General features: G+C 64.8%; 46 protein-coding genes and 3 pseudogenes. 30 read left to right on the top strand and 19 right to left on the bottom strand.

From position 1 onward, the window contains the following. Positions 1-995 (top strand): AMP-binding protein (locus B1790_RS31520; RefSeq protein WP_142271614.1); only part of this gene is annotated, 995 nt, incomplete at its 5' end. Between the two features lie 265 nt (positions 996-1,260). Here the strand turns inward: B1790_RS31520 and B1790_RS31515 are convergent. The 3 genes and pseudogenes from B1790_RS31515 to B1790_RS31505 form a co-directional block, all read right to left on the bottom strand. Continuing rightward, positions 1,261-1,701 (bottom strand): annotated as a pseudogene (locus tag B1790_RS31515) (transposase); the annotation flags it as partial. A gap of 34 nt (positions 1,702-1,735) precedes the next feature. Continuing rightward, a pseudogene (locus B1790_RS31510) lies at positions 1,736-2,912 on the bottom strand (IS3 family transposase). A 35-nt stretch (positions 2,913-2,947) separates the two neighbouring features. Then, positions 2,948-3,580: an IS3 family transposase gene (locus B1790_RS31505; RefSeq protein WP_142271613.1), complete on the bottom strand. Its 633-nt coding sequence runs from the start codon at positions 3,578-3,580 to the stop codon at positions 2,948-2,950. 7 nt (positions 3,581-3,587) lie between these two features. On the opposite strand from B1790_RS31505, the gene B1790_RS34850 reads away from it, so the two are divergent. After that, the gene (locus B1790_RS34850; protein WP_158083903.1) at positions 3,588-3,761 is read left to right on the top strand and encodes a hypothetical protein; all 174 of its coding nucleotides are present in this window, start codon (positions 3,588-3,590) and stop codon (positions 3,759-3,761) included. Between the two features lie 688 nt (positions 3,762-4,449). Here B1790_RS34850 and B1790_RS31500 read toward each other — a convergent pair. From B1790_RS31500 to B1790_RS31485, 4 genes are all read right to left on the bottom strand, one after another. After that, a complete protein-coding gene (locus B1790_RS31500) occupies positions 4,450-5,499 on the bottom strand; it encodes an alpha/beta hydrolase (protein WP_233165403.1) in 1,050 nt (349 codons plus the stop codon). After that, a complete protein-coding gene (locus tag B1790_RS31495) occupies positions 5,496-6,707 on the bottom strand; it encodes an arylsulfotransferase family protein (protein WP_079927215.1) in 1,212 nt (403 codons plus the stop codon). Before B1790_RS31495 ends, B1790_RS31500 begins: the two co-directional genes overlap by 4 nt. 12 nt (positions 6,708-6,719) lie before the next feature. Further along, on the bottom strand, positions 6,720-6,983 hold the full coding sequence (locus B1790_RS31490; protein WP_142271612.1) for a hypothetical protein: 264 nt from the start codon (positions 6,981-6,983) through the stop codon (positions 6,720-6,722). A gap of 148 nt (positions 6,984-7,131) precedes the next feature. After that, on the bottom strand, positions 7,132-7,779 hold the full coding sequence (locus B1790_RS31485) for a TetR/AcrR family transcriptional regulator (protein WP_079927220.1): 648 nt from the start codon (positions 7,777-7,779) through the stop codon (positions 7,132-7,134). 376 nt (positions 7,780-8,155) lie between these two features. On the opposite strand from B1790_RS31485, the gene B1790_RS31480 reads away from it, so the two are divergent. The 11 genes and pseudogenes from B1790_RS31480 to B1790_RS31435 all read left to right on the top strand — a co-directional run bounded on the left by B1790_RS31480 (position 8,156) and on the right by B1790_RS31435 (position 15,328). Beyond that, positions 8,156-8,956: a maleylpyruvate isomerase N-terminal domain-containing protein gene (locus tag B1790_RS31480; protein ID WP_079927213.1), complete on the top strand. Its 801-nt coding sequence runs from the start codon at positions 8,156-8,158 to the stop codon at positions 8,954-8,956. Positions 8,957-8,962: 6 nt separating this feature from the next. Further along, the gene (locus B1790_RS34845; protein ID WP_158083902.1) at positions 8,963-9,115 is read left to right on the top strand and encodes a hypothetical protein; all 153 of its coding nucleotides are present in this window, start codon (positions 8,963-8,965) and stop codon (positions 9,113-9,115) included. Positions 9,116-9,708: 593 nt separating this feature from the next. Further along, positions 9,709-10,218 (top strand): RNA polymerase sigma factor, encoded by a 510-nt coding sequence (locus tag B1790_RS31475; RefSeq protein WP_079927212.1) that lies wholly within the window; start codon positions 9,709-9,711, stop codon positions 10,216-10,218. 65 nt (positions 10,219-10,283) lie between these two features. Further along, positions 10,284-10,838, top strand: a complete 555-nt coding sequence (locus B1790_RS31470) for a methylated-DNA--[protein]-cysteine S-methyltransferase (protein ID WP_142271615.1) — start codon at positions 10,284-10,286, stop codon at positions 10,836-10,838. Beyond that, a complete protein-coding gene (locus tag B1790_RS31465; RefSeq protein WP_079927210.1) occupies positions 10,835-11,587 on the top strand; it encodes a 2OG-Fe(II) oxygenase in 753 nt (250 codons plus the stop codon). The genes B1790_RS31470 and B1790_RS31465 overlap by 4 nt, the downstream gene beginning before the upstream one ends. Further along, positions 11,577-11,870 (top strand): Ada metal-binding domain-containing protein, encoded by a 294-nt coding sequence (locus B1790_RS31460; RefSeq protein ID WP_079927209.1) that lies wholly within the window; start codon positions 11,577-11,579, stop codon positions 11,868-11,870. The genes B1790_RS31465 and B1790_RS31460 overlap by 11 nt, the downstream gene beginning before the upstream one ends. Before the next feature lie 99 nt (positions 11,871-11,969). Continuing rightward, complete coding sequence (locus B1790_RS31455) at positions 11,970-12,407, top strand: hypothetical protein (RefSeq protein ID WP_079927208.1); 438 nt, start codon at positions 11,970-11,972, stop codon at positions 12,405-12,407. 98 nt (positions 12,408-12,505) lie between these two features. After that, a complete protein-coding gene (locus B1790_RS31450) occupies positions 12,506-13,075 on the top strand; it encodes an alpha-ketoglutarate-dependent dioxygenase AlkB (RefSeq protein ID WP_233165406.1) in 570 nt (189 codons plus the stop codon). 35 nt (positions 13,076-13,110) lie between these two features. Beyond that, positions 13,111-13,758: pseudogene (locus tag B1790_RS31445) on the top strand (DNA-3-methyladenine glycosylase I). Positions 13,759-13,961: 203 nt separating this feature from the next. After that, a complete protein-coding gene (locus B1790_RS31440) occupies positions 13,962-14,510 on the top strand; it encodes a methylated-DNA--[protein]-cysteine S-methyltransferase (protein WP_198952172.1) in 549 nt (182 codons plus the stop codon). 371 nt (positions 14,511-14,881) lie between these two features. Continuing rightward, positions 14,882-15,328, top strand: a complete 447-nt coding sequence (locus B1790_RS31435) for an ester cyclase (protein ID WP_079927218.1) — start codon at positions 14,882-14,884, stop codon at positions 15,326-15,328. A gap of 1,110 nt (positions 15,329-16,438) precedes the next feature. On the opposite strand, the gene B1790_RS31430 is transcribed toward B1790_RS31435, so the two are convergent. Continuing rightward, positions 16,439-17,071: a hypothetical protein gene (locus B1790_RS31430; RefSeq protein ID WP_142271611.1), complete on the bottom strand. Its 633-nt coding sequence runs from the start codon at positions 17,069-17,071 to the stop codon at positions 16,439-16,441. Between the two features lie 481 nt (positions 17,072-17,552). Here B1790_RS31430 and B1790_RS31425 point away from each other — a divergent pair, with 481 nt between their 5' ends. Continuing rightward, the gene (locus B1790_RS31425; RefSeq protein WP_079927207.1) at positions 17,553-18,455 is read left to right on the top strand and encodes a hypothetical protein; all 903 of its coding nucleotides are present in this window, start codon (positions 17,553-17,555) and stop codon (positions 18,453-18,455) included. Positions 18,456-18,754: 299 nt separating this feature from the next. On the opposite strand, the gene B1790_RS31420 is transcribed toward B1790_RS31425, so the two are convergent. Next, positions 18,755-20,308 carry a serine/threonine-protein kinase gene (locus tag B1790_RS31420; RefSeq protein ID WP_079927206.1) on the bottom strand — a complete coding sequence of 518 codons (1,554 nt, stop codon included), beginning with the start codon at positions 20,306-20,308 and terminating at the stop codon, positions 18,755-18,757. Positions 20,309-20,857: 549 nt separating this feature from the next. Here B1790_RS31420 and B1790_RS31415 point away from each other — a divergent pair. Next, positions 20,858-21,364, top strand: a complete 507-nt coding sequence (locus B1790_RS31415; RefSeq protein WP_079927205.1) for a peptidoglycan recognition family protein — start codon at positions 20,858-20,860, stop codon at positions 21,362-21,364. 228 nt (positions 21,365-21,592) lie between these two features. Beyond that, positions 21,593-22,108, top strand: a complete 516-nt coding sequence (locus B1790_RS31410) for a hypothetical protein (protein WP_142271610.1) — start codon at positions 21,593-21,595, stop codon at positions 22,106-22,108. A 170-nt stretch (positions 22,109-22,278) separates the two neighbouring features. Here the strand turns inward: B1790_RS31410 and B1790_RS35700 are convergent, their stop codons facing one another. Then, positions 22,279-24,114: a serine/threonine-protein kinase PknH/PknJ gene (locus tag B1790_RS35700; RefSeq protein WP_079927203.1), complete on the bottom strand. Its 1,836-nt coding sequence runs from the start codon at positions 24,112-24,114 to the stop codon at positions 22,279-22,281. A gap of 126 nt (positions 24,115-24,240) precedes the next feature. Between B1790_RS35700 and B1790_RS31400 the strand changes: the two genes are divergently transcribed. After that, positions 24,241-24,615, top strand: a complete 375-nt coding sequence (locus B1790_RS31400; RefSeq protein WP_079927202.1) for a PH domain-containing protein — start codon at positions 24,241-24,243, stop codon at positions 24,613-24,615. Between the two features lie 54 nt (positions 24,616-24,669). On the opposite strand, the gene B1790_RS31395 is transcribed toward B1790_RS31400, so the two are convergent. Together B1790_RS31395 and B1790_RS31390 are read right to left on the bottom strand one after the other, a co-directional pair. Next, complete coding sequence (locus B1790_RS31395; protein ID WP_158083901.1) at positions 24,670-26,952, bottom strand: zinc-ribbon domain-containing protein; 2,283 nt, start codon at positions 26,950-26,952, stop codon at positions 24,670-24,672. Between the two features lie 238 nt (positions 26,953-27,190). Beyond that, positions 27,191-28,027 (bottom strand): hypothetical protein, encoded by an 837-nt coding sequence (locus B1790_RS31390; RefSeq protein WP_079927199.1) that lies wholly within the window; start codon positions 28,025-28,027, stop codon positions 27,191-27,193. A 603-nt stretch (positions 28,028-28,630) separates the two neighbouring features. On the opposite strand from B1790_RS31390, the gene B1790_RS31385 reads away from it, so the two are divergent. Genes B1790_RS31385 through B1790_RS31365 form a run of 5 tightly spaced genes read left to right on the top strand, consistent with a single transcriptional unit; the run spans position 28,631 to position 36,230 of the window. Continuing rightward, positions 28,631-30,115, top strand: coding sequence for a lipopolysaccharide assembly protein LapB (locus B1790_RS31385; protein ID WP_079927198.1), 1,485 nt, complete (start codon positions 28,631-28,633; stop codon positions 30,113-30,115). Then, positions 30,112-30,849, top strand: a complete 738-nt coding sequence (locus B1790_RS31380; protein ID WP_079927197.1) for a hypothetical protein — start codon at positions 30,112-30,114, stop codon at positions 30,847-30,849. The genes B1790_RS31385 and B1790_RS31380 overlap by 4 nt, the downstream gene beginning before the upstream one ends. 38 nt (positions 30,850-30,887) lie before the next feature. Continuing rightward, positions 30,888-34,883: a hypothetical protein gene (locus B1790_RS31375; protein WP_142271609.1), complete on the top strand. Its 3,996-nt coding sequence runs from the start codon at positions 30,888-30,890 to the stop codon at positions 34,881-34,883. After that, the gene (locus tag B1790_RS31370; protein ID WP_079927195.1) at positions 34,868-35,203 is read left to right on the top strand and encodes a hypothetical protein; all 336 of its coding nucleotides are present in this window, start codon (positions 34,868-34,870) and stop codon (positions 35,201-35,203) included. Before B1790_RS31375 ends, B1790_RS31370 begins: the two co-directional genes overlap by 16 nt. Continuing rightward, positions 35,193-36,230, top strand: a complete 1,038-nt coding sequence (locus B1790_RS31365; RefSeq protein ID WP_142271608.1) for a Wadjet anti-phage system protein JetD domain-containing protein — start codon at positions 35,193-35,195, stop codon at positions 36,228-36,230. The genes B1790_RS31370 and B1790_RS31365 overlap by 11 nt, the downstream gene beginning before the upstream one ends. Positions 36,231-36,335: 105 nt before the next feature. On the opposite strand, the gene B1790_RS31360 is transcribed toward B1790_RS31365, so the two are convergent. Then, positions 36,336-37,031, bottom strand: coding sequence for an adenylate/guanylate cyclase domain-containing protein (locus B1790_RS31360; protein WP_079927192.1), 696 nt, complete (start codon positions 37,029-37,031; stop codon positions 36,336-36,338). 188 nt (positions 37,032-37,219) lie between these two features. On the opposite strand from B1790_RS31360, the gene B1790_RS31355 reads away from it, so the two are divergent. From B1790_RS31355 to B1790_RS31340, 4 genes are all read left to right on the top strand, one after another. Next, positions 37,220-38,143, top strand: coding sequence for a hypothetical protein (locus B1790_RS31355; protein ID WP_079927191.1), 924 nt, complete (start codon positions 37,220-37,222; stop codon positions 38,141-38,143). Continuing rightward, positions 38,140-38,721, top strand: coding sequence for a Pycsar system effector family protein (locus tag B1790_RS31350; RefSeq protein ID WP_142271607.1), 582 nt, complete (start codon positions 38,140-38,142; stop codon positions 38,719-38,721). Before B1790_RS31355 ends, B1790_RS31350 begins: the two co-directional genes overlap by 4 nt. A gap of 478 nt (positions 38,722-39,199) precedes the next feature. Then, the gene (locus B1790_RS31345) at positions 39,200-40,585 is read left to right on the top strand and encodes an SIR2 family protein (protein WP_158083900.1); all 1,386 of its coding nucleotides are present in this window, start codon (positions 39,200-39,202) and stop codon (positions 40,583-40,585) included. Between the two features lie 296 nt (positions 40,586-40,881). Beyond that, positions 40,882-41,274, top strand: a complete 393-nt coding sequence (locus B1790_RS31340) for a hypothetical protein (protein WP_079927188.1) — start codon at positions 40,882-40,884, stop codon at positions 41,272-41,274. 211 nt (positions 41,275-41,485) lie between these two features. On the opposite strand, the gene pdxS is transcribed toward B1790_RS31340, so the two are convergent. The 6 genes from pdxS to B1790_RS31310 all read right to left on the bottom strand — a co-directional run bounded on the left by pdxS (position 41,486) and on the right by B1790_RS31310 (position 48,088). After that, positions 41,486-42,463, bottom strand: a complete 978-nt coding sequence (pdxS, locus tag B1790_RS31335) for a pyridoxal 5'-phosphate synthase lyase subunit PdxS (protein ID WP_255407316.1) — start codon at positions 42,461-42,463, stop codon at positions 41,486-41,488. 81 nt (positions 42,464-42,544) lie between these two features. Beyond that, positions 42,545-43,546 (bottom strand): ATP-grasp domain-containing protein, encoded by a 1,002-nt coding sequence (locus tag B1790_RS31330; RefSeq protein ID WP_079927185.1) that lies wholly within the window; start codon positions 43,544-43,546, stop codon positions 42,545-42,547. 109 nt (positions 43,547-43,655) lie between these two features. Beyond that, the gene (locus B1790_RS31325; RefSeq protein WP_079927184.1) at positions 43,656-44,891 is read right to left on the bottom strand and encodes an alpha-D-ribose 1-methylphosphonate 5-triphosphate diphosphatase; all 1,236 of its coding nucleotides are present in this window, start codon (positions 44,889-44,891) and stop codon (positions 43,656-43,658) included. 23 nt (positions 44,892-44,914) lie between these two features. Continuing rightward, complete coding sequence (locus B1790_RS31320; protein ID WP_079927183.1) at positions 44,915-46,114, bottom strand: pyridoxal phosphate-dependent aminotransferase; 1,200 nt, start codon at positions 46,112-46,114, stop codon at positions 44,915-44,917. A gap of 65 nt (positions 46,115-46,179) precedes the next feature. After that, positions 46,180-46,968, bottom strand: coding sequence for an SDR family NAD(P)-dependent oxidoreductase (locus B1790_RS31315; protein WP_079927181.1), 789 nt, complete (start codon positions 46,966-46,968; stop codon positions 46,180-46,182). A 325-nt stretch (positions 46,969-47,293) separates the two neighbouring features. Beyond that, on the bottom strand, positions 47,294-48,088 hold the full coding sequence (locus B1790_RS31310) for a GntR family transcriptional regulator (RefSeq protein ID WP_079927179.1): 795 nt from the start codon (positions 48,086-48,088) through the stop codon (positions 47,294-47,296). 413 nt (positions 48,089-48,501) lie between these two features. Here B1790_RS31310 and B1790_RS31305 point away from each other — a divergent pair, with 413 nt between their 5' ends. The 4 genes from B1790_RS31305 (at position 48,502) to B1790_RS31290 (ending at position 56,452) form a co-directional block, all read left to right on the top strand. Further along, positions 48,502-48,984, top strand: a complete 483-nt coding sequence (locus tag B1790_RS31305) for an HD domain-containing protein (protein WP_079927178.1) — start codon at positions 48,502-48,504, stop codon at positions 48,982-48,984. Positions 48,985-48,991: 7 nt separating this feature from the next. Continuing rightward, on the top strand, positions 48,992-49,912 hold the full coding sequence (locus B1790_RS31300; protein WP_079927177.1) for a phosphate acyltransferase: 921 nt from the start codon (positions 48,992-48,994) through the stop codon (positions 49,910-49,912). An 82-nt stretch (positions 49,913-49,994) separates the two neighbouring features. Next, complete coding sequence (locus B1790_RS31295) at positions 49,995-51,380, top strand: MFS transporter (protein ID WP_079927176.1); 1,386 nt, start codon at positions 49,995-49,997, stop codon at positions 51,378-51,380. Positions 51,381-51,499: 119 nt separating this feature from the next. Next, entirely contained in the window at positions 51,500-56,452 is a 4,953-nt protein-coding gene (locus B1790_RS31290; RefSeq protein ID WP_079927175.1) for an NAD-glutamate dehydrogenase, read from the top strand. The last annotated feature ends 395 nt before the right edge of the window (positions 56,453-56,847 follow it).

Below are 56,847 nucleotides of genomic sequence, written 5' to 3'. Positions count from 1 at the left end.
CCAACGGCGTCACCCAGGTGATCTACGAGGGCACCCCCACCTCGCCCACCGAACACCGACACTTCGAGATCATCGAGAAGTACGGCGTCACGATCTATTACACCGCTCCGACGCTGGTGCGCACGTTCATGAAGCTGGGTCGCCAGATCGCCGCGGAGCACGACCTGTCGAGTCTGCGACTGCTGGGCTCGGTCGGCGAGCCCATCAACCCCGAGGCGTGGCGCTGGTACCGGACCGTGTTCGGCGCCGACCAGACGCCGATCGTGGACACCTGGTGGCAGACCGAGACCGGCTCCATCATGATCTCCCCGCTGCCGGGCGTGACCGACACCAAGCCGGGGTCGGCCATGACGCCGCTGCCGGGCATCTCGGCGATCATCGTCGACGACGACGGCAACCGGTTGGAGCCGGGCACCGACCACGGCGAGCAGGCCAGCGGGTACCTGGTGCTCGACAAGCCGTGGCCGTCGATGCTGCGGGGCATCTGGGGCGACCTCGAGCGGTTCAAGGAGACCTACTGGTCGCGTTTCGCCGAGCAGGGCTGGTACTTCGCCGGCGACGGTGCCCGCTATGGCAAGGACGGCGAGATCTGGGTGCTCGGCCGCATCGACGACGTCATGAACGTCTCCGGACACCGGATCTCCACCGCCGAGGTCGAGTCCGCCCTCGTCGGGCATTCCGGCGTGGCGGAGGCCGCGGTGGTGGGCGCCACCGACGAACAGACCGGCCAGGCGATCTGCGCCTTCGTCATCCTGAAGGCGTCAGCGCACGGAGGCGCCGAGACCATGGTCGAGGAGCTGCGCGCGGAGGTGGCCAAGGAGATCTCCCCGATCGCCCGGCCACGCGAGATCCACGTCGTCCCCGAGCTGCCGAAGACCCGCAGCGGCAAGATCATGCGACGCCTGCTCCGCGACGTCGCCGAGGGCCGCGAGCTCGGCGACACCTCCACCCTGGTCGACCCCGGCGTCTTCGAAGCCATTCGCGCCGGCAAGTAGGGCCGAAACACGGGGCCGTTCGGCCGCCGACGGGACTATCGTGGCTCCCACGCACAGTCAGAACGCAATTCGGGCCGCAGTGCTGGAGATTCGTTCTTGTCACGGGCCTGACGAGATGCGCGCCACGCGGTTCGGCCCACCGTCGATGATCGGTTCGCGCCTTGGCTATCGAAGCACGTGGGCCCGTGGGCGCTGGGAGAATGGCCAGGTCAAGTCCAGCAACGTGGTGTAGCGACGTCGTCGTGTGATTCTTCGAGTTGATAATTCAGGCGGTCGGTGCCGCTGGGGTGTCCTCCTGTTCGGTCGGTGAGCTCTGATCGGCGCGGGATTTGCTCAGGACGTCCAGGCCGAGGTAGCGCCGGGATTCGGCCCATTCGTCGTGTTGCTCGGCCAGGACGGCGCCCACGAGGCGGATCAGCGCGCCCCGGTCGGGGAAGATGCCGACGACGTCGGTGCGCCGTCGAATCTCCTTATTGAGCCGCTCCTGGGGGTTGTTCGACCAGATCTGGCGCCAGATCTGCTTGGGAAACGCAGTGAACGCCAGCAGATCCGGTCGGGCGTTCTCCAGATACTCGGCGACTTTGGGAAGCTTGTCGGCCAACGCGTCAATGATCCGATCATATTGCGCGGCAACTGATTCGGAGTCGGGTTGGTCGAACACCGAATGCAGCAGAGTGCGGACCCACGGCCACGACGACTTCGGCGTGAGGGTCTGCTGCACGATCAGGTGACAGTTTGGGTCACGCGGCCTGGCTGGCCGGTGTGGTCATGATGGCTTCGTATTCGACCGGGGTCAACCGCCCGAGAGCGGACTGGCGACGGCGGCGATGGTAGGTCCGTTCGATCCAGGTGACGATCGCGATCCGTAGCTCTTCTCTGGTGTCCCAGCGGCGGCGATCCACCACGTTTTTCTGCAGCAGGCTGAAGAAGCTCTCCATGGCTGCGTTGCCGCCGGCCTCCCCTACTCTGCCCATCGATCCGACCATCTCATGCTGGTTCAGTGCGTGCACGAATCTTTCTGACCTGAATTGAGATCCGCGGTCGCTGTGGACTATGCAACCGGCAACATCGCCGCGTCGGGCCACCGCACTATGCAGCGCCTGCGTGGCCAATCGGGACTTCATCCAGGAGTCGATCGAGTAACTCACGATCCGATTGGAGAACACGTCCTTGATTGCGCACAGGTAGAGTTTGCCCTCGCCGGTGCGGTGCTCGGTGATATCGCAGAGCCACAACTGGTTTGGCTCCTCGGCGGTGAAGACGCGCTCGACGAGATCATCGTGCACCGGCGGCCCCACTTTGGCGTTCTTGCCGCGCTTCTTACCGAACACGCTCACAATCGATTCTGCGAGCAGATCCGCCAGGCAGTCCGCTCGGCCATCGGCTCGCCGGCGTCGCGGGCCTCTTCGACCAGGCAGCGGTACCCGAACTCCGGGGCATCTCTGTGGGCGTTGAACGGGGCGTTGGCGCGATAGGCCTCGACGAGTTCGGCGTCGGTCACAGGGGTGGCCAGCCAGCGGTAGTACGGCTGGCGGCGAGCTTGAGTACCCGGCAACGTCACCGCGACGGGGATCCCGTCAGCGGCGAGCTCAGCCACGAGCGGGTAGAGCCTTTTCCCGGCAGGTTCGCCTGCGACAGATAGGCCGCGGCCCGGCGCAGGACCTCGTTCTCCTGCTCCAACAGACCATTCCGGCGGCGCAGTTCTCGCAGCTCAGCTGAGTCGCTGGTGCTCTTTCCGGGCTTGGTGCCCTCGTCGATGTCGGCCTGGCGCATCCACTTGGTCAGCGTCATGGGATGAACACCGAAGTCAGTCGCGATCTGCTCGATCGTCACACCGTCATCGCGGTTACGAGCAACACGGATGACGTCGTCGCGGAACTCACGGGGGTAGGCCTGGGCACGAGGACATCCTTCCAGCTCACCGATCCCGGGCAAGCCAACTCAGATGTCACCTATTCGTGCAGCAGACCCATTGACGTGTATTGCAACCCGGCGTCGCTGTGATGAATTAACCCGGCTCCGACCCAGTGATCGGCCATCTTCAGCGCCGTGGTCGTCATCGTCGTGTCCTTGACTGTCGCGGCGTGCCACCCCACGATGGCCCGGGAAAAGCAGTCGATCACGAAGGCCACGTAGACGAACCCCGACCACGTTCGGCAATAGGTGAAGTCGGTGACCCATTTGCGGTTCGGCGCCGTAGCGGTGAAGTCACGGTCTAGTAGGTCCGGTGCTCGACGAGAGTCCTTGCCGCCGGGGATCGTGGTGCGGTGCTTGCGGCCCCTGAGCACCCCGGACAGCCCCTCGTCACCCATCAGCCGGTCCACGGTGCAGGCCGCGACCTGATGGCCCTGGCGGCGCAGATGCGCCGTCATCTTCCGCCGCCCGTACATGCCCTCCGGCGTGCCGACCGTAGCCCGTAGCGCGTCGGTGAGCCCAGCGTCGGCGATGGTGCGCGCCGACGGCGGGGACTTCTTCCAGTTCCTGTACGTGCGTCCGGCGAGTGCCACGCCCTGCTCGGTGAGCACGCGGCAGATCGACTCGACCCGGAATTTTCGTGTGCACGCATCTGATCGATGAACGAACAGGCCAACGGTGGCGAGGGTCGAGCTCCCTCGCGAAGAAAATCGAGGCTGCCTTCAGAATCTCGTTGGCTTCCTTGAGATCTCGGCCATCACGCTCCAGCTGCTTGATGCGTTGCTGCTCGGCGGTGGTGACACCGGGGGTGTGCTCGGCATCGATCTGAGCCTGCAGAACCCACTTGCGTAGCGTCTCCGGACCGACCCCGACCTTCGGGCCGATCGCCTGAGCCGCGGCGTACACCGACCAATATTCACCGAGATGATCGAGGACCATCTTCACCCCACGCTCACGCTGCTCGACCGGGTAGCGCTTCGACATAATCTGCATCCTTCTCAAAGAAGGAAGCGGCATCAAACTCGGAACGGTTCAGAGTATCAATTTGAACGATTTGGCAACTGCAACAGAAGCGTTGGCGCAGCAGTGTCATGCGAGGGTGCCGTTCGATCTGGCCGCAGGAGGCAGGAGGCGGGTCGATCGGAATGCCGTGCAGCCCATCGCTGGGTGAGCTTGGGCGGGATTGGATGTCAGGCAGGCGGAGACGACAGAGGCGCATTCCACGGTGTCGTGGCGGTGCACCGCCGCGAGGTGAAGCAGTACGCTGCAGCTTATTTGGCGCTTTAGGCCACTGCGGGGCTACCTCCGTCACCGATGGTCAGCACGCCCGGCCAGTCAAGTGGTGCCGAACTCACCGAGCGCTGAACACCTCTTCGGTGACCGGCCGTCGACGGTGGCACCCGTGGTCCGTGGACGGTGGTCGATGCGCACGGCGGAACGGGGCGCCGACGCGGCATCACAAATCGTCAGCCACCGCAGCTCGATCGGTCGGCCCAGTGATTGGCGTCCCCCCGGGCACCAGTTCGGGAACGTGGCCTGGTCATCGCGACCCCGCGTTTGCGGTGATGGGCGCGCTCGTCGTGTCAAGACTCGATGCGGCCGGCCAGCCGGCGAGATGTTGAATCATGAAGGCGGCGGCTCGATCCAGGGCACGGTCGGCCTCGTCGAGCGAGCCCGCGTGGCTCTGGAAGACGTGCGGTACGTCGGCGGTGATGTCGAGGATGACGTCCACGTCGGCTGCCGCGGCGCGCGCAGCCAACCGTACGGAGTCGTCCAACACGACTTCGTTGCCGCCCACCTGCAACAGCAGCGGGGGGAGTCCCGTCAGATCCCCGCATATTGCCGGACTGATCAGCTCCTGGGCGGGATCGGCTCCGTTGAGGTAGGCGGCATCGGTGGCCGCGATGACTTCGGGTGTCAGTACGGGATCCCTCGCAGCTCTGGTGTGCATGCTCAGCCCGGCACGGGTGGCATCTAGCCCAGGTGAGAAGGCCACGACTGCCGCCGGCATGGGTAGACCATCGTTGCGGGCCGCCAGGAGCGTTGCGACCGCTAGACCGCCTCCGGCTGAGTCTCCGGCGAAAACCACAGTCTGGGGGTTGATTCCGGTGTCTATTAAAGCGCGGTAGGCCGCCGCGGCGTCCTCGACCGCGGCGGGGAACGGGTGCTCAGGTGCAAGTCGGTAGTCGAGCGATATTGCGCAGAGCCCGGTGCGTCGCACGAGGTGCGCGGTCAGGGGTGCGGAATCCTCGGGTGAGCCGAGCACGTACGCCCCGCCGTGAAGGTAGAGGATCGTACCGGGACGGCGGCCCGGGGTGGGGTCCAGGCGCAGGACTCGACGTCCCGCCAGTTCGCCTTCGACAGTCGAAACCCCTGGCGGGATGGGGAAGTTCGCCATGACAGCGGAGAAGCTGGCGCGCATTTCCTGGATCGTCGCGCCTCCTGTCGTTACGTTTCGCCAGAACTGGTCGACCTCGAGGCGTTGTTGTGTGGTCATGTCGTCGATCTCCTCGTAGTGGTTGAGCCCGCTGGCGCGGGTGCATTTCGGTGCCGGATCCTTCGTGGTGCGCGTGCCGGTGTGGTAGCTCATATGCGAATTGTGGGACTCTCACCCAGGACGTGTCCGGTGTCGTCGAGGGCGCGAATGCGGTAGGTGCCCTTCGGCAGTCGCCTCTGGCCAAGCACGAATCGTGTGTCGAGTCCTGACCATGGCGCCGTGGCCTCGACTGTCAGCTGGTCATGGGCTTCGCCGCTGAGGAGTTGCCACTGCGCCACGTCGGTCGCGCCGTTCCAGATCGCCCGTGCGACAGAAGAATTGGCTTCGTTACCGATCGACAGTGTGGGCGGTTGCGACGGCGCGCCCCGCCAGTCGGACAGGAACGCTCGGTACGTGCTCGGCATCGTCGCGTCGTAGACGAGTTGCCCGGTGGGCGTGACCTCGGACACGCGACCCGTCACGCCCCAGCCGATGAGTGTGTTGCCGTTCGGCAGCGGTTGGGCGCTTCCCATTGCCGCGGCGGTGACCGGAAAGTCGGGGTGCGGTTGACTTCGTTGCAGAGTAGCCGTTCTGGTGGCGTAGTCGAGGTGAATCCATTGGACGGTGGACTCTGGTGCGCCTTGGACGTCGGGTAGGCCGTTGGCGTCGTTGTCGAACAGCCGGACGGTATTCGCGTCGGCGAATTCGGCGTCGTGTTGAAAGGAGAAGCCGGCGCCGACCTGGCGGAACGACGAGCGTTTTCCGCCGAGCTGCCAATGAATCTTCCCGGTGCCGCTGTCCACGGCGTAGAGCGCCGAGGTGTGGCGCAACGAGATCAGCAAGTCGCCGTTGGGTGCAGCCGCGATCGAGTTCATGTGGAACGCATCGAAGGCGTCTCCTGCGCCGGGGGCCTTCTCCTGTCCGGGTGTGAGGTAGGAATCGCTGATCGGCACGTGGTCCAACGCGCTCCATTGCAGGAGTGTCGTGTTGGTGGCGACGTCGATGACCACGGCGATCGAGTCCAAGAGTCGCCCCTTGGTGGGGCCGCCGATCGGGCTCAAGTCGTAGGGCACCTCACGATAGGCGGTCAGCAACGCCCGGCCATCGGGGAGTAGACGAAACTCGTGGATGTCTGCCCGCAGTCCGGCCGGCGGTGTGACGTGAGCGGTGACCTGATAGTGAGAGTCGGCGATGTAGGCGTCTCCGATGCCGTATCCGCCGCGGCTTTCACCCTGCCACCACGTCAGGACGGGTTGACCGTGGTAGCTCTGCACCCGGAGGTTGCCGGCTGTTTGGTCGGGGGGCAGCGGGTGGAACCACACTGCGCGGCCCGCCTAGTCGATGATGAGCGGCGCCCCGGTGGCGGCGGGTGAACCGGCGGGCGGGGGAGCGGAGTCTGGCCCGGACAGGCTTGCCATCAGGCGGGCGTCGGCAGCGCTCATCCCTGGTGTGACGAAGAGATAGCCGGGAGTTCCGCTCGATGAATTGGTCATCACGCTGACTGCGGGTGGCGTCGCTGCAGTGGTGGTTGGCGCGCCCGTGACGACCGGCTGCTGCGGCGCGTGCGTCGATCCGCACGCGGACAGCGCGACTGCCATGGGCGCCACCATCGCCAGAGCGGAAAGCCGGAGTCGTCGTGCGAAGAGTGTCCGCTCGCGTGGATCACGAGCGGTTCCATTTCCCCGTGTCACATCAACACCACTTTCGGATTGGTTGTCCGACAACACATGACGGCGAACACTCACGTCAGGTCGTCGACGGCGGCAAGGACGTGGGCGAACGCAACGTCATGACGATGGCGCGTCTGGCCGCGTCCACCATGGCCTGCAGCGGCGACTCCGGCGGGGTAGGTGACATCAGCTGTACGCCGACGCCTCGGGCCAGGCCGAGCACCAGAACAGCCGCCACGTCGGCGTCGACCGTCGCGGTGATGGATCCGTCGACGACCCCCTCCCGAACGAGACCCGCTACCAAGGCGCGGAATCGAATGTCACGTTCATCGAATAGTGGAGCGAGAATCGGATCAGCCGACATCGCCTCGGCCCACAGCCGGACGAATGCCTTGGTGGTCGCAGCGCGGCCAGCGATGTTTCGCAGGTACCTCTCCACCATGCCCGCCACTCGGCCCAGCCCGTCGCCGCTGTACTCGGGTACGTCGACGCCACCCAGGTCGTGCATCACCGCAGCGAGAAGACCAGCACGGTTCCCGAAGTGGTGGTAGACGATGCCGCGGCTGTAGCCCGCGGCCGCTCCCACCTGGGCCAGTGTCAACAGGTGCGAGCCGTGGCTTGCGATGAGCGTGATGGCCGCATCCACCACTCGACGTTCGGTCTCGTGTCGGCGTTCTTGCTGCGTGCGACGGGGGGACTCGACGGCGGCTTCAGAGACATTCACCACGACCACCCTTTCCGTAGGGGTGAGATTTGCGATGCGCCGTGTCCGCACTGGCCGCGCTCCTGCCACACGTTAGGGATATGTGCGTGCATGCACGCAACATATAAACCAGTCGGGCCGGCTGGTCGGTTCGTGGACGCGCCGTGCTCGACGTCGGTGGTGGCGGAGGCCGGGTTGAGGGAATCGGCGAGGGCGGCTTGTTGCGGATCTGCGTTGTCAGGACGGCTAGGCGTTGCGCTGACCTCGGCGTTGGGGCGCGCAGCGTGCGGTCGAAAACGTCGTCAGAAACTCACACCTCACGTTTCACGGGGTGTGGACGTCTACATACCGGGGCCGACCAAACCCCATTCACATTGACTGAAGGGCTGTAGTTGACATGTCAGATCAGCAAGATCGCGTCGAGACCTTCCTTGCGAGCATCGGCAGCAAGCCGGCCGACGCCTCCACTGCGTGTACGGACTGGACTGCCCACAACATCGCCGCGCACCTGGCCGCTGGCTTTGAAGAGGTCTACGTCTTGATCCAGAACACCCTCGCCGGTCAACCAACCCGCGACACCCGCACATTCGTCGAACGTGAAGCTCCCTTCCTGGAGATGGATCACGAGACCCTGCTGCAGAGCTTGCGGGAGCACTTGACCAAGACGGCGGAAGTGCTCACCGACTTTCGTGCCGCCGGACCGGACGCCGTGTTCGAGTTCTTCGGACATCCCTTCACTGCTGAGGAGATGACCCGACATCTCGACAGCGAATTGGCCATCCACCGTTGGGATTTCATGGGTGACGACGAAATCAGCGAGCAGCAGCTGTCCAATCCGGCCTTCACCCGTCACGCGGTGTTTCTGCTCAACGCGCTGCCGATGCTTGCCGAGGGCGCTCCTAATCGGGTGGCCGGCACCGGTCTGCGCGCAATCACCATCGTGTTGCGCACCCCGGGTGAGCCCGACGTAGCCCTCGAGGTCGATGCCGACGGCGAGGCCGCCCGTTACACACAGGGCGAGAGTGAAGGCAGCCTCGACGGGCAGTTCGTGGTCACCACCGATGCCGCGAACCGGGTGCTCGCGCTCTGGGGCCGACACTCCAGCCGCAAGGCCGTCAGCGTGACCGGTGACCCAGCGCTGTGGGGCGCCGTGGCGAACGCGTTGTGGCCCGACGCCCACAAGTGGCCCAAAATCTAGAGGTCGTTGTCCGGCGGCAGTACCCACGCGCTCTGCGGGTGGGTACTGCTGCTCGCAGCGGTGCCGTCCGCAACGCGGACGACCACACGGCTGATGGCGAGCGGCCCGACCGTCGTCGACGACGGCAACCACCGGCCGGGGTCCGACGTCGCCGTCTAGACGACCTCCGATCACCGTTCGTCGGCGGCATTGCTCGCCCGCGGCTCCGCCGACGCCTTGGGGTCGACGACCCGATGTGCGGTCGCGCGACCACGTAGACGCTTTCCGCTCCAGATACGCGAGGTCCGCGGAGGCGCCAATCGTCAGCAATCGATTCGACGAACGATCCCGCGCCGACAGTCTGTACGGGCACACGATTCGGGTACGCCTTAACGCCTTCCCAGCACACGCGGCCGACCGACTCATGCCCCACGACGCGCACAACCCGGGCGCGTCGTCGCGGATCGCTACTTCGATATCCGGCCGAATACCAGCCACGATGGCACAGGGGCTCAACGGGCCGACGGGCCGACGGGCCGACGGGCCCGTGTTCGTAGGCCACGCCGGGGCCCTCCGCGAACGCCTCCTCCACGGTTCTCACTGCCTCTCCAGCGTCCCGGTGTGCGCCATGAGGATGGCACCGCAACGCGCCTGCACGGATTGAAGACCAGCCCGTCGACACCCCCCACCCCCGGTGCGGTGTCCACCACCCCGCCGGCCAGCGAGAGACAATCAAGACCTCACAAAAGTCAAGGGCGGTGCGTCTACAAAACGTGACAGTAAAACAAACCTTCGCCGCGGTGGTCAATGAGCACGGACCAGTCGTCATGCGGGTGTGTCGCGCGATCCTGGGGCCGTTCGACGCCGACGACGCGTGGTCGGAGACGTTCCTCTCGGCCATGAAGGCGTACCCGGAGCTGCCTGCCGATGCCAACCTGCAGGCCTGGCTGGTCACCATCGCCCACCGCAAGGCCGTCGACGTCACCCGCAGCAGGGCACGCCAACCCATACCAACCGACACACTGCCCGACATCGCCACGCACCCGCCCATCGACCGCGACGACGACCTCGCCCTGGCCCTGGGTCGGCTTCCACCCAAACAGCAACAAGCCGTGGCCTACCACTATTTGGCAGGCCTGCCCTACGCCGACGTCGCCGACATCATCGGTGGCACAGCCGACGCGGCCCGCCGCGCCGCCGCCGACGGCATCGCCACCCTCCGGCGCACCTACAACGGCGCCGTGGCCGACACCCGGCACTTCACGAAGGGAGTCACCCCATGAACGACAACGTCAACGCCGCTCTCGTTCTCGACCTGGCCCGGATCACCGAGGCCACCCCAGACGCGATGACGGTGCTCTACGCCCACCTGGCCGCCGCAGCCGAGCGCGACGGCATCCTCGACGTCGCCTACCGGATCCTCGACACCCCGGTGGGGCCACTGCTGCTCGCCGCGACCGAACACGGCCTGGTCCGCGTCGCCTACGCCAGCGAAGATCATGACACGGTGCTGCAGGCACTGGCCGATAAAATCAGCCCCCGCATCCTGCAAGCCCCCGCGAGACTCGACGCCATCGCCGGCCAACTCGACGAATACTTCGCCGGAGCGCGGCGCACCTTCGACGCACCGCTGGACTGGCGGCTGTCGTCGACGGGGTTCCGCAGCACCGTGCTGCACCACCTCAGCGACATCGACTACGGACACACCGCCAGCTACTCCGCGGTCGCGCAGCTCGCCGGAAACCCCAAGGCCGTGCGCGCGGTGGGCTCGGCGTGCGCCACCAACCCGCTTCCAGTCGTGGTCCCGTGCCACCGCGTGGTGCGCAGCGACGGCACCATGGGCGGCTACATCGGCGGACCCGACGCCAAACGGACACTGCTCACCCTGGAGGCAGCAGCATGACCCCCGCACACCCGCGCACCGCACCCCGCGGTGATCAGACCGCGCCGTGGCGCGGCCGGGTCGAGGCCGTCGACTGGGACGCCGTGCGCACCGAACTGGACGCCACCGGCTGCGCCCTCACCGGGCCACTGCTCTCGGCGCCCGAAGCCGCCGCGATAGCCGACCTCTACGACGACGACACCCGGTTCCGGACCACGGTGCACATGGCGCGATACCGCCTCGGGGAGGGCGAATACCGTTATTTCGCTGATCCGTTCCCCCCTGCGGTCGTCGACCTCAAGGAGGCGCTGTACCCCAAGCTGTTGCCCATCGCCCGCGACTGGTGGACCAAGCTGCGCCGCGACACCCCGTGGCCGGACACCCTCGAGGAGTGGCTGGCCATGTGCCACGCCGCCGGTCAAACCAAACCCACCCCGATCCTGCTCAAATACGGCCCGGGGGACTGGAACGCTCTGCACCGCGACCTGTATGGCGATCTGGTGTTTCCCCTGCAGGTCGTCATCAACCTCAACGACCCCGGCGTCGACCACACCGGCGGGGAGTTTCTGCTCTACGAGCAGCGCCCGCGAGCCCAATCCCGCGGCACCGCCACCCTCATTTCCCACGGGCACGGCCTGGTGTTCACCACCCGCGACCGACCCGTGCAATCGGCCCGCGGATGGTCGGCCGCCCCGGTCCGCCACGGCGTGTCGGTCATCCGATCCGGTCACCGCCTCACCTTGGCCCTGGTCTTCCACGATGCCGCCTGATGGCCCACCCCCCGACCCCTGTGACGCCTCTTGCGGGCGCTACATGCTCACTGATGCAGACGGGCGTCCCTGCCGCAGTGCAACACCGGGCACGCTGGGCGGTCACCGCCGCGCGAAGATCTACGGCCGGCTGGACTGCCGGGCCGCCGCGCGGGCCCTCGCCGCCGGCGGCTATGTCGCCCACCGCGTGTTCTTTATCGACGAACCCACCGCCATCGCCGCGGGCTACCGCCCCTGCGCCGTGTGCCTACCCGAGGCCTACCGCACCTGGAGGAACCAATGAGACCCGCCACGTCGCCGCGCATCCCCCACACCGTGATCGCGCTACCCCGCGGCGACCGAGCCGCCCCGACCGCACACCACTGCCGAACTGGAGCGCCTCATGGCCATGCTGTTCGCCGCCAAGACGCACCGCATCGCCATCGGCCACGGACGACACGACGCCTCGGTCGCCGCCGCCGCCGCGCTCTTCGACGCCTGGACTGAAACCGGAAACATCGCAACCATGGTCAGCTGGCCGGCCGACGCCGCGTCCTGGCTCAGGCCCGCACGGCACCTCGCCGTCGAACACCCCGACGCCTGCGTCATCGCCGACACCCCCGCCGGCACGGCCCAACTGACCGCCCGGCTGGTTGAGTGCGACGGCTGGTCACCGGCCCGCACCTTCGGATTCGCCAGTGTGGCCGGCCCGGAACTGATTTTGTTGACCGGCTCGTCGCTGGTGGGTATGACCGGGACCACCAGCGACGGCGGCGGCTGGCTGATCCGTGAGGACGACCTCCTTGTCGAGGATCGTCGTCCCAAGGCGGTGCACCGGTGACGTTGTTCGGCGCCGGTGACCGTCGAGGACCGGCTCGCCGGATCGCCCCCGGCGCGGTCCACCTAACCGGCTAGCTATCACCCGGCGAGCAAGCCGCGCTGGTCACCGCCTTCGCGGACTGGTCCGATGCCCCGGTACCGATCAGAGCCGCCACCATGCCCGGCGGGCACCGCATGTCGGCAAAAACCGTGTGCCTGGGATGGCACTGGAGGCCCTACCGCTACACCCGCACCGCCGACGACGTGAACGGTCGCCGCGTGCGCCCGTTCCCCGACTGGCTGGCCGATCATGCCCGCCGCGCCGTCGAGGACGCCTACGGGCCCGGCGCCGGGGCGGACTATCGGCCCGACGCGGCGTTCTTGAACTTCTACGGGCCGGGTGCACGGCTGGGCATGCACAAGGACGACGACGAACTGACCGACGAACCGGTCGTGTCCTTCAGCGTCGGTGACAGCCGCGTCTTCCGATTCGGCAACACCGACCATCGGGGCCAGCCCTACACCGACGTCGTCCTGGACTCCGGTGACGTCGTGGTGTTCGGCAGGGCCTCCCGGTACGCCTTCCACGGCGTCCCAAAGATCCTGCCCGACACCGCACCTCACGACTGCCCGATGACCCACGGACGGATCAACGTCACCGTCCGCGTCACCGGCATGTCCGACCAGTGACACCCACCCCCGACGCGACCCGCGGCGGCGTGGTCATCGGCGACGACGGTTTGGCGCGGCCGCCATGGGCGGCTGCCAACGATCTGCTGCGCCGCTACTACGACACCGAGTGGGGTGTCCTAGTTCGCGACGAGCGCGGAGTGTTCGAGCGGAACAGCTTGGAGGCTTTCCAACGGGGCTGTCGTGGGCGACGATCCTCGCCAAGCGGCCGGCGTTCCGCGAAGCGTTCGATCGATTCGATCCCGACGTCGTCGCCGGCTACGGACCGACGGAGGTGGCGCGACTGCTCGACGACGTTCGCATCGTGCGCAACCGCCGCAAGATCGAGGCGACGATCCGCAACGCGCGCGGCCACCATCGACCTGCGCCGAGACGGCGGCCTCGCCGAACTCGTCTGGGCCCACCAGCCCGAAGAATCCCCGGCGCCGCGTGTCGTCACCGGCATTCCCACCATGACCGAAGACTCGGAGCGACTGGCCCGCGCATTAAGCAAGCGCGGTTTCAGCTTCGTCGGACCGACGACCATGTTCGCGCTCATGGAAGCCATCGGTGTCGTCGACACCCACCTGCTCGACACTCACCGCCGCGGCTGCTCGGGACTCTGGACGGTCGACGGTCGACGGAGGGCCCGCCCTCCTAAGGTTGGTATCGCGATGGTTGCCTCGCGCCTGGGTGGCCGGTGAACGGCGCCGCGGGCGGGCTCACCGCGGGGCACCACAGCCTCCGTGGGGCGGTCATTGCCTGCCCGGCGACGGCACCCTGCCGCCGCTGAGAGCCAACGCCCGGACTCAGTTTCGAAGCTCCTCCGCACGGCTGTGCGGACCGATCTCACGTCCGCGGGCTCCGCGACGTCTTCCCAGTACACGTCACCGCGAAAGGACCTGTCATGTCACAGCTTCTACCCCTTCCCACGTGGCACACCGTCATCGAGTCGGCGCTGGGCGACCTCACGTTGGTCCGCGACGCCGACGGCCTGTGTGGCCTGTACTTCCCCCATCATTGGTATCGGCCGGACCCGGCGACCTTCGGCCCGCGCCGCGATCTGGGATTTCGTGAAGCGACCCAGGAACTCGCCGAGTACCTCGACGGGGCTCGCCGCCGGTTCGACCTGCCCGTGATACTGCGAGGCAACCCATTCCAGATGGCCGTGTGGGGGTTGATCGCCCAAATTCCCTACGGCGCCACGACCAGCTACGGGGACGTCGCCACCCAGCTCGGCGGCGGGATCACCGCTCAGCAGGTGGGAGCCGCTGTCGGCCGCAATCCGTTGTCGATCGTCGTGCCGTGTCATCGCGTGGTGGGACGGGGCGGCAAGCTCACCGGATACGCCGGCGGCGTCGGACGCAAGAGGCATCTGCTCGACCTGGAACGCGACCACGCGAGCCGGTCGGACGGCACCCCCTTCCAGGGTGCGCTGATCTCCGGGCTGTCGTGAACGCGGACGCGATCAAGCCGGCGCCGGCGCCGGGGTCGAGGTCTGCGAAGGTGGCCAAGCAACGTGCAGATGAGTAAGCGAAACCGACAGCGGGGCATCGTGTTAGGCCGCACCCGCCTGAGATCCGCGGTGCAGGTGGGGAAACGGCATCCAGACGGCGTGAGGAGGCGTGGGTGAATTCGGGGTTCGGGTCGCAGGGCTGGGAGCCAATCCCCGCGTTGGTCCTGACGGACTCGGGCACGGGCGTCCAGGCGCAGATCGCATCGAACAACTTCGAACCCGACCTCACGTCCAGGCCAGCCGAGTCGTCTGCTTGGGTAGGTGCTCCAGCCGGGAGTGCCCAGAACATTGGCACGCAGGAGAGGATTCTCATGACGATCGAGGAGAATAAAGCCGTCGTCGGACGCTGGTTCACAGAATTCTGGGGCGCTGACTTCAACCCTGCCGTCATCGACGAGCTCGCCGCACCCGACATCCGCTTCGAGTACTCGCTACACAGCCCGTGTCGGGGCCGCGACCAGGTCCGCGCATTCGCCGAGAAGTTCCGGGCCGCCTTCCCGGACCTGGCGTTCGAGGGCACAGCCGACCTCATTGCAGAAGGCGACTACGTCGTCGGGCAGTGGATCGGCGGCGGCACCCAGACCGGAGAGGCGTTCGACGACATGCCGATCGGCGCGCTGGCGGCCGGCACCGGCAAGACGATGCGTTTCACTGGAACATCGGTGCTCAAGGTCGTCGACGGTCTCATCGTGGAGGAGGTCGGGCTCGACGACGGCGTCACGGTTCTGCAGCAGCTGGAACTCATCAAGCCGGCCTAACCCTGCCCCAGCCCCAGGTGACCGCGCGAAACCCCGGCAGGCCCGCGTGCCTGCCGGGGTTTCGCGGGCCGTGGAGCGGCGAACTCGAGGCACACCGGAACATGGCGGGAGCCAGGGAGCTTCAGCTCGGCCGCCGGCGCACGCGCCGAAGCCGAGAGGTTGATGGCGGTTGTGCACGGTTTTTCGTGGTTGGCGTCGATGAGGTCGGCCATTTGCAGGACTAGTGCCCGTTCGGCCACCGTGGTCTTGGCCCAGGTGCGCGCGGCGAATTCGGCGCCGTCGAGTGCCTGGCGCCCGAGACTCGGCAGAGCCGTCGCATTGCCTCATGGATAGTGACTAGTATCCCTCATATCGATGACGAGATTAACGGCGTTGCAAGGCAACGTATTTCGAAAGAAACGGTACACGGGCACGGTTATCGGCGTGCAGTCGGCTGACTCTCACGCCACACTGAAACAACTGAAGTTCGGAACGTCAACAGGGAACGTGGGCACGTGACGCACAATGAGATCAACGCCGCGCGACGCTGGCAGTCGTGGTCTGACGTAGCAGGGCTATTCGACGGAGCCGCGGATTCTGGGTGTGCGTCGGACCGGAAACTGATCCTGGACGAGCTGCGAGACCCATGGCGGCACATCGCTCAAGGGGACGATCAGCAAATGGACCAGAGCTGAACAACTCTCACCCTTTTCTGTTGTGGCTCATTAGCCCAACCGTTGGCGCTGCGGCCGCGGACGCGAGCATCGCCAGCAGCTCAGGATTCGATTGGTACCCGTACCGCGCCTCGGTCACGACCTGAGACCGTTGAAGACTGCCGCCCTCGGCGTTGTGCAGCAATAAGACATGCCGACTAAGACGATCGGGCAGGCGATACGATTGTGTAGTTGGTCTCGACCAAGTCGGGATCGGGGGATTCCGCGACGCTAACGGCCGGGAGTTTCACGCTGTCGAGATCGTCTCGCCGACCCGACGAATCGCGACGTTATCGGCGGCGGCGCGAATGAGCGCTGGGCGTCAGTCCGGAACGATGGGCTTTTCACCCCAGACCGCACCCCCGTCGCGCTGGCAAGGGCTGATGTGGATTTGCTCACTAGAGGGCCGGTCACCTCCCTAAGCGCAACGGCCGCCGGGTATTTCAGCACCTTGTTGGCCCAACCAATCGGCGACTGCGGTGAGCGCCGACGTCCCGTCAGCGAAGGTGCCCGAGTCCGGGAGGGCTGCTATCGCAACAGCCGAGCGACCGGACGGGGTGTCGATGACACCAATTTGGCGGACTAGGTAGGCCCCGTCGGTAGACGGACCCCAACCGCCCTTGAAGTGGGCGCCGGACATTGTGCCGAGACCCCAGCGCTGATCCTCGGTGACCTGTCCCATGAGGTCGAAGATGGGCGCCGTGCCGGGGTCGCACACTGCGTTGGAAAGGAAGGTGGTTTGCTCGACGAGCGGCCACAGCGTCTGGCCGAACGCCGAGTAATCCGCCCGAATCCGTTCGGACTGTACCGAGGTCGGGTCGCCGGCCATCGAAAGGACGTCCTCGACGCGGTCGGCTGCGGTGGCGGGGTCTCCTAGGTTGGCCCAAAGTTGTTCGGCCGCCGCATTGTCCGAATGGGTTATGGCAGCGTCGATGAGCGATTCGGCTGAACCTTGTTGACGCAGCGCGGCGATGGCGAGTGGAACCTTGATCGTCGACCAGGCGGGGCCCGTCGTCGACCAATCGCCGAGCCGCACCGCTGGCTCGCTCACCCCCACGGGGGTTATGACCATGCCGATGGAGGCGGAGAGGTGATCTGTCAATTGGTCGAAAGACGCTGCCAGGCTCGGCGGTGGCGCGCCCGGCAGCGGAGCGTTTGCAAGCTCAGTGCCGCTGAGAGGGACGGTGGCCGGGCGCGGTGACGGCGTGGGCGCGGCCGGTGATGAAGCGAGGCGCGGTGTCTCCGCAGTCGGCTCCCCGGGGCGGACATCGCTGTGGTGTTTGAGGGCGAGCATTCCGCCGACGCTGCCAGCGAGCAACACTGCGGCAATTGCGAGAACGAGCCTGCGTCGGAGGCTCGTCGACGGAGGCGGTGCTCGATGATGGCGACGTTGCACGGTCATGGCTCCCCTGGGTCGAAAGATTCCACGATTAACCGTAGACGTCGCCTCGGAGGGGAAGGCTAGGATTTGCTGCGCAGGGCCGGCGATACGGCAATACTCGAGTTCAGAGCTCGAGATGGGGGCAGTAGTAGTGGAACACCAAGGCGGGGAACCGACCGATGCGATCTATCCGTACCCGGAGCAACTCTCCGCGGAACCGCCGCTGACGAAGCGACGATTCACGTTCGGCGCTCGCGAGGTGCTGGCTGCTGCGGTCGTCCTAATTCTCGTAGCCGCGGGCGCCTACTTCGGTGTGTCCTCGTTAGTCGGGGATAAGCCCTTTACCGTCGAAGGGACTTTGCAGCTGAACACCGCGAGTATCACGACGACGGCACTTCCTCCCGGGTTCAACTGCGCCGGAAGTGGCGGCTATGGCGATGTTGGCCCGGGCGCACCGGTCACCGTGTCCGACGAAGCGGGCACACTTCTGGCCAAGTCGACTCTCAGCGGCAGTGTCGGCGGACCCGGATGGTGCGCGCTGTCCTTCTCCGTGAAGGACGTGCCGGCCGGGTCAAAGTTCTACAGGGTCGAAGTAGCCCGTCGCGGGGACATGAGCTACACCGAAGACGAGGCTCGTGAACGCGTGGGGATGACCCTTGGCGATGCCAAGCCCGAGGTGGAGCCCGCGGAACCCGCACCGCCTCCGTCGCGAAATGCCAGCCCGCCAACGCCTGCCGCTCGTCCACCCGTTGCTCCTGCCCAAGCAGGCCCCGTGCCCGCGGACTCGGCACGGCCCACTCCACCGGCCTACTCCACGCCGTGTACCTCTGGTGGCGGATACGAACTCTCCAACTCCGCTGTGGGAAGTTCGCGGACGTCGTGCGCCTTCGCCGAGGTCGTCCGTTCGGCCTACGCCACGCAACCAAGAAGGGGCGGGACCGTGGTCGTCAATGCCTACAGCCCCATTACGGGTGAGACGTACCGCATGACGTGCACCGGCAGCGGCGTCGTCACGTGCAAGGGCGGAGACAACGCCGTGGTGTACCTGTATTAGTCACCGCGGCTCCGATCAGTAGTCATAGGGGACTGTTCTCAAAGTTCGTCGCTCGCAAGGAAACCCACTAACATTAGTCCGCCCATGACGTCGGCGGACAGCCGCCTTCGCGGGTGGTCGCGCACATCGCAGGGCTACCCGTCCAATTGGAGACCACCCCACCACGCAGTACCCACGAAGTCCACCGCCGGACCGAGTCCTGCGTGGTGCAGAAGCGACGAGCAGCGCCGCGGTACTGACTGGACCGACGAGGTGGCGCGAACGGCCGGGTCACCGTGCAGCCATAGGTTCGTGCATCGTCAGCATGAAATTCTGTCGCTGGGGTCGGTGGTGTAGTCCAGCCACTTTCCGTACACGTCGCCGCCAACTGAACGCACGGCGGCACACGCTTCGGCCGTGGTGTCACCCGCCGGCACGTAGACGGCATAGATGGGGTTGCCCTCGTCGGTCGCTGCGCGAAGCGAGGGACAGGTCTGGTCGGTGCGGAGGTAGGAGGCGCCTGGATATGCGGTCAGGAGGCGTTGCACGCCTTCGGCGTACTGCCCGGGGGTGGTCACCGACCCGAGGACGACGATTCCCTGGCCGGTGCAACTCGGTCTGCTCATCGGTTGCGATAGACCCAGATCGCCCGACGGGGGTGACTGAGTGCGAGGCGCGGGCGCCGGGCGGTTATTGGGCTGAGTGACGGTGACTGGCGGCGCCGTGCGCGTCACCGTGCGAGGCGGATCGATTGTCTCCGGCCATGCGGGTCGGGTCAGGGAGGGCGACGGGGCAGCGCCAGGAGACTCCTCTGGCGACTGCCCAAGTTTCGCGCCGAGGAACGCAACGACCCCGATGGCCAGCAGCGCTGCGGCGACACCACCGACCATCAGTGGTGCGCGAGAGGGCTTTTCCGGCGCCGGGGGTAACGAAAACCGTTGAGGCGCTGGCATCTCACGCGGTAGCGGTGCCGTCAGCGGCGCTAGCTGCGTCGCGTCGTTCGGACGGAGGTCAGGGGGACCGCCCACGATGAGACCAGAGCCGCGCCCAGCCAGCGCCGTCGCGAACTCACGGCAGGTCTGGAATCGGTGGTGTGGCTCTTTCGCCATTGCCGTGGCCAGCGCCGAATCCATCTGCCCGAGGTCGTCGCGCACCTTGCTCAAGATCGGCGGCGGTGAGGACAGATGGTGGCCGATGACGACAGCCGGGTTCGAATTCCCGAACGGGACAGTCCCGGTGAGGAGGTGAAAAGCCGTAGCCGCCAACGCGTACTGGTCAGCCCGTCCGTCGAGCACTTTGCCGGTGAGCTGCTCAGGTGCCGCGTAGGCAACTGACCCAACCGTCATGTTGGTCGCGGTCAGTCCACTGCTGTCGTCGACTCCGCGTGCGATACCGAAATCAGCGAGGACGGTACGGCGCTCACCGTTGCGGGGGTCGCTCAGCAGGATATTGGCCGGCTTGACGTCGCGATGAAGCAGAAACCGTTCGTGGGCGTAGTCGAGAGCCTCGGCAATGGCTGCGACGACGTCGAGCACGTCCTTCGGTGGCATGCCGTGCGGATACCTCTCGCGCAGCAATCGGGATGCGTCGGTGCCTTCGACGTAGTCCATCGTGATCCACAGTTGACCGTCATGCTCGCCCCGATCATGGATAGCCACGATGTGCGGATGCCACAGTGAAGCGGCGATGTCGGCTTCACGGGCGAACCGTTGGCGGTAATCCGGGTCGGCGCTCACGTCCGCCGGGAGGATCTTCAGGGCCTCCTGGCGGGGCAGCCGGGGGTGCTGCACGAGATAGACCTCGCCCATCCCCCCAGTGCCCAGTAAGCGCCGAATGGTGTAGCCGGCAAATACCGCCCCTTCAGCAATGGGCATCCGCGAATCTTAACCAGCATTGACGACAATGAGGGCTGGTTGGCAATGAGCCGAGCAGAAGAACCAAGCGCCAGCTCGCCCAAACCGAGCTCAGCAACAGCGCGTCTAGGTATGCAGGCACTGCCTAAGGTGCCCAGAGTGTCAAAACCAGATCGCTTCGTTGATCAATGGAAGTGGCCTCACATCGAGTGGGGCCTACGTAGGGTGATCGCCATGTACTCACCGCAGGCTGATGAGTCCGGCAGCCTGCGCGATGCTGGCGTGAACCGTCGACAGCTATTGGCCCTGGCAGCTACGGCGGGGTTGGCTACCGTGCTTAGCGCTTGCGGGCAGCCGTCTCAGGTAGCGAACTCCGCGACGCCTGACAACTCGCCCCCCGTGGCCACAGGTCCCGATACGTCCCCATCACCGGCGGCAGCGTCACCGGAAGCACCGCCGCCAGTTGAGCCACTAGTGCCACCATCGACGGTCGCGGCTCGCATGATTTCTCGCGAAGGCTGGCGCGCACAACCCGCTCGGCCCGGGGGCGTGCCGCACACTCCGACCCGCATGACTATTCACCACACGGGAGTCTTCCTCGGTGACAACCGCAATGCCCCCGCCCGATTGCTTCAACATCAGCGGCTGCACCAGAACGACCGCAACTGGGTCGACATCGCATACCACGTCGGTGTTGACCGCAAGGGCAACATCTACGAACTGCGAGATCCTTCGATCAAAGGGGACACCGCCACGGACTACGACACCGACGGTCACTTCCTGGTCCTCTGTGAGGGCAACTTTGAGGAAGAAGCCGTGACTGAAGAACAGCTCCAAGGCGCTGCCATGGCGTTCGCCTCGGCCAAATCCAAGTACCCCATCAGCTCGACCACGGTCGAGGGGCATCTGAAGTACGCGAGCACCGCATGCCCAGGCGCAAACCTGCAGGCGCATGTGACATCCGGGGACCTGACGCGCCGTGTAGACGAATTGCTGGTCTCCGGCCCGTTCAGCCTGCCGATGATCACCGGTCCCGAAGCCGTAGCGCTCGTGGCGGCTATAAAGGCCGGGCAGTAGGCGCACGCAAAGATGAAAAGGGCGCTCGAACGATGGCACTGACCAGAGGCAACTCTTCGCGGCAGGCGGTCCAGGCAGGACGCAGCGTCTACCGTGGCGCCCGCGTGAGAGGCGTCGGTTGTTACCTGCCGGTGCTCAGCTAAGCGATCCGTCGGCGTGGGGCGGCGGCAGGCGGAAGACGTGGCCTTTCGCTCCAGGTCGACGACAAACGAAGAGACGGGTCAGACGATGAGTACATTGAGTGCCGCTCTTCTAGCAGTCATCGTGGCGTGTGCAGTCGGATGTAGCGCGAGCAACGGCGGCACCACTGCGGTGCAGACCGAGTCCGCGGCGCCCGCGGCAACTACTGCGCTTGCTGAATCACCAACAGCGCAAAGCGCGGCGGAGACGATCAAGGTGGCGGTGCAGGAAGTTTCGAGCCTGATTGCGATCACCGAGGACAACGATGCGAACGACATCATCGGTCGAGTCAATGGCTACGTTGCGGCGACTGTGCTCGTCGATTCTCGAATTACTGGGGGTTGTGAGGTTGCGAAACCGGGCATCGCTTGCGGTGCAGGGGTAGAGCAGTGGCCGGACGAGGCGGCCGCGCAGAAGCGCGCTGAGTACATCAAGACGATCCTGTTATCGGCACCGATCCTCGGAACGGAGTATCAAGCGGTCAAGGGCAATCTGCTGCTACGGGTGAGCGGCAAGCTCAAACCCTCTGCCGCCGAGGCCTACACCAAGGCCTTCGAGGGTTAAGCGGCCGAAGGCTTGAACCGCGTCACGCCGGACGCTGCCATTGAGTCGGTCGACCGGACCTACGCCCTGTCGGTGGACGTACATCGGCTCACGCTTGCCTGCCTTGAATCTTCATGAAATGGCTCTTCGTGAGGGGCAGCAACCATCGAATCGCCTGCAGCACAGGCAGATTAAACAGTTACTTTGTCCAGCATCGCCGCCGCAACACGCTGACCGCCGTTGCCGGCCCAGTCGGGATCCGCTGAGGTTGATCCATCCGGGGTGATACCGGCCGGGCTGAGGCAACTGCGGGCGCCGACGACGACGTTGTCGCGTACCCCCAACGCGTGTTCACACGCGTTCGCGCCGTCGAGTCCGGACACCGCAGCCATGGACACCGTGAGGAGGTCGGCTTCGCGTTGGACTCGACCGACCGTATAGGTGTGGCCACTTTCGACGTAGCGGCGACGGACTTCTCCGCCGGCGCAACGTTCCCACTGGTTCTGTGACGTCGTCATGAAGGCTTGGGCTTGGTCGGCTGTCGAGAACACCGCCACGGTCTGTTCGATCTCGCTTGGGGTCGGGACATTGTTGTCGTAGGACGCGTACTGATCGGGTCGAAGTGTTTGGTTGCGCATCTCCAAGAACCCACTGCCGCCCCACGCGGAATACTCTGCGCCGAACAGCAGTCCGACGCAGGCTGGCGGGGTCACGATCTCGGAGTTGTCCGACATCCCGTAGGTCGTATCGGCGACTTTGAGCAGACCCCGGCCCTCCGAGGTCGCCACTTCGGAGGTGCCGAGGATCTCGTTCACCTCGTCGGGTGACAGCAGGACACCGTCGATGGCCGAGGCCGCGAAGACCGGTGGCGGTGGGGGAGGCGCTGCTGGCGGCGGCGCGACCAGCGACGCCGATGGAGGGGCCGGTGGGGCGGCCGACGACGTGGGGGGCTTTGCAGCGGGTGCTTGACCCCATGGGCGCCAGGCCAAGGCAATACCCGCGAGGACAACCGTCACCACGGCGACGACCGCGGCCGGACGTAGCCACTGCCTCCCGACCGGAACGGGCGGACGCTGGGTAGGTGGCGACGAGGGCGGTTCTGAGCGGACACGTGTCAGCGCGGGGTTCGCGGACGCGGCCTGGACGGCGCGAGCAGTGGGGGCAGCTGAGAGCGGCGCATCAGACTTAGCCTGTTCGGCGAACGCGCTAGCGAAGTCCGAACACCGAGTGAAGCGTTGAGCGGGGTTCTTCGCAAGTGCCGCGGCCAGCACCGGGTCGAGGCTGGCGAGCTCGGCTCGCGTATCCGCAAGCGCCGGCGGTGCAGCATTGAGGTGCCTGCTGATGACCACAGCCGGATTCGAATGCGGGTACAACGGTGAGCCGGTCAGAAGGTGATAAGCGGTAGCCGCCAGGGCGTATTGGTCCGCGCGACCGTCGATGGCCTCGCCCATCAACTGCTCGGGCGCAGCGTAGGCCACGGTCCCTACGGTCATGTTGGTTGCGGTGAGTCCGTTGGCGTCTTCGAGGTTGCGGGCAATGCCGAAATCGGTTAACAGTATTCGCTTCTCGCCGTGGTCGTCGACGACGTGAGTCACCATGATGTTGGCCGGTTTGACGTCGCGGTGCAGTAGACCTTGTTTGTGGGCGTAGTCGAGGGCACTCGCTACTGCGGTGACGATGTCGGCGACCTCGCACGCCGGCATGCCCTTGGGGTAGCGCTGGGCAAGCACCTTCGACGCGTCAAGTCCGTCGACGTAGTCCATCGAGATCCACAACTTGCCCTCGGCCTCGCCGCGGTCGTGCACGCCCACGACGTGGGCATGCCAGAGACCCGCGGCCAAGTCGGCTTCGCGCTCGAAGCGGCCCCGGTACTCGGGGTCAGCGGAGACATCGGCGGGAAGCAGCTTGAGGGCGTCGCGACGCGGTAACCGGGGGTGCTCGACGAGGTACACCTCGCCCATCCCGCCGGCACCGAGCAAAGCCACCACGGTGAACCCGGCGAACTTCTGGCCTCGATCCATCGGCATGCGCGGACAGTACCGTGGCTGGCACCGTCATCCGGGCGAAGTACCCCTGGTATGGAGATCAGGTCGGGTTCCGTTGTAGGCGCGAACCCCCGATGACATCGCAGGCGGCAGGTTAACGTCGCGGTCATGATTGACTTTCAGAACGGCGTCTTCGTCAAGCTCGGGCCCAGCGACCCCGCGCCGATCGCCGCCGAGTTGGCACCGATCTTGGTCGACGGTGAACGCGTGCACCTCAGCTTCAAGGGAATGCGCGACTCCGTGGTCTTCACCAACAAACGACTAATCGCGATCAACGTGCAGGGGTTGACGGGGAAGAAGCGGGACTATTCGTCTCTGCCGTACACGAAGATTCAGGCGTGGAGCATCGAAACGGCCGGACGCTTCGACTTCGACGCCGAACTCGAGCTGTGGTTCTCCGGCCTGGGAAAGGTGCGCCTGGACTTCAAGGGCCAGATCGACATCCGCACCATCGGGAAACTCATCGGCGACTACGTCCTCTAGCCCGCTATTCGTCTCGCAGCCGTATGTTTAGCGCCGTTCCGTTCAGATCTGTCGTCAGCGCCGATGGCAGCGGTTGGGACAGCCGGTGCCACGCGTCGTCCGTTTCGCAACGACGGCCTCCCACTCGACGCTACACATGGAACACACCCACCAGACCTTCTTGCTGCTGGCGTTTGCCACTGAGGCGGGAGTCAGGTCACCGTCCAAGGTGGGGTGCCATTCGGCGGCGATGTCGGGGTGACGATCGGCGATGGAGTTCCCCGGCTTGGGTGTCCGTCTGGCCCGAAGGCTGGATGCGCGCCCGCACGCCGGGCATCCGACACCCGTTGCGCGGCTGCCGATCACCGTGTGCCAACCGTTGCCGCACACCTGGCAGAGCCACCACGCCCTCTGTCCGCTGCCGACGGTCACGTGCTCAGGTGTCAGCGGGGCGTTCTTCACGTAGTCCCACTCGGCGGCCAAAGTCGGTAACTCCGAGGCCAGCGAGCGGGCACGGGGTCGTCGGATCTCGTCCTCGGCCATCGTGGTGGCCCACGCCGCGTCGGTGGCGAGGTAGTCATCGTGGCGTGCGGCGCGGTGACCCAGTTGGTCGAGCATCGTGAGAACGGCCTTGGCGCGGAGGACTTCTGAGGAGAACTTCGGCACGACGACGTCCCACGGACCGATTGGTTCTAGCTTCTCTCGCACGCGGATGACCGTCCACCCCACCGCGGACAATGCGGCCGTCTTCCGTCGGTCCTTCTCGCGACCCTCGGGGGTTTTGTGAAATCTGTTGCCGTCGAATTCGATCACGACGTTCCACGCGGGGATGACCATGTCGCAGTTCAGTGGTCTGCCCTTGGGCGGTCGGATGACCGTGTGCTCGACCTCGATGGGCGCCCCGGCCGCAGTGAGTTCGTGGCGTAAGCGGATCTCCTCGGCGCTAGTGCCCCACAGGATGCACTTCGGGCAGCCTCGCGCCTTGGTGCGGTTGTTGATCATGGACTGCCATTCGTGGCCCCGGGCGCACAACCACCACGCCTTCCTGCCGCTGTTGCCCGTGACATCGGCTGGGGTGAGGTCGCCATTGCGGGTGGGGTGCCATTGGCTGGTGAGCTCGTCGTCCTGCTCGGCCAGCGATTGTCCTGACCTCGGCTTCGCATAGGCACCTGCCGACTGCTGGGTCGCGCACTCCTTGCAACCGGAACCCGAAGCGCGACTACCGATTTGCGCTTCCCACTCGTTGCCGCAGTCGGGGCACAACCACCAGGCGCGCTTGCCGCTCTTCGCGGTGACCGTGGCCGGGGTGAGTTCTCCGTTTCGGGTGGGGTGCCAGTGCGCGGCGAGTTCAGGCAGGCGCTCGGCCAGCGACTGGCCGGGCTTGGGTGCCCCCAGCGCCGCGCCGGCGCGGCGCCGCCCGCACTTCGGGCAGCCCGAACCCCCACGTGTCCGGCTGATGATGATCGCCGACCATTCGTGTCCGCATGTCGGGCAGAGCCACCACGCACGGACGTTGCTTGCCCAGCGAAATTCGGCCGGGTGCAGTGCTCCGTTCTGGACGGGATGCCATTGCGCTGCGACCTCGGGATAGCGTTCCGACAAGGCGGTGCCAGTTGGCACTTGCGGGGGAGGCAGTGCCCGCTCGGAATCTTCCAGCGGTGAGGCCTGCGGGTTGTCCGTGGGCGAATGACCGTTGCCTGTGTCGTGCGTCTTGGGTGTCGCGGCATGAGCGCGGCGTCCTCGGCGACTGCATCTGGGGCAGCCAGCGCCGACGGCACGATTGCCCACCGAGGCCTCCCACTCGTTTTCGCAGCCAGGGCATCGCCACCACGCCTTCCGTTTCGCCGAGAACGCCACGTCGGTGGGCGTGAGTTCGCCGTTAAGCGTGGGATGCCACTCCGCGGCAACCGCAGGGTTGCGCTCGGCCAACGAACCGCCAGGCTTCGGCTTGCGCAACGTGGCGTGCGCGCACTTGCGGCACGAACTGCCGCCGCTGCGACTGGCGACCCAGATCTGCCACTCATGACCGCAGCTTCCGCAGAGCCACCAGACCTTCTTGTTGCTGGCGTAGCCGACCGTTTCGGGAGTGAGGTCCCCGTTGAGGCTGGGATGCCATTCGGCGGCCACGTCGGGGAACCGCTCTGCCAGCGAACCGCCCGGCTGGGGGAGGCTCTTCAGCCGCCCGGTTTCGCAGCGGGCACATGCGGGGCAGCCGTGGCCGTGAGTGCGACTGGACACCCGGGCCTGCCAGACGTGACCACAGGCCGGGCATAGCCAGAACGCCTTCAGCTTGGCGCCGGGGGTTACGGAATCCGTGTCACGATCACCGTTCAACGTCGGATGCCACTCAGCTGCCACCAGCGGAAACCTTGCCAGCAGGCTCTTCGGTGTTGGTTCTGCGTCAACGGTGTGGTCCGAAGTCAATTGTCAGCTCCCTCCCCGCAAGCATCATGACAGTCTGCTCCGACACCGGTCGGCGGCGTCAGCAGCGTGGTGAGCTACGCGCGACATAATCGGGTGTTATCGGCGGTCTCTTGAAGGAGTTGGCGCCGCAGCTGCCGCGCCGAACTACACGCGAAAGTTGCGCAGCATCTGGTTAGTTCAGGTCGCGGACGGCTGGGGCGGCGCCGCCGTCGGCATTCACTGGGGTTGGTGGATACCAGCGCAGTTCGTAGTGCCAATCGATGCCTTCGACGCCCAGCCGGTCTCCGATGACGTTGCCGTTCTCATCTCGCTCGGCGACGCGGACCCGATGCCAATGAGCGATCCGGATGTGTGGCGGGAGTCTCCACCCGGCGATGCCCACGTCGCCCTTTTGCTCGCCTACCTGCCGTCGGTACTGCCGCAGCGACGCACCGGTTCGCCAGCCCAGGTTGCCGATCTGGGCGCGGCTGATCTGCTGAGGTCGAGAGATCTGCTCCGGGGGCGGCCAGTCGATTTCGGGGTCTCCCGCCGCCGAGTACAGGAGCAGTGACAACGACAGGGGGATGAGAACAGGCAATTCCTCGCCGTCGGAGTTTCCCGCGTCGTGCGCGCCTTCAATCTGTGCCTCGATCAGATCGGCGAGCGTTGTCACGGCCAGATCACCGCGAAGTGGGAATGTCACGCTCTGCAGCTGCGGGCTCGGATCGCCCTCCTCCTGATACACCCACATGCACCGCACCCCTTGCGCCGCAGGGATCTTGGTGTACGAGGTGAACACGCCGCGACCGTCAGACCCCCGAAGTTTCAACTTGCCCGGCGACGGCGTTGGCTCCGAATCGCCCACGTGCCGATACTCGCTGACCGTCCCGGCCACCACCATTCCGAGGTAATGACACATGCGACGGCCGTCGTGCAATGACAATGGGGTGGCGAGGCTGTAGGCGACGGTGTCGAATGGGAACCGCGTCAACCAATCGGGCACCAGCTCCACGTCGGTGTTTGCGTTCATCAACGGCGAACTCGCCGTCGACCCGCAGAACGACGGGGCTGTCGGACCACTTCGCGAAGATCATCTCGGCCACGTCTTGAGCCCACTGTGTTCCTGGGTTGCGCGTTGGCGGTTGGTTGGCCCACCACTGGAACGCTGCGATCACCGCCGCCGCGTCGTCGACCTTGATGTGCCGTTTCGTCCGCAAATCTCGTGCCTTCTTCGCCACACAACTATCGTCTCGCACCGACCGACCGCGGGGAACGCGAGGTGAGCGGCCAAGCGGTGTCGATGACGCGGCGCACATCCCTCCACTGCCTACCAACCGCAGCGTGCCCGCCCAGTCGGGAAGGCGAACTGTGGTTCCAGACGTAACCTGCCGGGAGCTGGATAGACGTAGCCCGAGATGACATCTCGGCGCATGGCTTTCGTTGCGGCGGTGAGCGGTGCCGCTTGAACCGTTGTTGTCCGGCGAGCGGAATGGCCTGTCACGACACAGGGCACGTTCCGGGCGAGGGCGAGTGGTCGCTAGCTAGCTAACGATCACGACTTCGGCGTTACCTCAATGGTGTCGGACATATGCTCTACCGTCTTCTGCCAAGGGGTACATGGTGGGGGATTCCGATGGCGAACAGCGCTGATCTGAAGGATCGGTGGAAGACGCTGCAGTTGCTGGGTCCGGTGTTTGAGTTGCTGAACCGGGCCGCGCCGCGCGCGGACATCGATCATCGCAGCTATGACTTGGCGCAGCTGGCGCTGCGGCTCATCGACTACATCGTCCACAATCAGGCCAGCCTGGAGGGGTCGGTCAGTCTAGATTCGGTGACCGATCATCTGACGCAGGTGGCGCGGCGGATGAACCCGGACGATCCCAGTCGTCCGTTCGTGAAGGTCGCGCGCTTGGTGTTCAGTGCGGTGTTCAATGACGGTCGTCCTCATGAGGTGACGTGGCTGGAGGTCGACGGGACGGGCGATGGGGTAGCTGCGGACGTCTTCCGGTTCCGCTTGCTGCGGATGGTGGACAGTGAGTCCGGTGCCGCGGTCACCGCGACCGATGAGGCCATTCTGCTGTATCTGCAGGCCCTGAACACCGATCTCGCCGACCGGGCGTTGGCGTTGAAGCTGTTGGTCGAGATACAGATGCAGGCCGGCGAGTTCGACAAGGCGCTGGACTCGGCGCGGCAGGCCACCCGAACCGCGCGAGGGCTCTCGGCAAGTCTGCGGGAACGGTTGGCCGACACGCAGCGCGATGTCGGCACCGTCGACTGGCACGGCGAGATGCCGAAGTGGCTTGGTGAGGTGCGTGGTCAGATACGGCTGCAGATCGACCGGGACCGGCAACTCACCGCCCTGGCCAACCAGGCGGGTGATGATCCGGCCGCGGCGGAGGCGTGCCGCAAGATCTCCGATGAGGTCCGCATCGGAGGAGATGTGTGGACCCGGCTGGAGCGGTTCGTTCTGTCGGCAATCCCGGTGTTCCTCGAGGCGCAGAACACGCAGCGGTTCCGTCCGCGCGGTCTCGCCTCTACGATTGACATGGCCCGTGATGTCTTCGAGCCGGGTCTTGCTGCAGCCGATGACCGCTTCGCCGCAGCGGTTGGTGTGTTGGTAAAGGGTGTGGTGGCGCCGCCGACGCCGGTGTGTTGGGGGTTGGGCGATCTCACCGACCTGCTGTTTCGGGTACCGACGAGTTACGATCGCCGTCCCCCCGAGGTCGACGATCCCGGTGAACTCGGTGAGCCGCCAGGAGACTCGATCCCGCAGGACATCGCCCGCTGCGCGGCAGACGTTCTATCGGTGGCCGGCGAGCGCCCGACTCGAGTGTCGGAGTTGCTCGGTGTAGCGCGGTCACGGGCCGGGGAGGTGGAAGATCCGGATCGTTTGTTGGACGTGCTGTGGGGTGCGGCGCTGTGGGTGTTCGTCGCTGGTGAGGATCGTGCCCATGATGATGAGCCCGGCAGCGCCGACCTGGCGGCCGCAGTCTCCACACTCGTTGCGGTCGCCGATGATCACGTCCTCGCCGATGACCGTTACCGCGGTCCGGATCTGACGTTGGCGCGATCCGCCGCCCTGGATGCCTTGGATCTCGGGACGGTGAGGACGTCGTGAACCACGCCGACGTTTCGGCAGCCGCGCGGCTGATCCGGCATGCGTTGTCTCCCAGGGATCGTCCGACGCCGGGAAGTCTGTATCGCGATCTGCTGGACAGGTTCCAGGTAGATCTTCCATTCGCCGAGTTGGTCGACCGGGTGGCCGAGGGTCTGGGGTTGGAGGTGCACCAGGTCAGCCCTCAGTTGGGTCTGCTGGTGTCGGGCCAGGTCGATTCACCGTTCGCGGTGACGCTGGACAATTCTGGGCTTCCGGTGCGTAAGAGTGGGGAACAGCGTCTGCGGGATCGGCGGTGCTTCGGGCTGGTCCTGCTCGGTTTGATCACCTACGCCTACCCCAACGGGGAGACGTTGATCGACTCGGCGAACCGGCCGGTGCGGGCGTTGGACATCGAGCGGTTCCTCGAACAGCGCATCAAGGGGCTCATCGGTCTGGACGCCGATTCCGGGGAGGCCGAGGGTCAGCTCGGTGCGGCAGCCCGCGCCTGGCACGACCTTCCACAGGTGCTGCTCACCGACCACGGGCGGGTCGGCCGGGAATGCCACCGCTGGTACGTCGACGCAACCCTGACCTTTTTGACCGCGCAAGGCCGCGCGCGGCGTGAACCGGCGTTGGACGATGCCTCCGGTGAGGCATTCGTGCTCAATGACCGCTTCCGAATCGGTCTGGCGGAGGTCGCGGAGGTGTTGATCGCCGAAGTCAGCGATGCCGCCGGCAGGTCGGTGGGCAGCTGATGTTTCGTTTGCGGCGGATGTATCTGGACTCGGTTGGCGTGAGCGACAACCGATTTGCCGATCTGATGGTGGAGTTGACCGACGTCGCCGGCGATCCCACCGATACCATCGTGTGGCTGCGCAACGGGGCAGGAAAGACCACGATGTTGTCGTTGTTGCTGGCCTTGATTCGCCCCGGGCGCCGTGACTTCCTGGCACACAAGACCAAGAATCGATCGTTAGAGGACCTGATCCTCAGCGGCGACACCGCTCATGTGGTTGCTGAATGGGTCGGCCCGGACGGGCAGCTGCTGCTCACCGGCGCGGTGTACGAATGGGACGGCCGCACAAGGCCTGTCGACTACAACAGCCGCGGCGGCAAGGACCGTCTGCGAAGGAGTTGGTGGTGCATCAGCCCCGACCCCGACATCGACGGCGCCACCCTGGACACGCTGCCCTTCACCTTCCGCACCGGCGGTGGTTTTGATCGCGAACGCTTCTGTAGTCACATCAGCGGGCTGGCAGTTCAAGGCGTCAATGCCGTGGTGGTCAATCAGACCATCGGTGAGTGGCACGCCGCGCTGCGGGAACGCCGCTTCGACCCAGGACTGTTCGAGTACTTTCTTCTCGTCAACGCCGCCGAGGGCGGCATCGACGGCCTCTTCGCCGAGATCGACTCACCTGGCAAGTTCGTCAGATACCTCCTGCGGTTCGTCGGCAACCACGAACAAATCGAACCCGTACGGGACCTGCTCAAGGACACCGCCGCCGAGATCGCCAAACGTCCGATGTATCTGGCGGAGAAAGAGTTCTGTGACGACGCGCAAGCCCGGGTGCTGACCCTCGGTGCCAAACGCACGAACCGCGACGACGCCGTGCGCACCCTCGAGGATGAACGGCTACGCGCCAGCCGGCACAAACGGGCCCTGCTCGATGCCAGCGCGGTGGCTGCAGATCTCGCCGCGCAAGCCGACATTCGCAAGGGGATCATTGAGGACGCGTTGCGCACCATCCGCAGCGAGATCGACCTGCAGCGCGGCCGCGGCCTGCACTATCTGATGAAGGCTGCCGAGTTCGGCGTCGCCGCCGCGCGGTCTAAGGCCGAGCAGGCGCGAACAATGGCTGTAACCGCAGAGCTCACCGAGAATGCTTGGCAGGCCGTCGAACAGCACACCGAGTTGATTACCAGGCGAGCCGACCTCTTCGAGAAGCAGGCCGCGCTGGAGGCGAAGACGCAGGCGGCCAAGCCGCTGCAGGACCGCGTACGCGCTGCCCGCGCGCACCTGGCCGCAGCGATCGACGCCGATGTGACCCTGGCCGGACTGGAGATCGATGAGTACGACGAATACATCTCCGAATACGAAGGCGTGATCGACGATGCTGAAGAGGCCTTCGAGTCTGCGCAACAACGCCGCATGCTCCTCGACACTGAGCAACAGACCATTCGCACCGACATCGCGAAGTTCGAGAAGAGCCGTCAGCGGCTCGTCGATCGCGATGTCTTGGCTGCCGGGGAAACGTTGGCCGCCGCCGAACTCCGACTGAGCGCGACCATCGGCGAGGCGCATACCGCTGTAGAGCGACTGCAGCGCCACCAAGGAGAGAAGGAAGCCGACGCCGAAGCCGCAGCGGCGCGTTACGAGGAAGAGCATCAGGCGGCGACGGTCGCCGATCTGGACAATCGGCAACTCGAGGGTCAACTAGGGGCCCTGGCGGGTCGGGCGTCGGCGCTGGCCGATGATCCACGGGTGCGGGCCCTCATGCAGACCGGTGACGTTGACCTGGAGAGTGAATCAGCCGACCTGATAGCGGCTTTGGAACACGCGCGCGCAGACGCCGAGCGGGAGATGTTCGAACTCAACCAGGGCATCGCCGCCAGCGAGCGGGCGTTGCACTCGTTGAAGACCGACGGGCTGTTGCCTCCGCGCCTGCGGGTGCAGCAGATCGTCGATGAACTGGCTGCGGCCAGTGTCACCGCCGTACCGGGCTGGCGCTACCTCGCCCAGCACATCGACCCTGATCAACACGCAAAAGTCATCGCCGAGTTGCCCGCCGTCGTGGACGGCGTGATCGTGCACACCGACGATCTGGCTGAAGTGGCACACCAAATCCGTACCCCCGTCGACGACGTGGTGGTGCTGTCTCCGGCCAGCGTGTTCGAAGGACACCCTGCACCGCAGTTCATCCTCGGCCCGGCCGCGGCGATGTATGACATTGGCGCGGCGGCAATGGAATTGAGCACCCGGACCGAGACATTTGGTCAGACCGTCGAGCGTCGCGACGCCGTGGACGCCCTGCGGCGGTCCGATGACGCCCTGCTGTCGAAGATCTCGGGTTTCGCGCAGGATGTGCCAGCCGACGGCATGGATGGCCTGCGCGCGCGCGTACACACCAGCACTGTCACCCTGCAGGTGGCTCGCGACCGTGCCGCCGCCACGAAAATGCTGTGCGGTGACCTCGACGAGGAGGTCAAAGCGATCGCCGATCTCCTTTTCCAGGAGCGGGCGCGCGCGGTAAAGGCAGAAGAGGCATTGCCGAACGTTGCCGATCTCGCGGTGACCGAACTCGACGTCGTCGTGCCCTCCCAACAGCGACTCGAACAGATCCCGGTCGAATTCGCCGCTGCCAACGAACACCTGGCCCGCGCCCGGGAACAACGTAAGACCGCCGAAGCCGCCAGAGCAGACGTACTGGTCCACCGCGGGGAGGTGGATCGGAACCGAATCAACTGGCGCGCTGAGCTGGAAGCCCTGCCGCCGCCACAACCCTGCGAACTGTCACAGCCGGAGGCGCGGGCCGCCCGGGATGCGGCCGAACAGCAACTGCATCAACAGTTCCCCGAAGAGGTGCTGCGCTTCGCGGTCAAAGAGGCGGAACGCGAAGTTCAGGGCGCGGCGCGTCAGTGGGAAAGCCACCTTGAGCCGGTTCGGGTGCGAGCCCTTGAACTTGCCGCGTCCACCGACGCCGCCAATGAAGGATCCCGGGCTGCGGCCCGGCAACGTGCCGCAACGACTGCCACGCAGGCCAACATGGCGCACGGCGCGGCCAAGTCCGACCTTTCCGCCGCCGAACTGGTCTTGAAGGACGCCGTGCGCAACCTCGAGAGTCGGCACGGTCGCAAGGACCTCGATCCCGTTGAGCCGACAGACCGGCCCCACGCCGAGAGTCTCGCCGCCGAAACGAACGCCACCGCCGTAGATTTCGAAGGGCAGCGGTGGCGCCGTGAACAGGAATTCAAGGCCGACGAGGCAACCCTGGCCGCGCAGACGGCCCGTTCGAGGACCCTCGTCGATCAGGCGTCCCGGCTGGACAAGGTGCACGCCTCATCCGAACCGGTCGATCTGGTGTTGCCAGCCGATTACGAGGCCGTGCGGGCGATCGTGACCGCTGTGCACAAAGACTTCGAGTACGCAGGCGATCTGCACGCCGCGGCTGTCGAGGAGTTCGAATCGTCCGCCGACGAGCTCGGCCAGTGGGCCAGTGCCGACCGGTTCGTCCACCTCGCCGAGGATGAACATGGCCAGGCGGTGCGCCGGCTAAGGGAGATGCTGCGCGACAAGTCCCGAATTAGACGCGTCGCCGAGAACGCCGAAACCCTAGCCGACGACCTTCGGCTGCGCGCCACGCAGATCGGCGAACAGCTCAAGCAGGTCGAGGAGACCAAGGCCAATATCGGCAACAAGATGACCGATTTAGTGGTGGACGCCCTGACGGTGTTGCGGCGTGCATCGGCGCTCTCGGAGATGCCCGAGGGCATCGGGGAATGGGATCACCAACGGTTCCTGGACGTCTCACCGCGCAACCACCCCACCCGCGAGCAGGTCGCTCTGCGCGTGGGCGATCTCATAGACACCATGGTCAGCGGTCGCGCCGTCGAACAAGACCCCGCCGAACTGCTGTGGCGGGCCACGGACGCGTCGGTGCCCGAGGGCTTCAAGGCCACCGTCCTCAAACCCTCACCTGAGCAGTCCAGGACGCGCACACCGGTGGGCGACATGCGCAAGTGGTCGGGGGGGGTGAGAATCTCACGGCGTCGTTGGTGCTGTTCTGCGTGATGGCGCGGCTGCGGGCGGAGAAACGCACCGAGGACCGGATTACCTCGTCGGGCGGGGTCCTGCCGTTGGACAACCCGGTTGGCAAGGCCAACTACCTTCCCTTCCTGGAATTGCAGCGCAAAGTCGCGAAAGCCAATGGTGTGCAACTCGTTTACTGGACAGGGATCGGTGACCTCGGAGCGGTCACCACATTCCCGCGGATCGCGGCCATGCACAAACGTCCCTCGACCACCCGCGCCGGCCGCGCCTACGTAACCGCCGACGACGAAACCTCACGCCAAGTCCTTGACGCGGTCTCCTCGGTGCGCCGTGAACCCTGAAACGATGTTGGCCGAGGCGCTGTGGAACGCCATCGACGCCCATAGGACTCGCCGCGTCCCTCTGCCCGTACTTCTCAAAGCCGGTGCAGCAGTCGACCGTACGGGCGCAGTTACCGTTGGCTGGCGAGCCCGAATCAAAGCGGCAATCGACCACCTCGAGGGCAGCGGCCGCGTCACACTCCCCAGGACGAAACGGGACACCACCGCCGTGCCGGCGTTGCCGCTGTACGTGACGCGGGCCGCCACCGCCCGCGCGACGCGAGTCGTGACGACCGCGCCGGTGTGGCACGCCAACCTTCGTTGGGCTGCAGCCTTGTTCGATGAGGGGAAGCTGACGGGATCGGATCAGCGATTCTTGACGTCCATCAATACCTGGCTCTCGCGGCGCCGCGGTATCTCGGTGCCCCTGAGAGAACGCTCACTTGAGATCTTCGGCGACGAGAAACTCCTGGAGACAAGGGTTTCCGGTCCACTATTCGGACCGGGGCGGCTGACCTTGGATCTGTTGCAAACCTATCTCTGCTGGCCCACCGTGGAACGCTTCACCTACGGGGCCGGCGACTGGCTCATCTTGGAGAACTACACCACCTACCACTCGTTGGGCCGCCGCGCGAGGGACCTGGGGTTCGACGGCCATATCATCTGGGGCTCCGGCAACGGAGTCGCCACCCGGCTTGCCGCACTGGCCGCCGAACCCGCCCGGCCGCCTCGGCTGTATTACTTCGGCGACATCGACGTTGGAGGCTTCCGGATCGCCCGCACGGCGGCCACTCGAGCCGCCGTGCTCGGACTGCCGCCGCTGCTCGCAGCGAGCGGCCTGTACCAACTCACTCTCGATATGGGCGTCCAGCGCAGAGACAAGAACACCCGCAATCCTGATCCCACGCTGGCCGTGTGGATCTACAAGTGGCTACACACGGACCTAGCCGACGCCATCGTCGGGGTACTCGCCGCGCGGAAGCGAATCGTTCAGGAAACGGTAGGTCGCGAGGTGCTCGCCAATACGCAGCTCGCGCAATGGTTCTGACGGTTGCGGTAGCCAAGGGGGCATCGCCAGCATCGAGGGCACCGTAGTCTAGCGTTGTTTCGCGGCTCGGCAGAGCCGGGCTCGTCGACGGCCACGAAAGCGCGACTATGGTGACCGCCACCAGGTGGAACCATAGATCGTGTATCCCATGTCCGAAGAGCCCAAGTCGGTCCACATATTGCTGCGGTCTTTATTGCTCAGCTTCGCCGACTCATTTAGCTTTGTGTACACGTCCGCCGTGATGTATGTGGGGTATTTTGGGTCGAGCGCCGCCATTTTGGCCGCGTTGTTTGCAGCGTTACCCACCCCCACAAGGTCGTTCGTTCCCCGAATTCCCGTTCGCGCAACGAATAGCTTCGAAGTATCGATTCCAACCCGCTGCTTAAGGCTAAACGTTGTGTCCGGCCATTTCTTCGCGTAGCGACCCATCACAATTTCGGATGCTGCGTGGTTGATGTTAAGCCCACAGATAGCTGCGCTACTGTTCTTCGATCCGCCGATGAAGACTCCCATTACCCGATCACCGTCATATGCAGTGATGCTGCCGCCGTTGGCGCGAATGAGTTTTGCGGCGCAATAGAGGTACGACTTGTAGACACTTGCAGCTACCCAGTCGTACCTTTCCTTGACCATCTTCGTTGAGCCCGCAAGATCTGCGTACAGCACAGTGGCCTCCAGTTCGACGGCCTCGTTGCCAAGCGCGACGTCCTCCTGATCGGGCACCTGTTCTCCCGCTCGCCGTTTCCAGCTGGCTGTGAAAAATTCATCAACGTAAGTCTCTAATTCTTCTTGCAAACTCATCTTCTCCGCCCCTAACTGTTCAAGCCCGTTCCACCATCCGGCCGTCCATCACCTAACAGGAGCTGCTGCCCGCCAGCTCTCAGGATCGGACAGCGATACGAATAATGGTCTTGATCCGACCGGATTGTGTCAGACGTTGCCGTTAGCCTGTTTCGAACACAGCGATTCGCGGGAGGGCTGGTATCTGGATGGGCAATTTCGAACTCGGCACACTGCTTGAGGAGCTCGACGATGAGGTCAAGACGGAGTTGTCGTCGACCCCGGAGGTGGTCGCGAAGGGAGACAGCCTCAACGTCGAGGGTTTGCCGATTACGGCTCGCCGGTGGCACAAACTCGACGACGCGGTCGCGGTCGTCGCTGACCTCAAGAACTCGACGAAGTTGGGAACGGGAAAGTGGGCTGCTTCCACCGCCAGCATCTACCAGGCGAGCACAGGAGGAGTGGTCAAAACTTTCGACGAATTCAACGCAGACTTCTTGGCAATTCAGGGTGACGGAGCCTTCGCTCTTTTTTGGGGCAGTCTGCGGTACGAGCGCGCGCTGTGCGCGGGCATTACGATACAGACGTTCGGTTCCGGTATGACGGAGCGATTACAGAAAAAATGGCCCGACCTGCCCGACACCGGGTTCAAAGTTGGGATCGCAAGCAGTCCGCTGCTTGCGAAACGTATCGGTACACCGCGCAATCCCGCTCAGCAGGAGCCAGTGTGGGCAGGAAAGGCAGTGAACTATGCGGCTAAGGCAGCCCAGGGCGCAGACGCCGAGCAACTCGTCGTCACTGGCACTGTGTGGGACGTTGCAGAAAAGATCGATTACGTCGCCATTAGCTGTCCATGCGGGACCGGACCTAGCCTTGATATCTGGGCCGACACCGAGATTGAGAGGCTGCCGGAAGGTGATCCTGAGGCTCAGGGCCGAGTCTTAACCTCCCGCTGGTGCTCTACTCACGGCGAGGAATACTGTGCCGCAGTCCTCGCCGGAAGTCGTCGCCGCGATGATGTCGACGCACTGCGAACCGCGCTCCGGCTCAGCCAGATGCGTGACGCGATCCGAGCGAAGGCGAGGACTGGGCGCACAGCTATCCAAGCTCGTCGCCGTGGACTCGCCCCATGAAACTGCGAGGACGGTCAAAGATTGATGACGTGTCTGGAGTCCAACCACCTGAGCCAGCTGCGACAAACCCCGATCACGCGTGGAAGGCGCTGACGCTAGTAAACGAATGGCTTCGGCACAGTGAGACCAAGCTTGCGACGACACTCGCTGGCGCGGGGGTGACGGGCGGCGTGCTATTCAACCTGGTCAAGAACGATGTCCACCGAAGTATCTGGTTCAATATGAGCGCCGTCATTTGCTTTGTTGGTGTCCTCTGCGCCGCAGGCGCAGCAGTCGCGGGCCTGTTCCCCCGTTTGCGGCTTAAGCGATCGAAGAAGGCCGCCGACGAACTGATTAACCCGCTGTTCTTTCACGACATTGCGCGCGGGTTCAAAGGTGACGCACCAAGCTACGCGGCTGTGCTGCATACCCTTACAACTACACCTGACGATCTTGTGCGTCATATCGGCCACCAAGTGCACGCCAATTCTGTTGTGGCACAGCGAAAATTTAGATGTGCCGAATGGGCGATTCGCTTTCTCGTACTTGGCCTTCTCGGGCTTGTGGCGCTGGCTGGTGTAATCGCCCAAAAGCTCTGACCGCAATCGCAGAGTTGCAAGACAGACCAAACTTAGGGGCTCTCACTTGTCTTCGCTAACACCCAGTAACGCTTTGTCGCCAAAGATCATGCTCGCGACCGGAATTCATGCGCAACCTGGCGTCTACGCCCTGTTGCTTGGCTCGGGCGCCTCGAGAAGTGCGGGCATAAGCACGGGATGGGAGATCGTCCAGCACCTCGTGCAGAAGACAGCGGCCGCGGCGGCCCCCGACGACCCGGACTCGCTCGCGTGGGCCACTAATGACCCCGAGGCATGGTGGGCTGAGCATGGTGACGGCGAACCGCTCGGCTACTCGTCCCTCCTAGCAGCTATCGCTCCATCGTCAGCCGCCCGCCAAGGTCTAATGGCGGAATACTTCATACCGACCGAAGAAGATCGAGATGCAGGGCGGAAGCTCCCGACGGCAGCTCATAACGCTATTGCCGAGTTGGCGAGAGGCGGGTGGGTGCGAGTCATCGTGACAACCAACTTCGACCGATTAATGGAGCAAGCCCTAGAGGCTGAAGGTGTTGCCTATCAGGTAATTTCGCGCGCCACTGCCACCGCCGCGGCAACTCCGCTAGCCCACGCGGCTACCACGGTGATCAAACTGCATGGCGACTGGGCCGACCTAGAGTTCCGCAACACCGTCGATGAGCTAGAACAGTACCCAGACGAATGGATCGATCTGCTGACCAAGGTCTTCAACGAATACGGGCTGTTGATCAGCGGATGGTCGGCGGAATGGGACAAGGCATTGGTGGACGCACTAGAGGCGACACCCCGTCGCTATCCGCTCTACTGGGACAGTAGGTCATCAAAGAGCGACACCGCTAAGAACGTACTCCGACTACACGGCGGTCACGTCGTCACGGCAGCGCATGCTGACGACCTGTTCACGTCGCTGGCCTCCAGCGTCGAAGCTCTCACCCGCCTCGCAGAGCCTCCGCTGACCACGGCGATGTCAATCGCGCGATTGAAGCGCGCCCTACCCGACCCGCTTCGCAGAATCGAGTTGCGCGATCTGATATTGGACAACGCCCGTTCGGTGAATGAACGCGTAGCGGCCAGACCCCTTGCTAGTAACGATCTTAAGTCGATCGATGAGCACTTGGACAGCTTGTTGGAGGCCGCCCGTCCCTTGTTGACGCTCCTTATGCAGGGCGTACGTTACGACGACGGCACGCATACGACTCTATGGGTACAGGCCGTCCAACTGCTCCTCGACAAGCCGACCAGGCAGAAGCCCCAGATGGTTCAGACGTCGGACGCTTTTCGGAATATGCCGGCGTTGCTTGCTCTGCGCGTCGCGAGCATCGAAGCGGTCGCGGACGGCAAAGACGAGGTTCTGATTGCGCTCCTGACGCGACCCCACTGGGACGACCCATTTCACCCCGGACGGTCGGTCGTGGCCGCCGACGTCTTGCACTTGGTGAACGTTCTCGACGATCAAGTGATAAACCGCCTACCCCGCTGGGGAGGCGGCGGATGGGTGTACCCGAATAGCCATTTCCTGGCGGATCTGCTTACCGGTGTTGCAGTCGAGAATGACACCGACCATGCGCGATACAGCGAGTACTGCGAAGATGTGGAATTTAGAACGGGTTTCGTGCAGTACCTGCTACCTAGCTACGAAGGCCGCTATCGTCACAACCCGGCCGCAGGCAACTTCGTACATGACTATCGATGGAAGCCGGTCGGGAAGAGCTGGGACGACGAAGCCCCAGAATCCGAGAAGCGCTTCCGCGAGCAAGTGGCCCGCTTTGGAGCCGAGCCGTGGGCCGAGCTGCTCGCTGGGCGAGAGTTGGAAATTGAGCTGTCGAGCTATCGTGAAGTGCTCAAGGGATACAGGCGATTCACCTAGGGCTTGTGCCGTCTGAACTGGTCTTTTGCAACGAAGATTAACGAGCTCCCGCGACACGCCCGAGTCTTGTCAATGTAGCCAGGCGTGTCTTGTCAATCTTCGCTGCATCTCGACACATGTGGCTTCTCAAGTTTGATGTCCAATTCTCAAGTGAGATGTCCACCTGATGTCCAATTGGACATGAAAGTGAGATTTTGCAGCACGTACGGCCCGACGTTCCGCGGCGCGCTAGGACTTCGCGGCCGACGGGCCGGTGGTCGTCGCTCAGTGTGGGTCGACGACGAAATCTTGTGCCGGTGACCGTGCATGGGGTGAGAGCACATCACGGAGGGCCGGCCCTGTTTCATCTGGAGGCGCGCCGCGATCCGATCGCCGAGGCTGACCTGGCCGAGTTTGAGAAGCGCCGCGCTCATGAGGTTAAACGTCACGCCAAGGCCTTCTATTCGCTCGGCTCGGGATTCGTGCACGGCTTTAAGTGCCTGGCGGGGTATGTGTTTGACAATCACAAGCTAGACGACTCGGACCTGTTGGCGGTCACGCTCGACGCGTTCCGGAAACGCTCTGCGCATGACCGAGGCGGCGGTGCCTCTCTTCGAGGCGCAGTCCATCGGGCCGCAGCCGGACCCGAAGTGGTCGCGCAATTATCCGAAGGGCCTCGCGACACTGTCTCCGACCTGGCCGCCGACTAGCGGGCTACCGGCTGACTAAAGCGGCGCCAGCATGCGCTCAGCGGAGCCACTAGCCTGCAAGAACGCATGCTCGTGCCTCACCGGGCCGCTGCGCCACCGGGCGGTCGGCCGTGCGGGCGCGGGTGGCTGCGGCACCAGGCTCGGCGGTGGCCCGTCGAGCGGTCAGACTTCGCCGTGCGAAAGCCCGGCTGTCGGGGCTGACGGCGCACCCCTACCAGCCGCGTTCGGCGAGCCGGTGTGGCTGCGCGATGTCCTCGACGTTGATGCCGACCATCGCCTCACCCAATCCGCGCGACACCTTGGCCAACACATCCGGGTCGTCGAAGAAGGTAGTCGCCTTGACGATCGCCGCACCGCGCTCCTCGGGGTTGCCCGACTTGAAGATGCCCGACCCGACGAAGACGCCCTCGGCGCCGAGCTGCATCATCATCGCGGCGTCGGCCGGGGTGGCGATGCCGCCGGCGGTGAACAGCGTCACGGGCAGCTTGCCGGCCCGGGCCACCTCTGCCACGAGTTCGTAGGGCGCCTGCAATTCCTTTGCCGCGACGTACAATTCGTCTTCCGATAGCGATGTCAGGCGGCGGATCTCGCCGCCGATCTTGCGCATGTGGGTGGTGGCGTTGGACACGTCGCCGGTGCCGGCCTCACCCTTGGACCGGATCATCGCCGCACCTTCGGTGATGCGGCGCAGCGCCTCGCCGAGGTTGGTGGCGCCGCACACGAACGGCACGGTGAAGCGCCACTTGTCGATGTGGTTGGCGTAGTCGGCCGGGGTCAGCACCTCGGACTCGTCGACGTAGTCCACGCCGAGGCTCTGCAGGATCTGCGCCTCGACGAAGTGGCCGATACGCGCCTTGGCCATCACCGGGATGGTGACCGCGGAGATGATGCGCTCGATCATGTCGGGATCGCTCATCCGCGACACCCCGCCCTGGGCCCGGATATCGGCCGGGACGCGCTCGAGCGCCATCACCGCGACGGCACCGGCACCCTCGGCGATGCGCGCCTGCTCCGGCGTCACCACGTCCATGATCACGCCACCCTTGAGCATCTCCGCCATGCCGCGCTTCACCCGCGCCGTACCCGTGGCTGCGGGAGGCTGCACGGTGCGTGGCGGCGCGGGTGGCGCCGTGGATGCGGGGCCATCCGTGGGCTGAGATTCACGCGGGCTTGCGGTGGTCTTGTTCATGGGTAGTGCCGCCTTGTGTACGTGATGGGATCTGCTGCTGGTGGGTGAATCAGAGGGTGGTCGCAGGGACGGTGCCGGCTCTCACGGTGCGATGTCGATGAGCCGTTGACATAGTTCGGGGAACGGGAGACCCGCGGCGGCGGCGGCGCGAGGCAGGAGGCTGGTTCGCGTCAAGCCTGGCAGCGAGTTGGCCTCGATGAAGGTCGGGGTGCCGTCGCCGTTCTCACGGAAGTCCATTCGGCAATATGCGGTGTCGTCGAACCCGATGGCTGCGGCGGCTGCAACGGCGCTGTCGTGGACGAGGGTCTCATACGCAGTGGTGACGTCCGCAGGACATACTTCGACGGCACCGCCCTGTTGGTATTTTGCTTCATAATCGAAAATGGCTCGCGGAGAGATGATTTCGATGATGGGCAGCGGCTGGTTCTGCACGACGCTTACCGTCATTTCACGGCCGGGGAGGAATTCCTCCACGATGAGGACTTCGCTGCGGTCGCCCAGCTCGAAGACGTCGCGACCTCGGTCGAGCAGCATCACACCGTGCGTCGAGCCGCCGTGAATGGGCTTGACCACAACAGGTTCTAGACGCGTTGCGAGGCTTGGGTGCTCGGATGGATTGTCGCCGGGTTTGACCAGCCAACTCGTTGCGACAGGAACCCCGGCGCTGGACACGAGCCTCTTGGACAGTTCCTTGTCCCACGCCGTGGCGCAGGTGCGCGATGGTGCCCCCGTATGGCGCACGCCCAGCATCTCCAGATATCCGTGCAGCCGCCCGTCTTCGCCGTAGCCTCCGTGCAGACAGTTGAAGACGATATCGGTGCCACGCAGCAATTCTGTGGTTGCCGAGGAGAAGAACCGCTCCCGGAACGCGCGGTGGGCGTCCTGCAACTGTTCGCGTGAAGGGAAGTCGACTGGCACGCCGTCGGAAAGGCTGTCGAGGTCGACGACGAGTTCGGGTGAGCCTGGGTCGCACACGGTGACGGCGTGCCCTGCCTCGCGCAGCGCGGTCCCGACGACGCTACCCGAGGCCAGGGAAACGTCACGCTCTGCCCCGGTGCCGCCGGCAAAGATTACGATCTGCATCGGTGAACGACCATTGTCCTTTCCCTACTCAGTAGCGCTCGTCGCGCTTCCGCAGAGCGCACGGGCCGGAGGTTGACGGCAGGCGGCCACGTTGACGACTGGGTGCTGCTCACGGAAGGCCCAGGCGGGGGGTGCCGTGTCGCCATGTCTGGCGCACAATCGGTGTGCCAGTTGCCATGTCGACGGCGGCGAGGTCGGCGCTGAGTCCTTCGGTTACTTGGCCGCGGTCGGTGAACCCGGCAAGACGTGCTGGGCCTTGGGTGACGAGGTTGAGGGCGTCTGCCCAGGAGGCGCATTTGTCGCGCGCCAAACCGTATGCGGCTTCCAGCATCGAGGCGGGGTGATAGTCCGAGACCAAGGCGTCTACGACTCCTGCGCGCACGGCTGTGCGTGCGGAGAGCCAGGCAAGGTGCGATCGTCCTTGCCAGGCGTTCGGAGCGCCGACGATGACTCCCATGCCTGAGCTGCGGGCTTGTTCGGCGGCCTCCATGGTCAGGGGGAACTCGACTATGGACGCTCCCACTTGCGCCGCTGCGAGGACGTCATCAGGGGTGATGTCGTCGTGGGATGCCAGCGCCATCCCAGCTGTTCGCGCGGCGGTGGCCACGCGCCGTCGGGCGTCGGTGATGTCGTTGGCGCGGGCCAGCCGCTCGGAGGCCAGACGTTCCTTGACGTCGCTGGAGCCTGGGTGAGAGCGCAGGTACAGCTTGTGCCATGCCGCCCGGTCGTGGGTGTACTGACCTACGCCGGGGGCGTGCACCATGTAGGACACGAGGCGGGTGTAGTCGCTGTCGAGCAGCTCGCCAGGGGGCGCCGCGACGGGCGTGCTGAGTTCGAACCGAACGTGCAGATAGGTGTCGGTCCGAAGGCCAGGGCGGTAAGCCTGCAGGACGTGCAACCACTCCAAAGGATCGTCGATGTCCCCCCATTCGACGAGGTCTTCGTCGACCGTGACGCACAGGCACTGTGTGGTCACTCCGTTGGATACCCCCTCCGTGTCGGCTTGGAGCAGGGTGGGGCCCAGGGGGAACCGGGTCCCGGGCCGGGGCTGCACCCGCCGGTTCAGGCTGTCGCAGTGCAGGTCGATCACGCCAGGTATGAGATCCAGCGATCCGAGTTCCACCACATGGCTGCCCTGCGGCCGGTGACGGGTGACTGCGTCGACGACACCGTTGCGGATGGTGACGTAGCAGTCGGACCTTTCGCGCCCGGCAACCAGTACGCGGCGGGCGTTGAGGGTCACGACCGGCTGGTGCATTGCCGTCGAGTATGCGCCGTCACGACCCACGGTGGCGCGCAACCCCGAGTCGCTGATCGGCGACGCGGGATCGACGGGCTCAGTCATACCTGGCGTTGGTGATCGGCGGTTCAGCGCTTGTTGTCGGCGAGGAAGCGCTCGATCCGTTGGACTCCCTCGGCGATTTTGGCCTCGGAGGTGGCGAAGGACAGCCGGATGTGGCCCTTGCCCTGTTCGCCGAAGCCGGTACCGGGCAGGACAGCCACGTGGGCCTCGTCGAGTAGCGCGTTGGCCAGTTCCTTTTCGCTCCACCCCGTGGCGGTGATGTCGGGGAAGACGTAGAACGCGCCGGCGGGAGCGTGGCAGCTGATGCCCTCGATTGCGTTGAGGCGCTTCACGATGATGTCGCGCCGGTGGCGGAATTCGTTGACCATCGACTCCACGGCACGATCGGACTCGGGGGAGCAGAACGCCTCCACGGCCGCGGCCAAGGTGAATGTCGCCGTGCACGCGGAGGTCTGCACCATGATCTTGCTGATGCGCTCTGCGAGCGGCGGCGGCATCACACCGAATCCGAGCCGCCATCCACACATCGACCAGGCCTTGCTCAGGCCGTCGGACACGATGGTGAGGTCGCGCATTCCTGGCATCTCCAGGAGGGAGACGTGGGGGCTGTCGAACACGATCCTGCAGTTGATCTCGTCGGTGTAGACCGGCACCTGTCGTTCGGCGAGCACGGCGGCGAGTCCTTCTGCGGTGTCGCGCCGCAACGCGCCCCCGGTGGGGTTGGCGGGCACGTTGAGCACCACCAAGCTGGTCTTGTCGGTGATCAGGGACGCCAGCTCGGCGGGATCGGGTTGGTAGTCGTTTTCTGCCCGCAGCGCCAGGGGGACGGCGCGGCACCCGAGGAATTCGACCAAGGCTCGGTAGGTGGGGTACCCCGGGTCCGGGATGATGACGTCGTCGCCGGGTTCGGTGAGGGCCAGCAAGGTGAAGTAGAGGACGTTCTTGCTGCCGGGGACGAAGACGACGCTCTCCGGTTCGATGTCGAATCCGGCTCGCGGACTGACGTATTGGGCTGCTGCTCGGCGGGCTTCGGCGGTACCGGCAGAGGCGGTGTACGAAGTGGCGCCGTCGCGCATGGATTTGACCGCCACGTCGACGATGTTCTGGGGAGTGGGGAAATCGGGCTCGCCGATCTCGAAGTGCACGACGTCGTGTCCTGCGGCCTCGATGGCCCTGGCGCGGGCTGCGAAGTCGAACGATCCGACAGATCCGATGTGGGACATGCGCTCTGCGAACTTGAGGGGATGGTGAACTGAGCTGCTCATGGTGAGTTCCGTTCTGCGAAGGGGATACGAACGAGGGGTGTGTCGACGTGTGGACCGGGCAGGTATCAGGTGGCGGACTTGGTGTAGCCGCCGTCGATTCTGTAGGCGGCACCGGTGATCCAGGCGGCATGATCGGAGGCCAGGAACGCGGTAAGTGCGGCCACCTCTTCGGGTCGCCCGAAGCGTGCCATGGGAACGTCGCGCTTGGCGACGCTGTCAAGCACCTCGTCGATGGTCTGCTTGGTGTCGTCCAGCATCGACTCCGCCATGCGACGCCATAGGGGCGTGTCGATCCGTGCCGGGCAGACGCAGTTGACGGTGACCTTGGGGGCCAGTTCGTTGGCGATTGTCTTGGAGAAGGCGAGGACTGCTGCCTTCGAGGCGTTGTAGTCGCCGCGGCCGGCCGGTGGCTGGTGGCCGTTGACCGACGAGATGTTGATGATGCGTCCGTGCTCGCTCTCGAGCAAGTGCGGTATCGCCGCGCGCGAGCACCGTACGGCGCTCATCAGCGAGGTTTCCAGCATGGATGCCCATTCGGCGTCACCGGTGCGCCAGTCGTGGCCCATGATCGAATCCCCGACGTTGTTGACCAGGATGTCAAGCTTCCCGTAGTGCTTGACCACCTCGGCGGTCATGCCCTCGATCGTCGCGGTGTCGCACAGGTCGCCCTGAAACACGAAGGGCGCTTCCCCCACGGCCGCGATCGCGGCTGCAGCCTCGTCGAGGGCCTCGCGACCGCGTGCTCCGATGGCCACCGACGCACCGAGTTCGGCGAGTTCGATGGCGATTGCACGACCAATGCCCTTGCTGCCGCCCGCGACGAGAGCGACGCGGCCGGTGAGGTCGAGGTTCAAGGCAACTCCTGACTGTGGGTTGGCGACGGGTCCGAGCCCGCCGGTGGTCGACGCTAATCAACCCGCCTTGACTAGTCAAGTAGAAACGTAGGTACGCAGCGGGCGTCGGCGGTTACGACCTTGGGGTCACGGCGACGGCTGCGTCGGCGCTGTGGCCGACCTCGTCCGGATGGGCCAGTGGGAGCCGATTGGCCACTCCGACAACAGGTGTCATCCGACGCAGCGGCGAAAGACCAAGGTTTTCAAGTGAGTTGCAGGGGGATGCGGCAGCGTCACGCCAGGTGTCGACCCGGCTGAGCGGTAGGCACCTAGACGCTGGACCGCGTCAGTCAGCGCGTTTCATCTCGATGATGAGGTCGACTGCGTCGGGGCGTAACCACGTCTCGCCGAACTCGATGACCCGTCCATGAGCGCGGGGTTCCTCCAGGAGGGCGGATAGCCGATGGACCATGGGCGCTCCGCGCAGTTCGAGGTGGACTGCGACGTCGGCCGGGGCGGGCCTCAGCTCAACCTTTGCCCAGGTCCGGACCGGTTCGATGCCGTAATGTTCTGCGAGTACGTCATGCAGTGAGGCGTCGTCTGACAGGCGCGAACGAAACCGAGGCAGCACGTCACCGGGCAGGTAGCTGGTGGTGCAGCCCGCGATGAGGCCGTCGACGAATCTCCTTCGCACCAGGATGAAGACCCGTTGACCTTTGGTGATCTTCAAGCGTTCGGCAATGCTCTGCGAGGCAGGACGTTCGGTCAAGGAGACGGTGGCGATACTGGGCGTTGCGCCGGCGGTTCGCACACTTGCGCTCCAGCTGGCAGAGGACCCTGGACTCACCACGTAGGGGAGACGCCGAGCGACGTAGGTCCCTTTGCCCTTGCTTCGTCGCACGAGGTAGCGACGTTCCAGCTCCTCCAAGGCTGCCTTGGCCGTGAGTCGGTTCATGCCGAACCGCTTGGCAAGTTCATGCTCTGAGGCGACCAGTGAGCCTGGCTCCAACAGCGCCAACTCCTGCTCGAGCAGATTCGCAATCGTCTGGTAGCGCGGCTTGCCGTCGTCGGCCACCTCATCCCCAATCTTCCACTTGCCCATGAACGCCCGCGGCCGATCCGCTGCCACGGAGGTGCGCATCCGTAGAGCCTCGCCTCGCCCTCTAGGACGCCTAAACCAGGACTGTACGGCACACAACCCGCTTGAAGGTGCGGCCCTGAACGCGCGAAACCGGCGCGTGGTCGGGACGCGGCAGCTGTCGGCGGCCGTGCCGATGAGACATCTCCCCAGCGGATGAAGCCCGACCCGAGCGGGTCAAACCGCTGGCGAGGTGACCTACCGAACGTCATCGCGGCGCTCGACGCGCGCCATCGACCGAAGGGCCGTACGATCGCCGTGGCTCGATTCCACTTGACTAGTCAAGTTGGACACGGTTAAGTGACCGTGTCCCACTTCACGAAAGGCCCGATGCGTTGTCCAGCCCACACTTTTCTGTTGCAGACACCCTTGGCATATTGCGTCTTGCTGCGCAGAGTCCCTATGAAGACGAGGCAGTGAATCAGTTGCAGCACGCTCTGCAGACTGCCCAGCAGGCGCGTGACGCCGGCAGCGACGACGTCGTGGTCGCCGCCGCGCTGCTGCACGACATCGGCCGCGCGCCCGCGGTCCTGGACTACTACGGGGAAGGCGTCCACGAGTACATCGGCTCCCTGTTCTGTGCCGAACACATCTCAGAGCGCGCCGCCTACCTGGTCGGCCAGCACGTGCCCGCCAAGCGCTACCTGGTAGCCACGCATCCGGCCTATGGCGACAATCTCAGCCCAGCCTCGGTCCGTTCGCTCGCACGGCAGGGCGGCCCGATGACACCCGCAGAAGTCACCGAATTCCAAGCCCACCCGTTCCACAAGGACGCTGCGCAGCTGCGGATTTGGGACGACGGCGCCAAGGACCGGACGGCGATCACCGACGATTTGTCCTCCTACGAGGACGTTCTGCACCGGGTGTGGTCCACGTCCATCCCGGCGCAGCAATCCTGACGCGCCCATGATGGAGCAAACGCTGCTGCACGAACCGCCGCCGGTCGACCTCGACCCGGTTCCGGCGGCGGTCGTGCAACCCCTGAGCGCCGCCTCTCTACATGCCGTGCACGGTGCCTGCATGGCCGGTCTGATAACACCTGTCATCATCGGCGACCGGCGGCGCGTTCAGGATCTGGCAGCGGATCTTGAGATCGCGTTGCCCGACTGGGTGTTTCACGACGTAGACAGCGATGAGGCTGCTGCGGACTTGGCGGCCTCCCTCGCCGCAGCGGGCGACGTCGGTCTCATGATCAAGGGCAACATCAAGACCGACGTCTTGATGCGCGCTGTGCTGCGCAGCGGCGGCGCCTCCAAAGAGGGGGGTCGGCTGAGCCACGTCTTCACCATCGAGATGCCCAGCGTGGGGTATCACAAGCCGTTGTGCGTCACCGACGGGGCGCTCAACGTCTCACCCTCGGTCGCACTGAAGGAGGTGATCGCCAACAACGCGATCGATCTGTTGGAATCGCTGGGCATTCACCGACCGAAAGTCGCCGTTCTCTCGGCGGCCGAGTCCGTCAACTCGTCCATGCCGTCATCAGTCGAGGCGGCCGAGGTCGCCGAGCGGATTCAAACGCGGGCGCAGGCTTTGGGTCCGGTTGCCCTCGACGTTGCGCTCTCGCGAGACGCCGCTCGCGTCAAGGGAATCGACTCACCCGTGGCCGGCGATGCGGATCTGTTGGTGTGCCCCAACATCGAATCTGCCAACGGGATCGTCAAAATGGCGGCGCGGCTACCAGAGACCGTCGTCGCCGGACTAGTCGTGGGCGGCAGCTACCCGATCGTGCTGCCCTCGCGTGGCGACTCTCGACGATCCCAAATGGCGTCCTGCGGCCTGGGAAGAAAGTACTTCGCCTGGTCCCAGTACGTCGGGCGACGCACGTGAACCTCGCACGTTTGACCATCTGATAACGAGATCCAAGCCTGAACACAGCTGTTGTCCAACACTTTTCGGAACGGAAGAACTCATGGCCCTGACGTCGGACCCCCAAAAAGCACACACCAAGACCGTCGACCAGCTTCGGCGCTGGCGCATACAGATCTTCGCCGCGACGTGGATCGTCTACTTCGCCTTCTACTTTACCCGACAGGCATTTTCGGCTGCAAAGGTGGGTATCCTCGGGGACCCGTCGATGACGGCCATGACTGAGCCGGTGATGGGAGTCCTCGACGCCACGTACTTGACCGCCTATGCCGTCGGACAATTCGTGTGGGGAACCCTCGCCGATCGGTTCGGCCCTCGCCGGGTTTTGCTGACCGGTCTGGCGGTGTCCGCGGTTGCCGCCGCTCTGATGGGCGTGACGACGGCCATTATCGGGTTCGCGGCGTTGATGATCGCCCAAGGCCTCGCGCAATCCTCGGGCTGGGCTCCGCTGTCGAAGAACCTGTCGGCCTTCTTCGCGGTCAGCGAACGCGGCCGGGTGTTCGGATGGTGGACGACGAATTACGCGCTGGGCGGACTGTTGGCGGGCCCCTTCGCAGGGTGGTGGTCCTACAGCGTCTTCCACACCTGGCGAGCTGCATTCTTCTCCACCGCCACCGCCATCGTCGTCGCCGTCGTCCTCGTCATCACGTTTATCGCACAACGGGATTCACCCAAGTCCGTGGGACTGGGGGACGTGGACCTCGACGAGTGGGTAGCTGAGCGCAAGGGCACGTCCGCTACCCCGGTCGAGGGGTCGGTCAAGGTGGTCGACGGACCCGATGAGTCGATCATCGCCGACGAGCCCGAGAATGTCGGCGTGTTTCGCGGCATCCGTGACTCCTTCATGGTGGCCGCCCGCGACAAGATGATCCTGCGTCTGGGGCTGGCGTATTTCTGTTTGAAGCCAGCCCGGTACGCGATCCTGCTGTGGGGTCCGATCATCGTCCTTAAACGAGCACCCCAGGTGAGCAACCTGGAAGCCGTCATCGTCCCGGTGGCCTTCGGTGTCGGCGGCGTGTTGGGACCGATCATCATTGGCTGGGCCTCCGATCGGCTGTTCCAGTCGCGGCGTATTCCCGCAACGGTCATCAGCATGGTCGTGTTGACCATTGCCGCCGCGGTCTTCATCCCGCTGACCTCGACCGGCAACGTCGCAACGATTGCGGTCATCCTCGGCGTCATCGGGATGTCGATGTATGCCGCCGACTCGGTCATATCGGGCACGGCCGCAGTCGATTTCGGGACCAAAGACCACGCGGGAGCAGCCGTCGGGTTCGTCAACGGCTCGGGTTCCATCGGAGCAGTTCTCGGCGGTCTGATCCCGGGCTTCTTCGGGCCGGAGGTGCTGTTCTACTCGTTCGCCGTGCTAGCCCTGCTGACGGGTCTGCTGCTGCTTCCGTCATGGCGTCTGCGCGCCGCATCCGCCTAGAGGTCGCTCAACACCCGTTGCCGGCCACACGCCCATAGGAATCTCAGGGGCAGCCTGCGATCGCCCTTCACGGGCGGTCGCAGGCAAGCCCGAAATGACGTCGCGAGAAAAGGAATGTCGTGCGCGAATTCTCCAGCGCCAACCGGGAGCTAGTGCAGAACGTCGTCGCCGCGGGGTGGCCGTTGAACCTCGACACCGTGTCGGAGTCGACAGCCGCTAGTGCCGTCGCGTCGTTCTACGAACTGGTCCCCGGTGCCGATCTCGCCCACCGCACCCCCGAAGAGCTGTACCGGACGGCGGCAAATCACATCCGACTTGCCGCCACGCGCCCCGTGGGCACCGACGCGGTGGACGTGGCGACACCGTCAGCTCACGACGATCCACCGCTCCCGCAGGGCGGCAACACGATGATCACCATCGTCACCGACGACATTCCGATGCTGTTCGATTCGCTGGTCATGGAACTCACTGCCCAACAGCGCGGTGTGCACGTGGCTCTTCACCCTCAGATTTCGGTAGTGCGTGACAAGACGACCTGGACGATGAGAGGCATCTCAAACCAGGTCGTCGACGCCGACGCTCCCGACAGCGCCGTGTGCCGCGAAGCGTGGATCCAAATTGAAGTCGAACGCGAGACCGACCCGCACCAGCTGAAGACCATCGAACTCTCGATGCGACGGGTCATCGCCGATGTTCGCAAGACCGCCACAGATCAGAAGCAGATGCTGGACAAGGCTTGTGACATCGCCGACCAGCTCACTAGCCGCACCGCACCTGGCATTTCTGACACCGAGATTGCCGAGGCACGAGAACTTCTGGCTTGGCTCGCCGATGGCAACTTCACCTTCCTCGGGTACCGCCAGTACGACCTGACCTCGACGCCGACGGGCGAACTGCTCCAACCTGTGGAGGGTGTCGGGCTGGGAATTCTGCGGCCGGCGACGGAACGGAAGAAGCGGCGACCCCTTCCTAAAGCCGTTGGTGAGCAAGCGCGTGATCGAAGACTGCTCGTGTTGACCAAATCGAACTCGAAGTCGACCGTGCATCGGCCCGAATACTTGGACTACGTCGGCGTCAAACGCTTCGATCCGGCCACTGGGGAGATCATCGGAGAACACCGCTTCCTCGGTCTGTACGCATCCTCGGCGTACAGCGAGTCGGTGTTCCGGATCCCCGTCATTCGCCACACCGCGACCGCCGTTCTGCATGGGTGTGGCTTCACCGCGGACAGCGACAACGCGGCGACCATCATCGACATTCTCCAGTCCTACCCACGCGACGAGTTGTTCCAAGCAGCGGTCACCGATCTCCTGCCCATCGCCGAAACAATGGTCGCAACGTCGAGCTGGCACAGGCCGCGGCTGTTCCTCCGCCGCGATCCATACGGACGGTTTCTCACTTGCATCCTGTATATGCCGCGCGACCACTACAACACCGCGGTGCGCGAACGCATTAGCGACGTGCTCATCGCCCGCCTGGGCGGTTCTTCGGTCGAGTTCACCGCACGACTGGGGGAGCAACGGACCGCCCAGGTCCGGTTCGTCCTACGCCCGGGGCCCGACAGCCCTCTCAAGAACCAAGACGACATCGACGCCGACGAGCTGGAAGACCTCGTCAGCCACGCAGCGCAGTCCTGGCAAGACGAATTCGTGCGCGCCGCCCGCGCAGAGTTCGGCGAGACGGTTGGCGCCGGCCACGCACGGAAGTTCGCCGCTGTGTTCCCGCCTGCCTATCAGGCCGAGAACACGGCCACCACCGCAGCACGCGACCTCCGTCGCATCGAGAACCTCACGCCTACCGACCAACCGTGGAGCTTGCACCTGACCCAGCACGCCGAACGGGCACAAGAGGCACGTCTGAAGATCTACACGCTGGGAAGCCCCGTGGAACTGAGCGACATATTGCCGGTGCTGGCCAGTTTCGGGCTCGACGTCACCGAGGAGCGAGCCTATGAGCTGTTGGGGCTGAACCCGGCAGCGTTCGTCTACGACTTCACGCTGCGCGTGTCCGCCTCGGTCGACCCCAGTAGCCTGCGACTGCTCGAAGCGGCCATCGTCGCCGTACGCAACGATTCGTCGGAGGCCGATGGCTTCAATCGCCTGGTGCTGCGGGCAGGCGTGTCATGGCGGCAAATATCGATACTGCGTGCCTACGCCAAGTACATGCGGCAGATCGGGTCGCCGTTCGCACCCGACTCCATCGAGGACACACTGAACCGCAATGCCGACGTCGCCCGGATGCTGATCTCTGCCTTCGAAGCCAAATTCGATCCCACCATCCCGACCGGCCAGCGCGCCGCCCGCGTCACGGAGGCCATGGCCTCCGTCTCGAAGGCCATCGACGCCGTCGACAGTCTCGACCATGACCGCATCCTGCGCTCGTACGCCACGATGATCGACGCGACCGACCGCACCAACCACTACAAGGCCACATCGGGCGCAACGAGTCGCTGCCTGGCGCTCAAGGTCAGACCCACCGCAATTCCCGACACCCCCGCACCCCGACCGTTGTTCGAGGTCTTCGTGCATTCCCCTCGCGTCGAGGGCGTGCACATGAGATTCGGTCTGATCGCTCGCGGTGGTCTGCGATGGTCAGACCGACGCGACGACTTCCGAACCGAGATCCTCGGCCTTGCCAAGGCCCAGATGGTGAAGAACAGCCTGATCGTTCCGGTCGGCGCCAAGGGAGGCTTCTTCTGCAAGAAGTTGCCCGACGCGGTCACACCTGCGGCGGCGGTCGCCGAGGCAACCGAGTGCTACAAACTGTTCGTCGCTGCGCTGTTGGACATCACCGACAATTCCACCACGGACGGTGCTGTCCGTCACCCAGACGGCGTCGTCTGCCACGACGGGGCCGATCCGTATCTCGTGGTGGCCGCCGACAAGGGAACCGCGTCGTTCTCCGACATCGCCAACGACGTGTCAGCTGACTACCAGTTCTGGCTCGGCGACGCCTTCGCCTCAGGCGGTTCGGTCGGCTTCGACCACAAGAAGATGGGAATCACCGCACGGGGGGCATGGCAGTCGGTGCAACGCCACTTTCGTGAGCGCGGGATCGATTGCCAGACAACGGACTTCACCTGCGTCGGGATCGGGGACATGTCCGGTGACGTCTTCGGAAACGGCATGCTGCTGTCTCGACACACCAAACTCGTCGCCGCCTTCGACCACCGGCACATCTTCATCGATCCGGACCCCGACCCAGAGTATTCTCGATCGGAGCGGCGTCGTCTCTTCCACACACCGGGCTCGACGTGGGCCGACTACGACCCGTCGATCCTGTCCGCCGGCGGCGGAGTTTTCTCCAGGAAAGCCAAGAGCATCCCGCTCACCCCTGAAATGTGCCGTGCATTGTCCATCCCTGCCGATTCGGCACCGACCACGATGACGCCAGACGAAGTCATACGCGCCATCTTGCTCGCCGAGGTCGACCTGCTCTGGAACGGCGGCATCGGAACGTACATCCGAGCGTCCACCGAGACCGACACCGAGGTGGGAGACAAGGCCAACGACGGAATCCGTGTAGTCGCACGGGCCGTTAAAGCCCACATCATCGGTGAGGGCGGAAATCTCGGCCTAACACAACGAGCGCGCATCGAGTATGCGCGGTTCGGCTGCGGAGGGCATGGCGGAAGAATCAACACCGACTTCATCGACAACGCCGCGGGTGTGAACACCTCCGACCGTGAGGTCAACATCAAGATACTGCTCGCGTCGGCCGTCAATCAGAACGGGCTCACCCGCGGTCAGCGTGACGCCCTACTGCTGTCCATGACAGACGACGTCGCAAACCTGGTCATCCGCGACAACTACAGCCAGAATGCGGCGTTGGCAGATTCGATCGCCGAGAGTGCAATTCTCCTGCACGTGCACGAAGACTGGATGAGGGAACTCGAGTCGCGCGGTCTGTTGAATCGTGAGCTGGAGTTCCTTCCCTCGACCGCGGAAGTCACCGAACGAATGGGGCGCGGCGAGGGCCTTTCCGGGCCCGAATTGGCCACGCTGTTGGCCTACACGAAGATCGCGCTGACGTCAGATCTGCTGGCGTCGAACGTCATTGGCAACCGCTACTTCGACGTGTTTACTGAGCAATACTTTCCACCAGCCGTCCGAGAACTCTACGGCGACCTGATTCACCAGCATCCTCTGCGGAAGGAAATCACCGCCACACAAATTCTCAACAGACTCGTTGACGGCGCGGGCATTACGTTCTGTCATCGCCTCGCAGAAGAGACGGGGGCACCGCTGGAAGCATTGGTGCAGGCAAACTTCGCGTCGCGGGCGATCTTTGACATCGACCCCTTCGTCGATCAGATCAATGCCCTCGACAACACCATCAGCAGTGAACTCCAGACCGAAATGCGGCTTGAAGTATGGGGGTTGGTAGAGCGTTCAACGCGCTGGCTGATCAACAACAGGGGTCCGCTGCTCGACGCAGGAGTCGCTGTCTCGACCATGGGGTTGATGGCCCAAAACATTCTGGCGTTACTGCCCACCCTGATGCAGGGCGACGATCTCGCAGCCTTCCGGGCCCGAAAGCAACGACTCACCGAGTCCGGCGTTCCCGAGGACATCGCCGAACGCGTGGCCGTCATGCCACGCGCCCAGTCAATCTTGACCATCGTCAACACGATTCTCGATCATCCGAGACCAGTCGAACCACGTGACATTGCGAAGTTGTACTTCTCGCTCGGCGACCGATTGGGATTCTCGACCCTCGTCACCCACGCAGAAGCCCTGCCGCGCGAAGATCGGTGGCAAATGATGGCCAGAGCGGCAATCCGCGACGACATCCACCACACGCAGGAGAGCCTGGTGGAGCAAGTCCTGGATCAAACGACCGCCGGCCTGTCGATCGAGCAACGCATCGACGAATGGGAAAAGCGTGGACTGGCCGACGTCAACCACGCTGCGTCAACCCTGACCGAACTCGTCGGCGAGGAGCAGCCTGATCTGGGCAAACTTACCGTTGCCGTCAAGACGCTCAAGACGTTGATCACCATTCGTCGAATACACCCGGATGCCAGCTCACCTCACCCATCGGTTCACACCGAGACAGCGACTGCGGTGTAGCCGATGAGGCTGAGCATCAACGGGTTTGACGACAGTTCCGCGCGCGGGCCTCGGATCGAACATCTCTGACGTCACTTCCAGTACCCCCTGACCTGACGGTGCCGCGGCGGCACCTCGACAGAAGGAGAACCTTGGCGCGGATCGGCGGCGCCCCCGATAAGAACGGCACCCCGCACTGACGACATAGGTGACGACCGCCGCAGACTGCGACGAAGAGGCGGCCGTTCACTCATGCTGCCGTCACGCAGCAAGACACCCGACGAAAGACCAACCGACCCTTGCGCGGCGCCGTTCGAAGCGGCGCTGAATGGGTTGAACCAGCCACCAATGACACCGCGTCTCGCGCAGACCTGCGGAACTAGAGATTGGAACAGACTTCGGATGCAGATCGGGAT

Origin of the sequence: Mycobacterium sp. AT1 (genome assembly GCF_002043095.1) — a bacterium.
Classification (GTDB): Bacteria; Actinomycetota; Actinomycetes; order Mycobacteriales; family Mycobacteriaceae; genus Mycobacterium.
Note: the sequence above shows the minus strand (reverse complement) of the source record. Positions and strands in the feature narration are given on the sequence as shown.

Bases quoted from the DNA above. Each gene is read 5' to 3' on its own strand.
- B1790_RS31500 (WP_233165403.1), bottom strand. From the start codon at position 5,499: ATGAGCTACCACACCGGCACGCGCACCACGAAGGATCCGGCACCGAAA.
- B1790_RS31490 (WP_142271612.1), bottom strand. From the start codon at position 6,983: ATGGCAGTCGCGCTGTCCGCGTGCGGATCGACGCACGCGCCGCAGCAG.
- B1790_RS31480 (WP_079927213.1), top strand. From the start codon at position 8,156: ATGTCAGATCAGCAAGATCGCGTCGAGACCTTCCTTGCGAGCATCGGC.
- B1790_RS31470 (WP_142271615.1), top strand. From the start codon at position 10,284: ATGACGGTGCTCTACGCCCACCTGGCCGCCGCAGCCGAGCGCGACGGC.
- B1790_RS31465 (WP_079927210.1), top strand. From the start codon at position 10,835: ATGACCCCCGCACACCCGCGCACCGCACCCCGCGGTGATCAGACCGCG.
- B1790_RS31460 (WP_079927209.1), top strand. From the start codon at position 11,577: ATGCCGCCTGATGGCCCACCCCCCGACCCCTGTGACGCCTCTTGCGGG.
- B1790_RS31455 (WP_079927208.1), top strand. From the start codon at position 11,970: ATGGCCATGCTGTTCGCCGCCAAGACGCACCGCATCGCCATCGGCCAC.
- B1790_RS31440 (WP_198952172.1), top strand. From the start codon at position 13,962: ATGTCACAGCTTCTACCCCTTCCCACGTGGCACACCGTCATCGAGTCG.
- B1790_RS31435 (WP_079927218.1), top strand. From the start codon at position 14,882: ATGACGATCGAGGAGAATAAAGCCGTCGTCGGACGCTGGTTCACAGAA.
- B1790_RS31420 (WP_079927206.1), bottom strand. From the start codon at position 20,308: ATGCCCATTGCTGAAGGGGCGGTATTTGCCGGCTACACCATTCGGCGC.
- B1790_RS31415 (WP_079927205.1), top strand. From the start codon at position 20,858: ATGACTATTCACCACACGGGAGTCTTCCTCGGTGACAACCGCAATGCC.
- B1790_RS31410 (WP_142271610.1), top strand. From the start codon at position 21,593: ATGAGTACATTGAGTGCCGCTCTTCTAGCAGTCATCGTGGCGTGTGCA.
- B1790_RS35700 (WP_079927203.1), bottom strand. From the start codon at position 24,114: ATGCCGATGGATCGAGGCCAGAAGTTCGCCGGGTTCACCGTGGTGGCT.
- B1790_RS31400 (WP_079927202.1), top strand. From the start codon at position 24,241: ATGATTGACTTTCAGAACGGCGTCTTCGTCAAGCTCGGGCCCAGCGAC.
- B1790_RS31390 (WP_079927199.1), bottom strand. From the start codon at position 28,027: ATGAACGCAAACACCGACGTGGAGCTGGTGCCCGATTGGTTGACGCGG.
- B1790_RS31385 (WP_079927198.1), top strand. From the start codon at position 28,631: ATGGCGAACAGCGCTGATCTGAAGGATCGGTGGAAGACGCTGCAGTTG.
- B1790_RS31360 (WP_079927192.1), bottom strand. From the start codon at position 37,031: ATGAGTTTGCAAGAAGAATTAGAGACTTACGTTGATGAATTTTTCACA.
- B1790_RS31355 (WP_079927191.1), top strand. From the start codon at position 37,220: ATGGGCAATTTCGAACTCGGCACACTGCTTGAGGAGCTCGACGATGAG.
- B1790_RS31350 (WP_142271607.1), top strand. From the start codon at position 38,140: ATGAAACTGCGAGGACGGTCAAAGATTGATGACGTGTCTGGAGTCCAA.
- pdxS (WP_255407316.1), bottom strand. From the start codon at position 42,463: ATGAACAAGACCACCGCAAGCCCGCGTGAATCTCAGCCCACGGATGGC.
- B1790_RS31330 (WP_079927185.1), bottom strand. From the start codon at position 43,546: ATGCAGATCGTAATCTTTGCCGGCGGCACCGGGGCAGAGCGTGACGTT.
- B1790_RS31325 (WP_079927184.1), bottom strand. From the start codon at position 44,891: ATGACTGAGCCCGTCGATCCCGCGTCGCCGATCAGCGACTCGGGGTTG.
- B1790_RS31320 (WP_079927183.1), bottom strand. From the start codon at position 46,114: ATGAGCAGCTCAGTTCACCATCCCCTCAAGTTCGCAGAGCGCATGTCC.
- B1790_RS31310 (WP_079927179.1), bottom strand. From the start codon at position 48,088: ATGCGCACCTCCGTGGCAGCGGATCGGCCGCGGGCGTTCATGGGCAAG.
- B1790_RS31300 (WP_079927177.1), top strand. From the start codon at position 48,992: ATGATGGAGCAAACGCTGCTGCACGAACCGCCGCCGGTCGACCTCGAC.
- B1790_RS31295 (WP_079927176.1), top strand. From the start codon at position 49,995: ATGGCCCTGACGTCGGACCCCCAAAAAGCACACACCAAGACCGTCGAC.